This window comes from Corallococcus sp. AB018 (assembly GCF_003986945.1).
GTDB lineage: Bacteria > Myxococcota > Myxococcia > Myxococcales > Myxococcaceae > Corallococcus > Corallococcus exiguus.
The window spans coordinates 1-55,463 of record NZ_RAWR01000023.1; the positions used below are offsets into that span (position 1 = coordinate 1).

Sequence of the window (55,463 nt, forward strand, 5' to 3'; positions counted from 1 at the left end):
GAAGCCACCCCCGCCCGTCAATCGCCCACCACCGCACAACAGCCGGTCCCCGCTCTGGACCGACGCGGCGCTTCAGGACCCGGCACGTTCGCAAACCCTCTCATGATGCCCCAACCCGAATCCTTGCATGTATTGACAGGCTTTATTGGAGCATTTAGAAACATGGAATTGTAACAGCGCGGCTTGAACCGGATTCCGACGCCTTCCTGCTTCCGTCAGGAATCCCCGGGGGCCGCGCCTTCGGAGGGGATGTCTTGAATCTGCCCCGCGCGACTTCCGGCGTCATCGTCCAGCAGCAGGACGAAGCCTTCTTCCTCATGGACACCGAGGGCGGAGAGGTCTTCCGGGTGAACGAGACCGCCGCCCGCATCTTCGAGCTGTGCCAGGGCGACACGTCCCTGGAGGGGGCGGTGGCGTCGCTGGCGCTCCGGCTGGGCGCCGCGGGCCAGGAGGAGGCCATCCGCGCCGACGTCCAGCGCACCGTGACGCAGTTCCAGGAACTGGGGCTGTGCGAGCCCTCGCGCCCCGTCTGACTTTCGCCGTCCGCTGAGTGGCTTTTTCCCCTCGTGAGAGGGACAGGCCGGGCCATGTCCTGGCCCTTGGGAATCCCGTGTGCCCGGGTCGCCCCGGGTGCGCGTGATGCCAGACGTGAGACGTCTTTTCACGGCTGGAATGAAGCACCGGAGTGTTGGCAGGCAATGTCAGACCCCCTGTTCACACTCCGCCATGTTTCACCGCAGTGAACGCAGCAATCCATCCAGGAGAATCACCATGTACATCCAGTCCGAGATCGTCCGCGTGTCCGCCGCCACCGACAAGTGCACCTGCTCCAACGGCATGGTCATCGCCTCGACCACCGTGAGCGCGGAGTAGTCGCGCCCGTCGGTTCCCAAGTCCCAAACATCCATCCCAGGAGAACCACCATGTACATCCAGTCCGAGATCGTCCGCGTTTCCGCGTCGTCCGACAAGTGCACCTGCTCCAACGGCATGAGCGTGATCGTCGTCGCGGAGTAACGCGTTTCATGGCCGGGAGGAGGGCCGTGGTCCTCCTCCCGGCTGTGTCTTTCCTCTCACTCGCCGACACGCCCGCCCATGCTGCCCGCATCCACGCAGGTATTGCTCTTCACCCAGGCGGACGTCGGCGGACACGCGCTCTTTCGAGTCGTGCCCGTGGAGGTGTCCGTGCGCCCCGGCCAGGGACGGCTGTGGACGGACGTGTCGCGGGGCAATGCCTTCACCGCCGCGTGGCAGGACCATGCGCGCCACCTGTCCGCGGTGGGCCGCGCGCGCTACGCGCTGCCGTGGGATGAGACGGACCTGCACGTCTCGCCGCGCGGCCGGAACGTGACGCTGGATGGCCGGAGCGCGTCGCTGCCGCTGTTCGTCGCGTGGGTGGCGCTGCTCGCGGGCCTGCCGCTGCCGTCGCCCTTCCTGGGCACGGGCGTGGCGCTGGAGGCGCATGGGGAAAAGCTCGCGCCCGCGCCGCGCGAGTTCCTCCAGGGAAAGCTGGGCGTGGCGCAGTCCTACGTGAAGCAGGTGTTTCCGCGGGCGGACAGGGTGGCGGTGTTCGTGCCGGAGGGCAGCGGGTTCGACGCGGCGCCCCTGACGGCGCTGGACGTGCGGCCGGTGCCCACGCTCACGAAGGCGGTGGAGGCGGTGCTGGGGCTGAAGCCTCGTGCCGACGCGCCCGGCTCTGGAGAAGGGGTGGGGGGATGATCCGCCAGGGCGTGGGTGCCATCCGGGAGATGTATGGGCTGACGCGGGGGCTGGGGAACCTGCGGGTGATGCTGGGCTCGGGGCTTTTGGGCATGGCGGCCTCCGGCCTGCTCAACCCGGTGATGCCGTTGTACCTGCGCTCGCGCGGGCTGGGCTTCCAGGAGATTGGCGCGCTCTACACGGTGGGGGCGCTGCTGCCCATCTTCGTGCAGCCGGTGCTGGGGGCGCTGTCGGACCGCCATGGGCGCAAGCCCTTCGTGGTGGGCCTGTCGCTCGTCACGTCGCTGATGGTGCCGGCGGTGGCGCTGGTGGACGACCCGCAGCCGCTCGCCGCCGTGATGATCCTCAAGATGCTGCTGTCGCGCAGCGCGGCGCCGGTGTCCAACGCGATGGTGGCGGACTTCGCGCCCGCCAGGCAGCGCGCCACCCTCTTCGCGCTGCTGGATGCCACGTCGAACCTGGTGTTCGTCGCGGCGCTGTTCGCGTCCTCCGCCGTCATCCGCGCGCTGTCGGTGGCGGGCACCTTCTTCCTGGCGGGGGGCCTGTTCCTCGCGGGCAGCCTGCTGCTGCTGGGGCTGGACGAACCGGCGCGGCCCCCGCGCGCGGAGGCAGTGCGCGGTGGGGCGGGCGCTGCGTGGGGACTGGTGTTCCGGGGGCTCCTGTCGCCGTTCACCTACGTGAAGGACCGGCCGGGCGCGGCGGCGCTGTTCCTCTGGCAGTTCTTCTTCACCTTCGCGCTGGCGCTGTTCCCCACGTACCTGCCGCTGTACGCGGTGGAGCTGGGCGCGCCCCGGGAGGCCGTGGGGCCGCTGGTGGCGGCGTCGTGGCTGACGTACGCGTTCGTGCAGCCCTTCGGCGGACGGCTGTCGGACCGGCTGTCCCGGCGCGTGGGCATGATCGTGCCGGGCCTCGCGGGCATGGCGGTGATGGCCGCGGTGCTGGGGGCCGCGGGATGGCTGCCGGACGGCGCCGCGTTGATGACGCTGGTGGTGGCCTGGGTGCTGCTGGCCATCCCGGACGGCCTGCACCGCTCCTCCGCGTCCGCGCTGGTGGTGGAGCAGTCCCCGGCGCCCTCCGAGCGCGGCCGGTTCATGGGCGCGCTGGGCGCCTGCGGCGCGCTGGCCTCCGTGCTCGCGCCCGTCACCTACGGCTTCGTCGCGCAAGCAGCCGGCATCGGCAGCACGTTCCTCATTTCGTCGGTGTCCCTCGTGCTGGCGCTCGGCTGTGTGTCGCGCGTGCGCGAGGCGTCTTCACACGCCACTCCTGAACCGGCCCCCGTGGCCGCCCTCACCCCCACCTCGGAGCCTGGATGAGTCCCCTTCGCCACGTGTGTCGCTGGGGCACCGCGCTGTTGGCCGCGCTGGTGCCCACGCTGGGACACGCTGATTCGCCGTACAAGGTCACCGCGACGCGGACGCAGGCCGTCATCACCATCGACGGCAAGGGGGACGAGCCCGCGTGGCAGGAGGCCCCCGAAATCGCGGGCTGGTACCTCACGCGCGTCAACTACGGCAAGCCCGCGCCGGACGACACCAAGGTCCGCATCCTCTACGACCAGGACAACCTGTACTTCCTCTTCCACTGCATCGACTCCAAGCCGGAGCGCATCACCGGCTACACGGTGCAGAACGAAGGGTTCCTCCACCAGGAGGACAACATCACCATCATCCTGGACACGTTCCTGGACCACCGGAACGCGTACTACTTCTGGACCAACCCGCTGGGCGTGCGCACCGACGGGCGCATCGTGGATGACGGCGAGGCCTTCTCCACCAACTGGCGAGGGGAGTGGGAGACGAAGTCCACCATCGTGAAGGACGGGTGGATTTCGGAGGTGCGCATCCCGTTCGCCAACTTCCAGTTCGAGGCCAAGGACGAGATGTCCTTCGGCATGCTCCTGGACCGCGAACAGTCGCGCAACCAGGAGTGGAGCAACTGGACGCCGGACGGCGTCAACAGCGCGAAGGTGAGCCGCTACCCGCACCTGGAGGGGCTCAAGGGCATCAAGCCGCGCTCCATCTTCAGCATCACCCCGTACGTGGCCACCACGGTGGCGCTCAAGACCACGGACGACCGGGGCGTCTTCCGTCCCAACGTGGGCGCGGACGCGCGCATCGACCCGACGCCCTGGCTGTCGGTGAAGCTCACCGCCAACCCGGACTTCAGCGACGCGGAAGCCGACCAGAGCTTCCTCCTCCTGGACACGGACATGCCGCTCTTGCCTGAGCGCCGCGCGTTCTTCACGGAGAGCGAGCACCTCTTCATCGCGCCCATCAACGTCTTCACCTCGCGCCGCATCGCGCTGCGGCCGCATGACCGGGTGTGGGGCGGCCTGCAGCTCACCGGCAAGCTGGGGGGCTTGAGCTTCTCGATGATGGACGTGCAGCACCGCGACCTCACCGGCCGGGACGCCAACGGCCGCGAGGTCTTCGAGAACGTCAACTCCGGCGTCATCCGCTTGCAGCAGGACATCGGCAAGCGGTCGATGATCTCCCTGGTGGCGCTCAACCGCAGCGGTCGGGGCGGGTTGTTCGGGGACTCGGACTTCCAGACGGTGGGCGTGGACGGCAACTTCCACCTCTTCGAGGAGTTCTTCATCCAGGCGCAGGCGCTGAAGAGCTGGAGCCCGCTGGGCAACGAGGACTCGGACGCGTACCACGTGGGCCTGCACCGCTTCGACACGCTGTCGGAGTTCTGGTTGCAGTTCGAGGACATCGGGAAGAACTACGCGAACCCGCTGGGCTGGACGCCGGTGGTGGACAAGCAGGGCTACAACTCGCGCCTGTTCCTGAACCCGTTCCCCGGGTGGCGCTTCCTGCCCCGGCTGGACATGACGTGGGACTCGCTGTGGCGCCGCAACCACGAGGGCGAGCGCACGCGCTGGCGCAACCGCCTCAACGTGCAGCCCTACCTGCACCACGACTTCGCGCTCTACCTGGAGGGCATCTACGACGACAACCTGGGCTTCCGGGACCGGCTGGGCACGTTTGGCTTCACCCTGTTCCCGCACGACTGGCAGAGCTACACGCTGACGGCCGTCGCCGGCCGCTTCCTGGGCGGAGAGATTCGCGGCTTCAACGGCGCGGTGAACATGAAGGTGGGGCCGCACATCGTCGCGCGCTTCAGCGGCTTCTACACGCGCAACTTCAATGTGCCCACGAACAGCGACCTCTACGGCACGTCCGGGGACGGCTACAGCTTCTCCGGCTACGCGCAGCTGCGCTACCACTTCAGCCCGGACCTCTACGCGCGCCTGACGTTGCAGAAGGGCGGCGTGTACGAGCTGGCGGACTACAACTCCGTGAAGGGCACGTTCCTGGACGCGATGGTGGGGTGGCACTACCGCCAGTGGAGCGACATCTTCCTCGTCTACACGGATCAGCCCTTCGGCGGCTCCCAGGAGCGGCGGATCCTCTCGAAAATCTCCTTCAACTACTGACCTGTCCCAAGGGCCATTCGCATGACCTCCGCCGACCCGCAGAGCCTCAAGCGCCGCTACGACGAGGTGTCCCCGAAGTACGACCAGGGCGCGCCGGACGCCACGGCCATCAAGCTGTTCTGGCTGACGTACGAGCACCTCACCTGGAAGCCGGTGGAGGCGCTGCTGCCGAAGGACGGCACGGCCTGGCGCGTGTTGGACGCGGGCGGCGGGGGCGGCAAGTTCGGCACGCGCTTCGCGCAAGCCGGGCACCACGTCACCGTGCTGGACATCTCTCCGGGCATGCTGGACGGCGCCAGGGCCCAGTTCGCCGCGAAGGGGCTGCTGGACCGCGTGTCTTTCGTGGAGGGGAACGTCGCGGCGCTGGAGCTGCCGGGCGCGGCCTTCGACCTGGTCTTCTGCGAAGGCGACCCGGTGTCGTACTGCCTGGACGCGTACCCGCGCGCGGTGAAGGAGCTGGTGCGCGTGGCGAAGCCGGGCGCGCCGGTGGTGCTGGGCGTGGACAACCGCTACGAGGCCTTCTCCGGCTACCTGAAGCTGGGCAAGCCGCAGGAGGCCTTCCGCACGCTCCACGACGGCCGCACGACCTGCCCGTATGGCCTGCCGGTGCATGCCTTCACGGTGCGCGAATTGGAGCACGCGGTAGCGGATGCGGGCGCGGAGTTGCTGGAGATCTTCGGCAAGCCGGTGATGTTCTTCGACATGCTCAAGGCGATGGCGGCCGCGCAGGGCGGCACCGAGGAGAAGCCGTGGGACGCGTGGGCCGCGCGCGAGGAGATACTGGCGTTGCAGGAGAAGCTGGCGCACGAGGGCTTCGCCGTCCTGGGACAGCACTTCCAGGTGATGGCGCGGCGCAAGGGCTGAAGCCATGGGTCTTCCCTTCCTGGGCGTGGGGCTCAGCTATCGCTGGGACCTCAATCCGCACCTGGCGCGTGGCAACCCCGGCGTGGACTGGCTGGAGGTGACGCCCGAGCACTTCCTGCCGCTCACGCCGGACTCGGAGCGGCGGCTGGAGTTGCTCGCGAAGCGCTATCCCCTGGTGGGCCACAGCCTGGAGCTGTCGGTGGGCTCGGACGGCGTGGACGCGCCCGGCTACCGCGACGGTTTGAAGCGCGTCCGTCAGCTCACCCGGAGCGTCTGGCACGGAGACCACCTGTGCTTCACGCGCGTGGGGAACCTGCCCCTGCGCGCGCTGACGCCGGTGCCGCTGACGGAGGAGGCGGTGGCCACGTGCGTGCGCAACGTGAAGGCGGCGCGGGCGGACCTGGACGTGCCGTTCGTGGTGGAGAACATCGCGTATCTCTTCCACACGCCGCTCAACACGTTGGATGAAGCGGAGTTCCTGCGCCGCGTGGTGGAGGGCGCGGACTGCGGACTGTTGTTGGACTTGCACAACCTCTATTGCAACGCGGTCAACCACGGGTTCGATCCGTATGCCTTCCTGGACCGGCTGCCATTGGAGCGCGTGGTGCAGGTGCACCTGGCGGGAGGCGTCACGATGGAGGGATTGAGATTGGACAGCCACTCCGCGCCGTCACCGGAGGAGGTGTGGCGCCTGTTGGAATACGTCGCGCCACGCAGCCCGGTGCGCGGGGTGAACTTCGAGATGGACAGCGGCTTTCCTCCCTTCGCGCAGCTGGTGGAGGAGCTGGCCCGCGCTCGCGCCATCCTCCAGCGCTGCGGCGCGAGCGCGGCTTGAGATGAGCTATCCACGAACGTTGGAAGTCCTGGCGCGGCTGCACGTGGATCCCCGCTTCCGTGAAGCGTGGCGCGGCGATGCACCCAAGGCCCTGGCCCCGCTGGACCTGACGTCGTTGGAGGTGGAGGCACTCCAACGGGTGGATCCGGTGGTGGTGGAGCGCGCCGGCAGGATGATGGACTTCCACCGCACCGAGCGCGTGCGCGAACAGCTCGCCTGGGTGGACGAAGCGAAGCGGCCAGAGCTGGGCCCGCTGCGAGCGCGCTTCCTCCAGGACGTGCTGCCTGAAGTGCTCAACCGCGAGGAGGCCATCGCGTACTGCCGCTTCCTGGAAGCGGGCGAGCACGCCCCGCACGCGAAGCTCCTCCAGCGTCTGCCCGCCTACGTGCCACAGCTGGCGCGGTGCGAACGGCTGCGCCTGTCGCTCGCGTGGGGTCTTGCCCCCATGCCGGCGTCAGGCCCGTTCGTGGAGTCCTTCGACTACCCGGTGCTCACGCTGCTCGCCGCGCTGGACGCGCCGGGCTGGCCCCTGGTGGAGCCGAAGCCCACGCGCGTGGAGTACCTCAAGGTGCCCCACCTGCCCGCCGTGATGCTGCGCGAGCTGCCGTCACCTTGAGGTGCCCCGTGCGCCTCAATGCTTGCGGTGGTGCGTCTTCTCGTAGGTGCCCATGAGCTGGGTCTCCCCCACGATGTGACCCTCCATCGCCTTGAGCAGCTGCGTGCGGTTGGGCTGGTTCAGGTCCGGCAGCACCGTGTCCAGGGCGTACAGCTTGAAGAAGTACCGGTGGCTGCCGATGGGCGGCATGGGGCCACCGTAGTCCTGCCGGTTGAAGTCGTTGCGCCCAAGCCGCACCCCGTCCGGCAGCACGTCCAGGGTCGCCCCGTCCGGGATGTTCTGGGCGTTGATCGGGAGGTTATAAAGGACCCAGTGGCAGAAGGTGCGCTGGGGGTTCGCCGGGTCCGGCGCGTCCGGGTCCTCCACGATGAGCGCCAGGCTCTTGGCCCCGGCGGGGAGGTTCTCCCAGTGCAGGGGAGGCGCCTTGTCGTCGCCCTCACCGGTGTAGGCGATGGGGATGGGCGTCCCGTCCTTGAACTTCGGCGAGGTGAGCTCGAGCGGCTTCGGCATGCGTGACTCCTTGGGCATGAACGGCCAACGTGACCCCTGCCAAGCTGGCGATGACGGAGTCCCGGTGCTGAGAGACGGAGGGCGCTCCGCCCGGCCGCCCGTCACCTCCCCCATGCTCCGGCGACCCCCTGCCGCCGCTGATCCACCGGGCGCCCCCAGGGCCGCCTGCTCCTTTGAGCCCCTGCTATAGAGGAGAAACCACCCCTCCGGCCCCGGCGCCGTGGTAGCTGCGCTTGCGGGTGCCGCAACCGCTGCTGGCGGTGGGGTGCCCCGCGCCCCCGTACCGGTTGCACGCGCCGCTCATTCGGTGCTAAGCGGCGCCCGCGCGTGTATGGGCGGGGTCGGGGTTGGTGAAGGAAACCCAAGACTTTCCCGGGGTTTGGTGAGGCGTCCGCATGGCAGACCAGGAGCCTCGGAAGCAGGCGGACGCGCCGGGCAGTGAGCTGGGCGAGACGGCCCGGCAGATGCGGGCGGCGGAGCCGTACATCTCCGCGGTCTGGAAGCTGGTGGGCGGGGCGGTGGTGGGGGTCCTGGGAGGATACTTCCTGGACAAGTGGCTGGGGACGTCGCCCTGGCTGCTCCTGGGCTTGAGCCTGGTGGGGATTGGCGTGGGGTTCTACAGCTTCCTCCATGCGATGACGCGGCTGGGGAAGCGCAAGTGACGGGGACGGGCGGACAGCCGAAGCGGGACCCGTTCTGGACGCACGCGGGGCTGGCGGCGGCGGTGATGGGCGTGGGCGCGGTGGTGGCGGCGGCGCTGCCGAAGGTGACGGAGGACCGGGTCGCCGCGCTGCTGGGCGTGGGAATCGCGGCGATGACGGGCGTGCTGGCGCTGGTGCTGAAGCGGCGCGCGTCGTTGCAGGCGGATTTGAAGGCGGCGTTGAAGGTGGTCGGTGTGGTCTTCGCCCTCAGGGGCGTGGGCGTGGGGATTGGGCTGGCGTGGGTGGTGTCCCGGAATTTGAGCGCGATCGCGTTCGTGGGCGGCTTCTTCGGCGTCTACTTCGCGCTGCAGTGGATTGAAGTCAGCTACGTGATGGCCGCGTCGAAAGACACGGCGGGCGGAGACGAGTGATGCGCAAGGCAATGGTGCTGTTCGCCTGTCTGTTCGCGGGCGTCGTATGGGCCTCCGACCAGGCCGGCGAGCACGGCTACGCGAACGAGGACAAGGACGCCGAGGGCGATGACGTCGCCGGCTACATCCTCCACCACGTGTCCGACTCGAACGAGTACGAGTTCGAGATCCCCCTCAGCAACAACCACATCCCCATCCACCTGCCGCAGATCCTCATCCCGCTGAAGGATGGCGCCTGCACGCCGGTGGCGGATCCGCACGGCGGCGGTCACGGCGAGGTCTACCCGGGCCTGGGCGCCGGCTGCCTGGACCTCTCCATCACCAAGCACACGGTGATGATGTGGCTGGCGGCGCTGCTGCTCATCGGCGCGCTGCTCATCTGGAGCAACCGCGACAAGACGAAGCTCGTGCCGCGCGGCGCCGGGGCGAACCTCTTCGAGATGCTCGTGCTGTTCGTGCGCGACGAGCTGGCCATCAAGAACATCGGCAAGGAGGAGGGCCCCCGCTACGTGCCCTACCTGCTCACCGCGTTCTTCTTCATCCTCTTCATGAACCTGCTGGGCCTGTTCCCCTGGATGGCGACCGCCACGGGCAACATCGCCGTCACGTGCGGCCTGGCGCTGTGCACCTTCTTCGTCACGCAGGCGGCGGGCATCCGCGCCGCGGGCATCGGTGGCTACCTGAAGCACCTGACGGGCGGCGTGGCCCCCTGGCTGTGGCCCATCATGATTCCGGTGGAGGTCCTGGGCCTGTTCACCAAGCCCTTCGCGCTCACCATCCGTCTCTTCGCCAACATGCTGGCGGGCCACATCGTCATCTTCTTCCTGCTGGGCCTCATCTTCATGCTCCGCAACCCCGCGGTGGCGCTGGTGAGCGTGCCGTTCGCCTTCGGCATCTACCTGCTGGAGCTGTTCGTGGCCTTCGTGCAGGCGTACGTGTTCACCATGCTGTCGGCGCTGTTCATCGGGATGAGCGTGGCCATGGGCCACCACCACGACGAGCACCACGAAGGTGACAAGAGCCACGACCACGGCAAGGCGCACCACGCCTGAGCCGGACAAGTTGACGGGGCGCACGTCTTTGTGACGGCGCGCTCCGGTTGAAGACCCGGCGGTTCGAAAGGCCGCCGGAGGTAGTCCTAAAGGGATTTCACGACCCCCCCACAAGCGGGTCCCGCCTCACGAAAGAAGACGTGCTCCCATGACCAACATCGCTCTCGCGTTCCTCGCCGCCGGTATCGGCGCGGGTCTCTCCATCATCGGCGCCGCCCTCGGCATCGGCAAGCTGGCCGCCGCCGCCATGGACGCCACGGGCCGTCAGCCGGCCGCCGGCGGCGACATCCGCACCACGATGATCATCGCCGCGGCGCTCATCGAAGGCGCCACGCTGTTCGCGCTGGTCGTCTGCATCCTGCTCGCCATCAAGGTCTGAGTCAGGGCGTTGGTGTCACCGGGAGCCGGCGTCCTCTTCGGGAAGAAGGGGCGCCGGCGTTCCGGCTCGCAGTACCGCCGTACCGTCGCACCTGAAGTCTCCCGCATCCTCCCTCTGTCTTTTCGCTTCACCGGGACCCGCCATGTTCCTGCCCTCAGTCCTCGCCGCCAGCAGCTTCGTGGAGGTCCGTCCGGGCCTCATCTTCTGGACCATCGTCACCTTCGTCATCGTCCTGCTGGTGCTGCGGGCGAAGGCGTGGGGGCCCATCCTGTCGCTCGTCGAGGAGCGCGAGAAGCAGATCACCAACGCCATCGAGAGCGCGAAGCGTGAGCGCGCCGAGGCGGAGAAGCTGCTCGCCGACCAGAAGACGGCCATCGCCGAGGCCCGCCGCGAGGCCGCGGAGACCACCCGCCGCGTGCAGGCGGACATGGAGAAGTTCCGCGACGAGCTGATGGCCAAGAGCCGCAAGGAGGCGGAGGAGCTGAAGCAGTCCGCCCGCCGCGAGATTGACGACCAGAAGGCCAAGGCCATCGCGGAGGTCCGCTCCATGGCCGTGGACCTGGCCATGGAAGTGGCCGGCAAGCTCATGAGCGAGCGCATGGACGACGCCAAGCACCGCGCGCTGGCCGAGCAGTTCGTGCAGGGCCTGCCCGGCGCCACCAGCGCCTCGGCGACCCGCCGCTCGGCCTAACGGCCGGGAGTCTTCCGCCGCGCCCGCCTGTTCCAGGAATCCATCATGGCTCTCTCCATTGGCATCGTCGGTCTGCCCAACGTGGGCAAGTCCACCCTGTTCAACGCCCTGTCCGCCGCGGGCGCTCAGGCGGCGAACTATCCGTTCTGCACCATCGAGCCGAACGTGGGCGTGGTGCCGGTGCCGGACGACCGCCTGGACCAGCTGTCGGCGCTCGTCAAGCCGCTGAAGAAGATCCCCACGTCGCTGGAGTTCGTGGACATCGCCGGCCTGGTGCGCGGCGCGTCCAAGGGCGAGGGCCTGGGCAACCAGTTCCTGGGGAACATCCGGCAGGTGAACGCGGTGCTCCACGTGCTGCGCTGCTTCGAGGACGACAACGTCACTCACGTCGAGGGAGGCGTGAACCCGGTGCGGGACCGGGACGTGGTCGACACGGAGCTGTGCCTCAAGGACCTGGAGACCGTGGAGAAGCGCCGCGAGCGCTCGCTGAAGAACACCAAGATGGGTGGCAAGGCGGGCGACGAGGCGAAGGCCGAGGTCGCGCTGCTGGACCGCATCAAGGCGAAGCTGGATGAAGGCCTCACGGTGCGCGCGCAGAAGCTCACCGACGACGAGAAGGCGGCCATCCAGGACCTGTTCCTGCTGACGGACAAGCCCGTGCTGTACGTGGCGAACATCAGCGAAGGGCAGATTGGCAAGGAAGACAGCGACCCGCGCGTGCAGCAGGTGCGCGACATGGCCGCCAAGGAGGGCGCGGGCGTGGTGGTGCTGGCGGCGGCGCTGGAGTCGGAAATCCAGCAGCTCGCCGAGGCCGACCGCCCTGGCTTCCTGGCGGACTCCGGCCTGACGGAGCCCGGCCTGAACAAGGTGGTTCGCGAGGGCTACAAGCTGCTGGGCCTGTGGACGTACTTCACGGTGGGCGAGCAGGAGTGCCGCGCGTGGACCATCCACAAGGGCTTCAAGGCGCCGCAGGCGGCGGGCGTCATCCACTCCGACTTCGAGCGCGGCTTCATCAAGGCGGAAGTCTTCGGGTGGACGGACCTGGTGAAGCTGGGCAGCGAGGCGGCGGTGAAGGAGAAGGGCCTGCTGCGCGTGGAAGGCAAGGAGTACGTCGTGCAGGACGGCGACTGCATGCACTTCCGCTTCAACGTCTGACGCGGGACTGCTTCCGCTGTTGGAAGTGACGACGGGCGCTGCCTTCCACTCACGGAAGGAGCGCCCGTTTCGTTTGCTAGCGGGGACCGCTCATCCCTAGCGGGGACCGCTCATCCACGTGTAGCCCCAGAGGCCCACGGCCAGCGCGGCCAACACGGTGGAGAGGATGGCGGAGCGCCTCGTGCGGCCGGCGGGGTCCGGGTGGTTCAGGGCGTACTTCCACACGCCGCCCACGCGCAGGGCCAGGAAGAGGGCGAGGAGGACGGGGCCGACGAGCTGCCAGCCCTCAGGGCGCTTGAGGATGACGATCCACGAGGCGATGAAGGCCACGTTGCCGAGCAACATCAGGGCGGGATAGGGCAGGGTCGGACGGGAGGTGCTCACGGGGCTGCCAGTGTGTGCACGGGAGCCCGGAGCGCCAAACGGAAAGCCGCGCGGCGTGCACGCCATGTGACAGCCGCCCGTCATGTTTCAGGGTGCTACCGGGCCGGGGGCTCCACGTAGCGGGCGCGGGGGCGGAGCAGGTGGCCCTGTTCACGCTGCTCCAGGACATGGGCGACCCAGCCCGCGGTGCGGCCCAGGCTGAACAGCACGGTGGCGGCGCCGGAAGGCAGGCCCAGCGCGTCCGCGAGCATCACCAGGCCCCAGTCCAGGGACGGGGGCGGATGGCCGGCGTCCCGCATGGTGTCCATGACGGCGCGGGCCACGCGGACCTTGGGTGCTTCGGGCTTCACGCTCGACGCGGCGGCGACGAGCGGTGGCGTGCGCGGGTCTCCCTTCAGGTAGAGGCGGTGGCCGAAGCCCGTCACGGCTTCACCCCGGCGCAGTCGTCCGTGGACGACCTGCGCGGCGCGCTCCGGACGGCCGACCTCCGCGATGAGCGCTTCCACCCGGTCGCAGGCGCCGCCGTGACGGTGGCCGGAGATGGCCGCGAGCGCCGCGCTGATGCACGCGTACAGGTCCGCGCCGGAGGACGCTGTCACGCGGGCCGCGAAGGTGGAGGTGTTCAGCTCGTGGTCCGCGCAGAGCACCAGCGCCAGGTTGATCAGCTCCGCGGTCCGCTTCGGCTTCGCGTCCCAGGCCGTGGCGAGTGAAGCGGCCACCGTGGGCTCCTTCAATGCTCGCGACACGCGGCTGGGAGCCTGGGCCACGCAGACCCACGCGCCCAGGTGACGGATGATCCGACGTGCGCGGAGCATGTCCTGTTCCACGGGAGCGGCGAAGCGGCCCGCGTCACTCGCGGCGAGGAGCGGCACCAGCGCGGCCAGGGAGGACAGGGGCGGAGTGTCTCGCGGGAGCATCGCTGCGAGAGCGCTGGGGGACACGAGCAGCGCGTCCCTGGTCTCTGAAGCGACGCGCTCCGAGGCCGACTGCCGCGTGTCTCGCGAAGGTGCGCCACTGCGCTCCGAGGACGATGACCGCGTGTTTCGCACCGACGGCTCTGTGGTCCCAACGGTGTCCCACGGTGCTTCCGGTGCGGGCCACGTCGTGGCCTCCAGTGGCAGATGCCCGGTCCACAGCAGCTCCGCCACGTCCTCGAAGCGGTGGCCTTGTGTGGCCAGCTCCACCGCGTCGTGGCCCCGGTAGGAGAGTCCCTCCTCGCTGATGCGCGACACCGACGAGTCGATGACGGGCTCGCCCCAGCGCAGGGCTCCGGAGGCCACCGCCGCGTGGCCCGCGCGGGCGTCGTGGCGCGTCTTCAACCGCTCCACGTCCGCGCGCAGATAGCGGTTCTCCTTCGTGCCCTTCTCCGGCACGCACCGCACGAGCCCCCGGCTCACGTACGTGTAGAGCGTCGCTCGCTTTACCCCCAGCAGGGCCGCCGCCTCCTCCGCGCGCAGCAACTCCTCCTCAACTGGATGGTCGAATCGAGATTGAGAACGTCCCCCTGCACGACGCACCATGTTTCGCGTGCCTCCCTGGAGCGGAGTCTCGACTCGACTGGACCCTCCTGTCGAGCTGAGCCTCCCCATGGCCGAGGCATGACCTGGCGGGGAGAACGACCATGAACGTGGACTTCGGACGCACGTCGTCGGACTACGCGAAACACCGGGCAGGCTTCCCGGAGGCCTTCTACACACGGCTCGAACAGGACGGCGTGCTGACGTCTGGCCTGCGCGTGCTCGACCTGGGCACCGGCACCGGCACCGTCGCGCGCAACCTGGCCCGGCGCGGCTGCGACGTCACCGCCCTGGATGTGTCCGCGCCGCAGCTGGAGGCCGCGGCACAACTCTCTCGCGACGAGGGCCTCCGCGTGGACTTCCGTGAAGCGCCCGCGGAGAACACCGGCCTGCCTTCGGGTTCCTTCGACCGTGTGTTCGCGGGCCAGTGCTGGCACTGGTTCGACCGCGCCGCCGCCGCGCGCGAGGTCTTCCGCCTGCTCAAGCCCGGCGGGAAGCTCATCCTCTGCCACTTCGACTGGACGGCCCTGCCCGGCAACCTGCTGGAGGCCACCGAGGCCCTGGTGGAGGAGTTCAGCCCTCGCGTCAAACTGGCCGTCGACCACTTCGGACAAGGCGTGGGCATCTACCCGCAGTGGTTCCGCGACGTGGGCGTGGCCGGTTTCCAGTCCCTCACGTCCTTCACCTTCGACACGCTCACGCCCTACACCCACGAAGCGTGGCGCGGGCGGATGCGCGCCAACGCGCGGATTGGCGCCATGCTCCCTCCAGAGCAGGTGGCCCGCTTCGACGCCGCGCTGGCCGCGCTCCTCACCGCGCGCTTCCCCCAGGAGCCGATGTCCGTTCCCCACCGCGTGTTCGCGCTCGTCGCGGAGCGCCCGTGAAACAGGAGTCCGCCATGGCCTCGCCCCACCTCATCCACGCCGAAGACGTTCCCTGGACCGAGCTCGCCCACGGCAGCCGCGTGGCGCTCAAGCGCAAGCAACTGGGCGCCGCCGCGCATGGGCACAAGCTCGGGTGCAGCCTGGTGGAGCTTCCTCCGGGCCGCCGCTCGTGGCCGCTGCACTACCACCTGGGCAATGAAGAGGCCGTCTATGTCCTGTCCGGCACGGGCTCGCTGCGCCTGGGGACGGAGACGCTGCCCGTGCGCGAAGGGGACTACGTCGCGCTGCCGCCGGGCGCGGAGTGCGCGCACCAGCTCATCAACGACGGCGCGGAGCCGCTGCGCTACCTGTGCTTCTCCACCATGGAGGCGCCGGACGTGCTCGTGTACCCGGACTCGAAGAAGGTGGGCGTCTTCGCGGGCGCCGCGCCCGGAGGTGACAAGGCCGCGCGCACGCTGATGGCGTACCTGCCCCTGGACGCGCAGGTGGATTACTGGGAGGGCGAGGAGCCCTGATAGGGTGGCCCGGCCATGGCCTCCCTGCTGGATGCGCTCGACCGCGAGCGGCTGCTCAAGGATTCCGCCGCCGCGTCCGGGCTCGTACCCAAGGGCGAGCCTCCCCACGTGTCGCTGCTGCGGCTGTGCGACGCGGGCCTGCTCGAGGGCGGGCTCGCCGTGGGGTATGGCGTCCGACCGGATGAGCTGGTGGGCCCCCTCACCGCGGCCATGGGCGGCGCGGCCCGGAAGTTCAAGGTCGTGGACGTGCGCGAGCGCCCCGTGCTGGAACTGCACGTCGCGGCGGGCGACGTCACGGAGCGCTGGGAGGTGGAGGACGTGTCCGCGCTCGTGCACAACCTCAACGACCTGTACCGCGACGCGGCCGACGTGCGCGCGGTGGCCGTGCTGGGGGAGTGGGAGGACTCGCTCCAACTGCTCTGCGTCGAGCGCCGCGCCCTGGGACGGCTCCTGCGGCAGCCCTTCTTCGCGCCCGTCAACGCGCGGGGGCTCCAGGACCTGATTCCGTCCCGCTGAAGCGGCTGGGCCACCCTCGACCCCGGACGCCCGGTGGGGCACCATGGGGGAATGCGCATCACGCTGGCTCTCATCGTTGGATTGCTCCTGGCGCAGGTCGCTCGCGCGGAGCCGGATTCCTTTGACCTGGGCACCGGACGCGACGGCGTGCTCAACCTCGTTTCGGGACAGGGCGTCGCCATGGGCGTGGACGCGCCCCTGGGCAAGAGCGTCGCGGCGGGGGGCCAGGAGCTGGTCGTCTCCGGCCTCAAGATCTCCGCTGGCGACCTGGTGATGATCCACGAGAGCACCGGCCTGTCCTCCGCGCCTGACGTGGGCAACACGAAGCCCGTGGCGCTGACGGGGGCGGTCACGCTGGGGCGCTGGGAACTGGCGCGGTTGGAGAAGGTGTCGTCCTCCACGCCCGCCCTCCTCACGCTGACCGCACCGCTGCGCTACGCCTACGCCTCCGGGCGCGCCCAGGTGGTGCGCGTGGCCGAGTACTCCGACGTCGTCATCGAGGCGGGCGCGCGGCTCACCGTGACGCCATGGAATGGCAAGTCCGGCGGCATCCTCGCGATGCTGGTGAGTGGGAAGGTGGTCAACGAAGGCCGCATCGACGCGGATGGCCTGGGCTCCCTGGGCGGCGTCTTCCAGGCCGACATCGCCGACCTGAATGGCTGCACGGCGCTGGAGCTGGACCATGGCAAGGGTGGCTCCGAGCGCGGCGAGGGCGTGGCTGGCAAGATTTCCCGCACCGGCATCACCACCGGGCGCGGCAACCTGACCAACGGCGGTGGCGGCGGCAACTGCGCGGCGGCCGGCGGTGGCGGTGGCGGGCACGGCGGCGTGGGCGGCATTGGCGGGCGCACGGCTTCCGGGGACGGCTCGCGCGACCAGGGCGGGCTGGGCGGCGCGGCGCTGAGCTACTCCGTGTTCGAGCGCTTCACGTTCGGCGGTGGCGGCGGCGCGGGGCAGGGCTCCGACCAGGCCGGCTCCAACGGCGCCGCAGGCGGCGGCGTGGTGTTCATCCGCTCCACCGCGTTCGAGGGCAAGGGCATCTACAGCGCCTCGGGTTCGACCGCGGGGGCCTCGTCGGGCAACGACGGCGCGGGCGGTGGCGGCGCGGGCGGCGCGGTGGTGCTGCGCGCGGTGGACATCGTGAACTGCGGCGGGGTCGAGGCGCGGGGCGGCGCGGGCGGCAACACCCAGTTGGACAAGCAGCCCTTCGGGCCGGGCGGTGGTGGCGCCGGGGGCCGCATCCTGCTCGAGGGCAAGACCCTCGCGTGTGTGCCCAACGCGAGCGCGGGCAGCGCGGGCGTGTCCGCCTACCCGGGCGCGGGTTCGTACGGCGCGGGGCCGGCCACCACGACGTCGGATGCCGGCACTCCGGACGGGGGCTCGGGCACGTCCACGGGGACGGTGCAGGAGCTGTCCCAGTCCTTCCAGGTCCCCGTCACGCCTGTCATCACGGCGCCGGTGGCGGGCGAGGCGTCCACCACCACGCGCCCTCGCTTCGAAGGGACCGCGGGCACGAACGGGCCGGTCGTCCACCTCGTCGTGGATGGGCGGGAGATTGGCGCGGCGGTGCCGGGCTCGGATGGCCGCTTCACCTACGACCCCACCGCGCCGCTGAGCGCGGGCGCGCATGACGTCGTCGCGTGGGCGGAGTCGCTGGGCGTGGCGAGCAAGCCCTCCACGCCGGTGCGCTTCACCACGCCCGCGGTGGTGCTCGCGGACGGTGGCGTCGTGCAGATGGCCGTGCTGGTGGTTCCCTCGAACGGGGACACGGTGGGGCCCACGCCGCTGTTCGCCGGCACCGCGGCCAATGGCGTCAGCGTGGGCGTCGTGATTGACGACGGGCCGGACAACATCGTGCCGTTGGACCTGCTGGGCCGCTTCCGCTACCAGGTGCCGGCCACCGCGCCGCTGAGCGTGGGCACGCACAAGGTCACGGTGCACGCGCACAACGAGGCGGGCGATGACGGGCCGTACTCCGACGTCGTGGGCTTCGAGGTGGTGGTGCCCGGCGCGGACGGCGGAACGGATGGCGGCTCCGACGCGGGCCCGGTGGATCCTGCGACGCCCAGGGTGCTCGTGCCCGAGGAGGGCTCGACGGTGGATCCGACCTTCATGTTCGTGGGCGTGGCGCTGCCCGGCACGTCCGTGCGACTGGAGCTGGACGGCACGGCGCTCGCGACCGCCACCGCGGATGACGAAGGCGTCTTCCGCCACGTGCTGACGGCGGACAAGGCGCTCGCGACGGGGGCGCACAAGGTCGTCGCCCAGGTCGTGACGCCGCAGGGCGAGGCGGGGCTGCGTTCACCGGAGGTGGACTTCCAGGTGCGAGGCCCCACCGACCTGGACGTGGGCTGCGGCTGCGGCTCGGCGCCCGCGGGGATGATCAGCCTCTGGGCGCTGGTGGGCCTGGGCGCCCTGGTGCGCCGCCGCCGGGCGCGGAGCTGACAGGGGCAGGGCGCGGCTGCCTTTGGGGCGCCGCGCCCAGACCGGTCACGGCGCGTCGGCCATGTCGTCGAGCTGTCCCTGTGCTGCCTCGCGGTAGTAGGGGACGACTTCGACAGAGAGCACGTCGCGCATCTCCTGGCGCGCTCGCTCGTAATCGCCCGCGTCCTGGTACCGGAACATCCGGTGCAGCGCATCCATGAGTCTGTTGGATCCGTCCGTGATGCGGCGGGCGCACTCGCGCAGGAGCGTGAGCGCACCGGCATCGGTCCGGAGGGCTTCGGAGGCGCTGTCGATGCCGACTTCGTCAGCGGTGCGGAGGAGGAGCGCGCGCACGTCCTGCGTGAGGGCCAGGGGGGCTCCCTCTCGCAGCACACGACGCGACAGGTCCCGTATCGCGTCCCAATCGGGTCGGGCGGTCATCTAACGCTTCCTCGGCTTCGGCCCGCACATATCGACAGGCCACTCGTGTTGTCCCTCGCAGCGGCGGAGACAGGCTGTGCAGGGACCATCGAGTCTACCGTCGGCACAGTCGTTCCATGCGCGGATGCACCGCTGCTTCCATTCGGGAAGGTGGGCGTTGTGCGCGAACTCATCCTCCTTCGCTTGAGATGACGTGATCGCGGCCGCACTCCCGGCGCCTGCGGCGGCTCCCATGAGGGCTGCCGCTTCGCCCGCCGTGAGTCCACACGCGGCCGGATTGCCCGGGTGTGCCTCCACACAGCACGTCACACTGTCGAGGCACGTCGCGGTCGCGCAGCCCGTCGTCAACACGCTGCACAGCGCCAGCGCGAGCCAGGAATACCCAGAGTGTGATTCCATGTTTATCAAGAAATACTAGTTCATGACGGCCCGCCAGGCGTCCGGCGGGGCTGGCGGGCGCGGCGTGGGGGTGGCCGTTATCTTCCCGCGCTCGAAGGCGTCCCGGCTCCCGGGACGACAGGGTGGCGCGCGTGACGACGGACGTGTCCTCGGAAGAAGCTTCATCACGGCGGGCCCGGCGCTCGGCCGGGGCTCCCGGCTGGCGGTCGGTGCTGTCCCTCCTCCTGGGGTTGGGCCTGCCCGTCGCGCTGCACGTCTACATCGGCCTGCGCCTCTTCACCGCGCCCGGCTGGCCCGCTCCCTGGGCCGCCGTGGGCTGGGGACTGCTGGGCCTCTGCTTCCTCGTCCTGCTGGCGGGTTTCCGCGCCGCCCGCCGTGAGGCCACCGGCTTCTCCCGCGTCATCCAGTGGGGCGCGTACCTCTGGCTGGGCGCGTTCGGCATCTTCCTCACCGCCGTGCTGGCCTCGGACGTCGTCGGCGCCGTGCTGTCCCTGTCCGGCACCGTCACGGACATGCACGCGCTCGCCCGGGGCCGCGCGGCCGCCGTGCTGGGCACCGTCGTGCCCGCCGTGGCCTTCGCCTTCGTCACCGCGCGCGGCAAGGCCCGCGTGGAGCGCACCACCGTGGCGCTCAAGGACCTGGGCCCGGGCCTGGAGGGCTTGCGCGTCGTGCAGCTGTCCGACGTGCACGTGGGCCCCACCCTGGACGGCGTGTGGCTCCAGCGCGTGGTGGACCAGGTCAACGCCCTGAAGCCGGACATCGTGGCCATCACCGGCGACCTGGTGGACGGCTCCGTGGAGGAGCTTCGCGACCAGATGACGCCGCTCGCGTCCCTCAAGGCTCCGCTGGGCGTCTACTACGTCACCGGAAACCACGAGTTCTACCACGGCGCCCGCGCCTGGATGGCCGAGGTCGCCCGGCTGGGCATCACCGTCCTCACCAACGAACACCGCGTCGTGGAGCGCGGTGGCGCCCGGCTCGTCGTCGCAGGCGTCACCGACCACGATGCCGGCCACATCGATCCGCCCCTGGAGAGCCGCCCCGACCTCGCGCTCGCTGGCGCCCCGCCGGACGTGCCCCGCCTGCTGCTGGCCCACCAGCCCCGCACCGCCCTGTCCCTGCAGGGCCTGCGCGTGGACCTCCAGCTGTCCGGCCACACCCACGGCGGGCAGATCTTCCCCTTCATGTTCTTCGTGAAGCTCCAGCAGCCCGTCGTCCAGGGCCTGGCCACCGTCGCCGGGACCCGGGTCTATACGCACCGCGGCACGGGCTACTGGGGCCCCCCGTTGCGCCTGGGCCCCGCCCCGGAGATCGCGTCCCTCACCCTGGTAGGAACTCCCCGTTCTGGCGGTGATTCAAGCCAAGCTTGATATTTCCGTTCTTGCTGCTTATTGTTTGGGGCGTGTCCACCGCACCATCTTCCCTCCTTGTCCCGGAATTCGCTTTCAGCCGTCCCACGGCGCCCGCGGTCCCGGGTGCGCGGCGCGGGGCCCGGGTCCCGGTCGCTTCGCCCCGGACGGGGAAGGCGGCGCCGGTCCTGCTGGTGGTCTCCGAGGCCCCGGAGGTCCGGCTGGCGGTGGCGCGTGAGGTGGGGCTGGCGTGCCGGATCGTGACGTCGCTGGGGGCGACGTCGGCGGACCGGCGGCTGGACATGGGCGTGGAGGTGGACGGGCTGGTGCTGGACCTGGACGCGGATCGCCGCGTCGTGAGCGATTTCCTCTGCCGTCTGGTGGACCGGGGCTTCCACGGTCCGCGCATCCTCCTGTCCTCTGGTTTCCGTCCTGAAGCGAGCGCCACCTTCCTGACGGCCTGTGACACCCACTTCGCACTCGGCCGGCCCTGGCGCGCCGGTGAGCTGCGCTCGCTCTTGGAGAGGGTCCTTGGGGTCTCCCACCTCGCTCAATCCGCAAGCAGTCCGTGACTCCCGCCGTGGTGACGCTCCCCGCCTGGCGCCGTTGACGGCGCGGGTGGCGGACGCGGGCCACGGTTTGTTCACTGGTATCGCCGGGGCGTCCGCGGGCGCCGCGCGCAGCGCGTACCTGGCGCTGGTGCTCTTCGCCGGCGGCATGGCCCGCTGCGCGACGGGGCGCTCGCGCGACGGGCTGCCCCAGCTCAAGCGCTGCCTGTTCCGCGTGGCGCAGGTGCCGGTGGACCTGGTGCTGATGCTGGGCGGGCGCGTGCTGTCCGCCGTGCAGGTGGTGACGGGCCTGGAGCCCGTGGGCCGCCGGCTGACGGACGCGGAGGTGGACCGGCTGCGTCCCATCTTCGGCGACAGCCTGGACTACCGCTGCGTGCGCGTGAAGGAAGGCGCGCTGGGCCTGCTGGGTCTGCCGGGCCGCGCGTTCGCCCATGGGGATGTCCTCTTCATCCCGCCCGGCTACGGCGCGGTGGGCTTCCGGCTGCTGGTGCACGAGCTCACGCACGTGTGGCAGCACCAGCACGGCGGCACGGGCTACCTGAGCGGCGCGCTCGCCGCGCAATACCTGGGTGACGGCTACGACTGGCGCAAGGCCGTGGGTCACCGGCGCTGGGCGGAGCTCAACCCGGAGCAGCAGGCCCAGTTCATCGAGGACGCCGCCGACGCGCAGCTCATCCCCCACGTGGGCCGCCCCACGCCCCAGCAGCGGCTGCGTGGCTGGAGCGACGCCGCCCTGTGCCTGCTGGACGAGGCCCTGGACTGCCTCTACGCCGGACGTGGCGCGCCGTGAGGCCGCCGGCTCCCGAGGCGGCCCGGTGAAGTCTCCGAGCCCCGGGAGCTCCCGGAGTCCCGTCCCATGACGGCGCGCACCGCCCGGCCCGGCGGAGCGCCCGAGGGCCGCTGCCTGCAAGCCCTGACCTGGCGGCGCCTGGAGTCCCCCGGCACCGAGCACTTCGAGCTGTGGGAGTCCGCCGAAGGCCCGCTCCTCGCCGGCACCGTGGTGCTGGTGGGCGAGGGCCTTCCGCTGCTCGTGCGCTACACGGTGGCGTGCGACCCGGACTGGCACACGCGCGAGGCGCGGCTGGCCGTGCACCAGGGCGGCACGCGGCGCACGCTGGTGCTCCAGGTGGATGACCACCAGCGCTGGTGGCGCGACGGGCGCGAGGTGCCGGAGCTGCGCGGGTGCGTGGACGTGGACCTGAGCGTCACCCCCTCCACCAACACGCTGCCCATCCGCCGGCTGGGGCTGGAGCAAGGCCAGTCCCGGGACGTGACGGCCGCGTGGGTGCGGCTGCCGGAGCTGTCCCTGGAGCGGCTGGAGCAGCGCTACACCCGGCTGTCCTCCACCCGCTACCGCTACGAGAGCGCGGGAGGCGCCTTCGTCGCCGAGGTGGACACCGACGCCCTGGGGCTCGTCACGCACTACCCGGACGGCTGGGAGCGCGTCGCCACCGCGGACGGTTGACCCTCCCGGCGCAACCCCGGGGCCCCGAACCCGGACAATCTCCCAGACCTTCCAGGGTTCGCGTGTCGTTTCATGTGGGCTAATGGAGCCATGAACGACGCGCTTCCGGTGGACGGGGGAATGCGGGACTACCTGCCATATAGGGATGGGCCCGGGTGACGTGGCGGGTTATAACGACCTCTGAACTGCTCCGGCGGTGGAGGGGTCGCGAGCCTTGCGGCCACCCCACCGGACGTCACGTGCAAGGTTGATGTGGTGAAAACCCACCCCCGAGGTCCTCTCGCTTCCGGCCGCCTCCGGAAGAAGCCCCGTGTGGCGCCCGCGTCAGCGGCGGCGCTGTCGCGGCGGCAGTTGGAGCGCAAGCTGGCGGTCAGCGTGGGGGCGGCGGCCCGGGCCGCGCGGCTGCGGGCTGGCCTCACGCAGGCGGACGTGGCGGATCGCGTCGGCATCGCGTCGGAGGTCTACGGCCGGCTGGAGCGGGGCAAGATGATGCCCAGCGTCCCCACGCTGTTCCGCCTGTGTCTGGCGCTGCAGCTGTCCGCGGACGCGTCCCTGGGGCTGGCCCTGGCGGCGGCGGCGGGCGCGGGGCTGTGGGAGGAGGACTCCACGGACAAGGACGACCTGCCGGAGATGCGCCGCCTGCTCCGCGCGGTGCGCCGGCTGCCGCGCCCCCAGCTCAAGCTGATGAGCCTGGTGGCCAGCGCCATCCTGCCCACGCGCCGCTGAAGGGGCCTCTCAGGGCGCGGACGCGGGCGGGCGGGCCGTGCCCGCGCGCGGATCGGCTTTCGTCACCCGCCACACCCAGCCGGACGGGGTGGAGTCTCGCTGCGCGGTGTTCACGTCCACCGCGTACACGTCCAGGGTGTGCTCGCCCACGGGCAGGTCCTTCAGGCGCCATGGGGATTCGCAGGGGATGTAGAGGCTGCCATCCAGCGAGCACCAGAACACGGGCTTCAGCGTGGTGGCGGTGAAGACGAAGGTGGCCTCCCTGGAGGGCGTGGCCCCGGGGGGCCCTTCGTCGATGAACGTGTCCGGTCCTTCATTGCCCGCGCGCGCCAGCGACGGCGGGAAGAGCAGCGGCATCAACATCAGGCCCAACAGCAGTGACGCGAGCAGTCCGTGAGGAAGGTAGCGCAGGGACGGCGGGGGAATCATAAGCAGGCTCGCGTGACGCCGGGCGCCACGCGAACCCTGCCTTGGTGCATGTCGTTGGAGAGTGCTCTGGGAGGGTTGGGGCGTTCCACCATGGGCATGGCGTCCGGGAATGGGAAAGGGCGACTTCCTGGAAGGTGGGGATGGATCCGAAATGGGGCGCCCCGTCCCGGGGAGCGGTCCCGTCATCCACGGCGAGACTTGACGCGGAGTGCAAATGTCCTCCAGCGGAAAAGGTCCGCTGCCTGCACGGCCCCGGGCGGGTGGTGATGGCACGCGTCACGGAGCAGCGCTTGTCAGGGCGGACATCCCCTGGCCTCATGGATGCCGGCCGGGACCTTCCTTGCACGAACGCCATCGCCCATGACCTTCGCGAAGAGGAGCACCCCCTGGCACGCCGCCGCGCTGGTGCTTTGCCTGTGCCTGTCGTGGCCGGCTCGAGCCCAATCTCCTGAAGCGGACCCTGGCAGTGCCCGGCTGGGCGACACCCTGGACGCGGGCCTGCCCGTCACGGAGGAGAACCTCACCCCCGGCGTTGCCCCGCGGAGCATGGGCGCGCCGTGGACGGAAGGGGACGGTCCCCAGGACGGGGGCACGGGCTCGGTCTCGAAGGAGGCGGACCTCCAGCGCACCACGGACGGCGGCTGGGCGGTGGAGCCCGGCGCGGCTGCTGGCGCGGACGGGGGCCCTTCGCTGGCGGCCTTCGTGCCGCCCGCGCTGGTGAGGGACTCGCCCGCGCCGTACCCGCCCCGGCTGGTGGGCGAGGGCGTGGCGGGCACGGTGAAGCTGGAGCTGCTGGTGGACGAGGCGGGCGAGGTGGACTCCGCCACGCTGGTGGACGGCGTGCACCCGCTGCTCAACGAGGCAGCCCTGCACGCGGCGCCTTCCTTGCGCTTCTCTCCCGCGATGATGGAGGGCCAGCCCGTCGCGGTGCGCCTGTTCTTCGAGTACCGCTTCGAGGCGCCCGTCCCGGTGGCCACCGGCGCGGACGGCGGCGTTCCCATGCCGCAGGGCCCCATCACCCTCAAGGGCCTGGTGCGGGAGAAGGGCAACCGCCGGCCGTTGATTGGGGCGACGCTGGTGTCGGACGCGGCGCCGGACTCGCCGGTGCAGACGGACGAGAACGGCCGCTTCGAGGCGCGCTTCCCCACGGGCGGCCAGGCGGTGCGCGTGTTCGCCCCCGGCCACAAGCCCGGCCTGTTCCGCGAGGCGCTGAAGTCCACCGAGTCGCTGGAGGTCGTCTACGGCCTGGAGCCGCTCGTGCTGAACCCCTACGAGACGGTGGTGCGCGGCGACCGCGAGCGCACGGAGGTGAGCCGCATCACGCTGCACGACGCGGAGCTGCGGGAAGTGCCCGGCACCATGGGCGACCCCTTCCGCGTGGTCATGCTGCTGCCGGGCGTGGGCAGCATGCTGTCCGGCGTGGCGTACCCGGTGGTGCGCGGCAGCCAGCCCGCGTCCACGGGCTACTTCCTGGACGGCATCCGCATCCCCATCCTCTTCCACCTGTTCCTGGGGCCCGCGGTCATCCACCCGGACTTCCTGGACGCCATCGACTTCTATCCGGGCTCGCCGCCGCCGCGGTACGGCCGGCTGATGGGCGGCGCCATCGACGGACGCCTCACCCGGCCTCGCGACGACCGCGTGCACGGCAGCGCCTACGCGGACTTCATCAACGCGGGCTTCTTCATCGAGACGCCCTTCAAGTCCACCGGCACCAACGTCAGCCTCGCGGGCCGCTATTCCTATACGCCGTGGATCATCGCGCTGGCGGCCAATCAGTTGCAGGACCCGCCGCCCCCGGGCCGCACCAACCCGAAGGTGGTGTTGGACTTCTGGGACTACCAGGCCCGCGTGGAGCAGGACGTGGGGCAGGGCAAGCTGCGGCTGTTTGCCTTTGGCTCGTCGGACACGTTCGGCTCGGAGGCGCAGGACGACCAGGGCGACACCGCGCTCCAGTCCGTCGCCTTCCACCGCGTGGACCTGCGCGGCCGCCACCCGCTGGGCAAGGGCGAGCTCGAGATTGGCGGGACGTGGGGCCTGGACCGCTTCGCTGTCGTGTCTCGCGGGCCGGACAACGGGAACGAAATCTACATCGACCAGGACAACTTCTCCGGGCGCCTGGGCTACAGCGTGCCATTGGATGAGCGGCTGCTGCTGCGCGCGGGCGCGGACCTGGAGCACAAGCGCGCCATCGTGGACGTGCTCACGGTGGAGAACGGCCGGCCGGTGGAGGAGGACACGGTGCGCGTGCCCGTGGCGCTGGCCACCTTCACCGGCGCGTACGCGGAAGGGGTGTGGACGCCCAATGACAGATGGACGGTGGTGCCCGGCCTGCGCCTGGACAGCTACCACCTGTCCGGCGGCTTCGACCACAAGGTCATCGAGCCGCGCCTCACCGTGCGCCACAGGCTCACCGACACCGTGACGCTCAAGGGCGGCGCCGGCATCTTCCACCAGCCGCCCACCACCCTCATCAGCCTGCCGGTGGTGGACGTGGGCAGTCTGTTGTTGGGCCTCCAGGAAGGCGTGCAGCTGTCCACGGGCGTGGAGTGGAAGGCCTTCGACAAGTGGGAGGTGGGGCTGGACGTCTATGTGAACCCCATGCTGCGCACCATCGAGCTCACACCCTTCTCCGACGAGGGCCTCACGGACGACATCGGAGACCCGGGGGACCCGGACGTCGTTGAGCCTCCGCCCGGTGGGGGCCCTCCTCGCCAGGACGGCTTCCGCCGGGTGCGCGCGCGGCAGATCGACGTCGATAGACCGCCTGTCAGCCGGGACGACTGGGACATCCCGGACTTCACCAGCCATGGCCTGGCGTATGGGTTGGAATTGCTCATCCGCTACCCGCTGGGGAACAACTGGTTCGGCTGGCTTTCGTACAGCCTCCAGCGCAGCACGCGGCGCACCACCTTCTATCGATATGACTCGTCAGGTCGGGCCATCTCCGAGGACTCCGCGGACCTGCCCTTCGCGTTCGACCAGACACACATCTTGAACCTGGTGGTCAGCCACAAGTTCTCCAACAACATCACCCTGGGAGGCGTGCTCCACTTCAACAGCGGACGCCCGGAGTACGGCACCCTGGGAAGCCAGACGCACCGCGAGGGCGTGGACTCAGACGGCCGCCCCGCGTGGGTGCAGGTGGATCGCGATCAGGTGGACCGGCTGCCGCCCTTCTTCCGCTTCGACCTGCGCGTCTCCAAGGCCTGGGCCTACGAGACGTTCACCCTGGAGGCCTATCTGGACATGCTCAACGTCACCCTCAACACGGAGACGCTGGGCTTCGACTACCTGGGCGGCGGCTACAGCCGGCAACCCCTGACCAAGAGTGCGGTGGGACTGCCCATTGCCCTGCCCATCATTGGCGTCAAGGGCCGGTACTGACCTGTCCTGAAGGGCAGGTCCACTGCTCGGGGGTGAACCGATTTTCGCGCACCCTGCCCTCCAGGGCTGCTCCACTCTTGGCCAGATGTGTCAGTATTCCGTGAGACGCGGGTTTTTCCAGCCTGCCCGGCACCGACGTGAAGGGTGGGGGAACAGACCTGTAGCGTCGGGGGGAGCACGATGATGGGTTTGTCCTGGGGGCCGGGAATGGCTCCGGCATGGGAACTGCCCGCTGACAGCGAGACGCCCTGCGTCCTCCTCGAGCCGCTGCACGGGGAGACAGGCGAAGCGCTCGACTTCCGCTGGACGTCCATGAACGTCCCGGCGGAGGGCTGGGTGCGCTCCCTGGAGCTGGGTCGCCACGTGTCCCTGTGGGCGCGTGAGGGCGCCGCGCTGTTCGACGTGGCGACGTTCGTGCGCGTGCTGATGCGCGGTGTTCCGCATGTGGGCCTGCTGCCGGGGGACCCGGCGGGGCGGCGGTACGTGGTGGTGCGCCACGGAGAGGGATTGGCTTTGTGGCTGCTCCCTCGGGACGAGGGCCAGGCGGCGGACGCGCATCAGGCGGACCGGGAGCGGGCGGCGCGGCAGGAGGTGGAGGCGGCGCTGGCCAGGGCGGAGCAGACGGTGAGCGCGCTGCGGGAGGCGGAGGAGCGCTACCGGCTGGCGACGCGCGCCACGCATGACGTGCTGTGGGACTGGCACTTCGCCACGGACCACGTGCGGTGGGACCCGGGCACGGGGAACGCGTTCGGCCACGCCACGTCCATCCTGGAGCACAAGCTGGGCTGGTGGGGCGAGCGCGTGCACGACGACGACCGGGACCGGGTGGTGGACCGGCTGGTGGAGTTCGTCGCGTCCACGGGCGACGTCTGGAGCGAGGAGTACCGCTTCCAACGCGCGGACGGCAGCTGGGCGCATGTCCTGGACCGGGGCGTGCTGGCGCGCGACGACGAGGGGCGCCCGGTGCGGATGATTGGCTCGATGATGGACGTCACCGAGCGCACCCGCCAGATGGAGACGATGGTGGAGGAGGCGCGCTTCCGCGAGCGCTTCATCGGCATCCTGGGGCACGACCTGCGCAACCCGCTCAACGCCATCGTGCTGTCGGCGCGGGCGCAGAAGCGCCGGGGGCCGCTGGAGTGCACGCCGGAGCAGCACCGTCAGCATGCGCAGCGGATTGAGTCTTCCGCGACGCGCATGGGGAACATGATCGCGGACCTGCTGGATTTGACGCGCGCCCGGCTGGCCGGCGGCATCCCGCTGCGCAAGGCCCCCACGGACCTGGGGGCGGTGTGTCAGCAGGTGGTGGACGAATTGTCCGCGGCGTACCCGGACCGCGCGGTGGCGGTGGACGTGGACGGCAAGGCGGAAGGGGAGTGGGACGCGGAGCGGCTGGCGCAGGTGCTCTCCAACCTGGTGGGCAACGCGCTGGAGCACGGCAGCCCGGACGCGCCGGTGTTCCTGCGCTGCTGGGCGAAGGGCGAGCACCAGGTGCTGGAGGTGCAGAACCCCGGTGCGCCCATTCCGGAGGAGCTGCGCGAGCGGCTGTTTGATCCGTTCCACCAGGGCGAGGGCGAGCGTGAGCAGGGCGGCCGGCGCAACAGCGGGCTGGGGCTGGGGTTGTTCATCGTGAAGGAGATTGTCCTGGCCCACGGGGGGACGGTGGAGGTGACGTCGACGCAGAAGGACGGCACGACGTTCACGGTGCGGCTGCCTCGGCCGCCGCGCCCGAAGGCGAAGGCGAAGGCCGGCAGGAGCAGGACGCGGACTGCCTGACCTTTTTGGAAGGGGTGAGCGTTCGCAGCCATGCGCTGAGGGAGGGAGCGTCCGCCGCCGCACGCCGCGCGTGTTGTGCGAAGGACCGAAGGGGATGGGCCGGGAGGGCAGGGGTGCTGCTCGCTTCGTCGGAGTGCGTTTACCGGTTGATCAGGCCGCACGGCTCGTGAGGCCCTCACGCGGAGGCAGTCCCCATGCAGCTCAATCCCCCTCGCAATGTTTCATTCCGTTCCTCCCCCTGGACGGCGCTCTTCTGTCTGGCCGCGGCGCTGGTGGGCTGCGGTGCTCCCATCGACGAAGCCACGGAGGTGACGGGCCAGTCCCCGGACGCGCTCGTCTCCTCCAATGGGCTGACGGTGAATGGGCTGACAGTGAATGGCCTCACGGTGAATGGGCTGACAGTGAATGGCCTCACTGTGAATGGCCTGACGGTGAATGGCCTGTCCACGAACGCGTTCCAGACCTGGTTCCACCAGGACCCCGCCACGGCGGAGATGGTGATGCGCTACGTGGTGAGGTGCTCGATGGCGGCGGGGATGACGCTGACCTACCAGTCGCCGTCCACGGGGAAGAGCTACCTGTGGGACGGGAGTCTGGGATTGGCGCCGGGGTGGGCCGGGGGACAGCCGGCGACGGTGGCGGAGCAGCAGGTGGTGAGCGCGTGTCTGGCGGCGCACGCGAACAAGTACGGCGTGCACGTGAACATCTCCGTGCTGGGGCGCGACGCGGTGGGCGGGACGATGCCGTACTCCACGGACGAGCTGAGCACCTACAACGAGAAGGAGGCGTGCTTCTTCGGCAACCTCTTCACGGGCGAGGGCACGTTCGCGGCGAACGACGGCGCGTACCTGGACTACGACGAGAGCACGGTGCGCACCTGCGGCCTGTCGTCCTGGAGCGACACGACGGCGTGCACGCCGATGAAGCACGTGGGCGCATGCCGGTACTACTGCACGCTGGACGCCACGCGGACGTACTACACGCGCTGCACGTACAACGGCGTGAACTACCGGCCCATCACCACGCGCATGCTGCCCCAGGACATCTACCGCTGCGGCGACGGCGTGTGTCAGCTGACGGAGAAGTGCGGCGGCAGCAACACGGCGGACAGCTGCGCGGCGGACTGCGGCCCCTGCAAGTAGTCAGCGGGGCTTCCTCAAGTGGAGCGGGGCCGCGCGGCGTGGAGCCGGTAGCGCGTGACGAGGTCCCCCCACCAGAGGCCGATGGTCGCGACCGTGGCCGCTCCATCCTGGCCGTGGCGCACGGGGTGGTCCATGCGGATGGCGTCCCAGCCCCGGTGCTCGAGCACCACGCGGGTGCCGCCGAAGGTGGGCTCGAAGCGGACGTCGACCTCGGTGGTCTCTCCGGGGGAGAAGTTGCTCGCACGCCATTGGAAGACGAGCCGCGCGCCGGGCTCCCAGACGAGCACGCGGCCGATTTCGTAGATGTCGTTTTCGAAGGACTCCAGCAGCCGGCCGCCGGGGCCTGGCGGTTCGAAGCGCAGGACGCCGCGAGGGTTCTGCAGGCCGCGGTAGCGCGGGCCCTTCTTCCACCAGAGGTCGGTCTCCTCGGTGAAGACCTCGAAGGCGTCCAGCGGGGACACGGCGACGAAGGTGGTGACGCGGGCGCGGTCGGCCGTCATGACTTGCGGCCTCTGGAGGGCTTCGTGCCGCGGGTGCGTTCGGCGTGGGCCTTGAAGGCGCCCAGCTGGTCACCCCAGAAGGACTCCACCTCGTCCAGCCAGCCGCGCAGGGCGGCGAAGGGCTCCGGGCGCAGCGAGTAGACGCGCACGCGGGCGTCGTCCGAGTCGATGCGCTCCTCCACGAGCCCCGTCTGGCGCAGCACGCGCAAGTGGCGCGACATGGCCGGGGGGCTCATGTCGAACGCGGCGGCCAGCTCTCCCGCGGGGTGGGGCCGGTGGCGCAGCCGGTCCACGACGCCCCGGCGCGTGGGGTCGGCGAGGGCGGCCAGGGTGCGGTCGAGCGCGGACGGGGTGGCCATGGCGGACGAACCTACTTCGGGCCGAAGACGCGCTGGGTGAACCACCAGCGGTGGCCTTCGAGGTCCTCGGCGCCGTAGGTGCGGTTGGTGCCCCAGTCGTCGCCGTAGTTCTTGGTCTCGGGCTCCATGAGGATGGCGGCGCCGGCCGCGCGAGCCTGGGCGCAGTGGGCGTCCACGTCGTCCACGTAGACCGTGAGGGTCTGCGTGTTGACGCCCCCGTGCAGCCGGGGGCTCTGGTGGAGGCCGTGGCGCCCGGAGGAGTTCACCATGATGACGCCGTCGCCGTAGGCCAGCTCCGCGTGCACGATGCTGTTGTCCGCGCCCTCCACCTTGAGGCGCGTCTGGAAGCCGAACGCGCGCTCCAGCCAGTCGATGGCGGCGGGAGCGTCCACGTAGAAGAGGCTGGAGGAGATGCGCGGCCAGTCCTCGGGGATGGGCTTCATGGCGGTGACTCCGGGCGGACGAATTTCGTTAACGTCAGGGTGAATGATTAACCCTGACGTTAACGGTCGTCAATCCGTGAGCCGCTAGAAGACGCCCGGCAGAGGCCGGTCGCGGCCGGGCATCCGGGGGGCCTGGGCGGGGTCGGTGGACGGCGCCTCTTGCGGTCCGAGGATGGCCGGCAGGGAGGCCGTGAGCCGCCCCACGTACAGCAGGCCCCGGAAGGGCTCGTTGGGAGCGGACTCGCGCAGCTGGAGGTACGGGCTCAGGCCGGGGCGGGCGGCCACCGCCGGCGCGGGCGTGGCGCCCACGATGCCGCAGACCAGCTTGCTGTCGCGGTTCAGGTCGCAGCCCCATCGCGTGCCCTGCGCGTAGCTCATGTCCAGCACGACGAGCGAACGGTTCTCCTTCATCAGGTGCGCCATGGGGGTGAAGGACGGGTCCCACTGCGTGCCCTTCTCCATCTGCGTGTGCGTGTTGCCGGCGAGCACCACCTGGACCTCGTCCGGCTTCACGGCACGGCGCTTCGTCCAGACCTGGGCCAGGGCCGCGTCGCGCTCGCTGCCGTTCATCAGGTCCGTGTCGTAGGCCACCACCGTCACCCTCAGGCCCGCCGCGCGCAGGGCCCGCACGCGGTCGATGAGTTCCATGACGGCGCGGCTGCTGCGGCCGTCCTGGTACGTGCGCGTCCAGAAGCGGCCTTCCAGCAGCGCGTCCTGGTCGGCCGGGGCGCCGGGGCTGGACAGGTACGCGTTCACGCGCGCCTGCTCCGTGTCGGGGATGGACAGGCCCAGTGTCACCGCGAGCCCGGATTGGGCCGCCTGGCACACCACGTGGCCCACCACTTCCGGCACTTCGTTGGAGCCCAGCTGCTCGCCGATGAGCAGCGTGAGGCCCGGGTGCAGGAGTTCCGGCAGGCCGCGCACGGACGTGGTGCACGGGCCTTCCGCGACGGCCTCATCCTTCCAGCGCTCCAGGTAGAACTCCGGCGCGCGGACGGGGGCGGGGCGTTTGTCTTCCGCCGCGTTGCCGGCGAGGACTTCGACAGAGGGCGCGGACTCCAGCCGCAGCGTGAGGGCCTGCTCCAGGTCCAGGTCGCGGGTGCCCTGCTGGGCGCCGCGCAGCATGGACAGCCGCTTGGTCATCGCGTCGTCCTGGTCGAAGTCCACCTCCTTCACGAAGGGATTGGACACTTGCTCCCCGCGTTCCAGGTAGACCTTCCACCACACCTTCTTCCACTCAACGTCATTGCCCGCCGCCTGCTGCGTCATGCGGAAGATGCGCACGACGGACTGGCGCGGGCTCAGTGCAATGCCTGTCACCAGGTAGCGCGTGTGTGTGGTGTTGCGCGAGCCGGCCCGGTCGGGTTCGGACCAGGTGGTGACGAGCTGGTTGGGGTCCTCCGTTTCCTCGAACGCGTAGCCCTGCTCCTCCAGCAGCTGGCGTGTGGCGGCGAGCGCCTCCGTCAGCGGCTTCTGGAAGACGTGCTCGTACTTGGGCAGCTCCGCTTCGGGTGCACGCTTCGAATGGGCACAGCCGACGGACAGCAGGGTCAATGCGACGACGAGCCAACGACAATGCATTCTGCCCCCCCCGGGAGAAATGCGAAGCGCCTCGCAGTAAAGCCTATGTCGCGCCGGAAAGGACAGAGGGGCTGTCTGGACGTCAGCCTGGGCTCATCGGTTCCAGCTCCAGGTCTCCGGATCCCAGGTGGTGATGGCGGCCCCTTCCAGGACGGGATCGAGGAAGCGCTTCGCGGCTTCGGTCACTTTCTCAAGTGTGGCCCAGGGGAGTTGATTGTCCTGGGCCATGTCTGTGTAAGGCTTCTCCCAAGCGGGAGATGGGGGCGGAATCATGAGCGGTGGGGGATGGGTATCGCGGAAGGTGAAGGTCTGGTGGATGGCACTCCGCAGTCGCGAGGCATCCAGTGCGCCCGTGCTCGCCAGCAGTGGGATGTCAGGGAGGTCCTTGACGCGGGAGTTCGGGCTCCAGCGCGGCATCGTATAGGCATGCAGCTTTTCCGCGAGATGGGTTTCGATGGGATAGAGCCGCAGGCGGGGCGGAGCGATGCCGGCGAAGCCAAGCACATTTGGAGCTGTGACTTCGGCCGGTGTTCCCAGCATGGGCTCACCGAAGGCAACATCCACGTCGAAAGGGCGACTGTAGAGCTTCTGCGCGAGCCGACTTTCTACCCGAAACCGCAGTCCTTCGTACCGCATGCCCTCGTTCTGGATTCTGGAGTGCTCTTCGTTTGAGCGGACGTCGAACACGAAGAAGTCTCCGAGATCGATTCTCGCGGCATCCTGGAGTTGGATCAGCAGTCTGCCCGGGTCTCCCTGAACACGAAGGTCGATATCCTTCGTCGCTCTTGCCCGCGCGACGCGAAGCTCCAGGACGAGTCCCCCCTTGAGAGTGACCTCTGGGCCCAGCTTTGCTTCGACGCGCGCGAGGAACCGGTGGAAGACCAGCAACTCCCGTTGACGTTCAATCGGGTGCTCCCGCTTCAGGGCCTCCTTCCGGAGGTGGTCTTCCAGTGCTTGCTTGAAGGCGGCGGGCGAATCGTAGGTGCGGCTCTTCACGTACCCAGGCCTCCGAAGGGCTTCAGTGCTTCCTCCACCGCAGGGAGACTCCCGCGGACGATGCCTCGATGCAGGGCCTGCCGAGCGGCCTGACGCATCAGGTCCGGGGTCAGTGCGCTTCGCGCGCAGTCATCGAGCGTCCTGCTGGGAGACGTGACCTTGACTGAGCCGACCCAGTGGCGCTCGGAATCGAGCAGGTCGGCATGGTGGATCACGACGAGCTTCGGTACGCGCAGGCGGCGTTTCCGCCAGGACTCTGGAAGCGTCAGGTGGATCCGCGCGGGCAGGACGTCGGAGAGGTCGTAGAGCGCGAGGGCTGTCTGATGCGAGAAGGTTCCCACCTTCTCTGACCAGAGCCATACCGCGACGAGGTCCTCGTGCTCGCCCGCTGGGAAGTGCACCAGCCGGTAGATTCCTCGCTGGACTCGCGAAGCCCGGCCGATGCGCACGTAGTGGGCGAGCAGTTGGGGTGAGTAGCCCGCCTGGGCAGCTTGCTGCGTCGTGAAGAGGCCCTCCTGGGTCTCGGCCACGCGGTAGAGCTGGTCCCAGTCCGGCTTGATTGGGGGCTCCGTGCTCATGCACGAAAGTATAATTCCACTTTAGTTTCGCGCAATAAGTGACTCCTTCTGTTGCGCGAAAGTTAAACCTGGTTTTAGTTTTGTGCGGTCGCTGGCGACAGCGCAAGGGGCCCGCGTCAGCGCGACGGTGGGTACTTCTGCAGCTTCCGCTGGAGCGAGCGTCGGTGGATGCCCAGCTTGCGCGCGGCTTCGGAGATGTTTCCGGCGCTGTCCGCGAGCACGCGGTGGATGTGCTCCCACTCTGCTCGCGCCAGGGACGGTGCCTGGAGCGTCTCTGGTGCCGCGACGTTGGGTGCTTCCTCCGCCCTCGCGAACGCCGCCAGGATGTCGTCCGCGTCCGCGGGCTTCGGCAGGTAGTTCACCGCGCCCAGCCGGATGGCATCCACCGTCGTGGAGATGCTGCCGTAGCCCGTCAGCACGATGACTCGCGTGGACGCGTCCACCGCCAGCAGGTCCCGCACCAGCTCCAGCCCGCTGTGCCCCGGCATGCGCAGGTCCACCACCGCGTACTCCGGTGACTCGCGCCTTGCCGCGACCATTGCCTCGTCGTGGTTGCCCGCTGTCGTCACGTCCCAGCCGCGCTCGCGGAAGGCCCTCGCCAATCGCTCGCGCAGCGTGGTGTCGTCGTCCACCATCAACAGGCTGGGACGTTGATCCACTGGAGTCGTGCTCATGCCGCCGCCTCCTTCGCGTCCGCTCCCGGCAGGCTCAGGCTCGCCGTCGTGCCTTCCCCGGACTTCGAGCGCAGCTCCAGCGCCCCGCCCAACTGCTCCGCCAACGAGCGCGCCAGGAACAGTCCCAATCCCATGCCCTCGCCCGGCGCCTTCGTGGTGAAGAACGGCTCACCCGCGCGCTGAAGCACCGCCTCCGGCATGCCCTGGCCTTCGTCGCGCACCTCCAGCCGCGCTCCCGTGCCCTGCGGCAGCACTCGCAGCTCCACGCCCCTGCCCATGGGCGTCGCCTGGAGCGCGTTCTTCACCAGGCCCCTCAGCACCCGCGCCAACGCTCTCGGCGGTCCGTGGACTGGATGCGCCTTCAGCGCTTCCGGCACGTCAACCTTCACGCGCTCACGGCCGGACAGCTCCGACAGCGTCTCCTCCACCAGCCGCTCCAGTGGAATGGGCTGGAAGGGTTCGCCCGTCGTCTGTCCCGCGTCCGCGGACATCTGCACCAGCACATCCCGGCACCGGTCCACCTGCTGGCGGATCAGCCTCAAATCCTCTCTCACGGACTCGGAGGTCTGTGACGCCGCGAGCGCACGCTCCAGCTCCTTCGCCACCACCGCGATGGTGGACAGCGGCGTGGACAATTCATGCGCCGCTCCCGCCGCCAGCGTCGCCAGCGAGGCCACCTTCTCCTGCCTCTCGTGCCTCGCCCGCGTCTGCTCCAATTCCTGTTCACGCAACGTCAGCGCCCGCGTCACGCGCTGGATGAAGTACACGATGAAGCCCGCCGCCACCGCGAATGCCACCCACATGCCGCTCAGGTGCAGCCGCATCAGCTCCGCGTGGTCCGGCCTCTCCAGCCCCGGCAGCGTCACGTCCTGCAACACGAACAGCGACCCGAACGCCAACAGCGTGAAGCCCAGCATCGCCCACGTGCGGCGCGGCGGCAGCAGCACCGTGCCCAGCGCCACGTTCACCAGGTACAGCGTCGTGAAGGGATTGTGCGTTCCGCCGCTCAATGCCAGCAGCCCTGTCAGCACCAGCGTGTCCCAGAGCATCAGCCCGAAGATGGCCGCTTCCGCCACCGGCCTCGCCTTCGCGAGCCCCGCGCGCACCGCCGCGTTCGTCACCGCCTCCACGCCCAGCAGCGCCACCAGCGCGGGCACCGGCAGCACCAGCTTCAAGCCCCACGCCGCCACCGCCACCAGCACCGCCTGCCCCACCAGTACGCCCCAGCGCAGCCTCAGCAACCACACCAGGTTGATGCGGGCCCGGAGCGAGGGTTCGGAGGAGGGCGGCGGAGAGGACGTCATGGCGCGACGGAGGACATCGCCACGGAGCGGGCCACCGTGTCCAGCGCCGAGGCCGCCGCCCCGGGCGACTCCAGGTCCACCGTGGCGAGCCACGTGTCCCAGGCGAGCGCGAAGGTGCGCTCGGCCGCCGGCTCGTCCTCGGACAGCGTCAGCCCGTCCAGCACCACGTCCACCGTGGCGATGTTGGACGTCACCAGCCGGAAGGGTTGCGGCTCACCGCCTCCCGCGGGCACCCGCGTCCCCTCCAGCCACAGCGTGTGCTCCAGCATGTCCACGCCGCTGTCCGCTCCAGGCAGGCCCTCGGCATCCGCGTCCGCGGGCTCGAAGGTGAGCCTCGCCCGGCAGTAGCGCCCCGGTGGCGGCCGCACCGTGCCCAGCGCCAGCACGCTCCCGTCCGGCCGGTCCAGGCCACTGACGTGCGGCGTGCCCAGCCTCAACGGCGAACCCACCGAGTGCGCGTGCGCGGTGCCAATCGGAGACAGCACCTTCAAGAGCCGCCACCCCAGCGCCTCCTCGCACGGCTTCAACTCCACGCTGCCCAGCGTCACGTAGCCTCGCGTCAGCGTGAGCACCTGGCCGTCCGCTCGCGTGAAGGAGCGCTCGCCTCCCGCCGCCTGTACACCTTGCGCGGTGGCCCGGTGCTCCAGGCCCAGCGTGACGGTCATGCCGTCCACGCGCTCTCCACACGCGCTCAAGGCGCACAGCAATCCCAACCATCCCAGACGCGAGGCGCGGATCATCACAGGTCGTACGCGAGCGAGAGCACCGCGATGGGCGTGGACGACACCCTGCGCAGTTGGTTGACGACAGGAATGCGCACCCCGGCCTGCACCACCACGTCCATGCCCGGGCTGAAGAGGACGTCCGGCGACGCGTACGCGATGAAGCCTCCTCCGGCCTCCTCGGGCGTGCCGTTCGTGTCCGGCGCCTTCTCCGCCCGGGTGTCCACGCCCAGCCGCACCGCCCAGGTGGGGGATGGCTGGTATTGCGCCGCCACCTGCGTGCGCACCGACGCGCCCAGCCGGAAGTCGTCGCGCCCTCTTGAGGGCAGGAAGCCCAGGGCGCTCGCGAGGAACGACCAGTTGCCCCGGAAGCCCTGCCACGCCAGCCCCGCCATCGGATCCACGGAGCCGCTGCCGGGCTGCGCGTCTATGCCCAGCGTCGTGCCGTCCCTCGCGTGCAGCCGGGGGCCCGTGGGCAGCTTCACCCCTCCCACCACGCTGATCAGTTGGTCCGGCGAGAACTCCTTGTCCTTCCACACGAACGCCTTCGCCGTCACGTCGATGTCGCCCAGCCCCCAGCCGCGCTCCAGTCCCAGGCTCACGTCCTGGACCTCGCGGGCCTGGAGCGGCAGGTTCACCGCCAGCACCAGCCAGGGCCGGGGCGCGTACGCCACCGCCACGTCCATGCGCAGCTCGCGCAGCCGCTGCGCGTCCACGCCCGTCACCCCTTCCGTGTGCCCCCACGCGCGCAGCATCGTGGACAGCCGCAGCCGCCCCTCGAAGGGCTGCTCTCCTCCCATGGACGTGAGGGTGGGGTCGCCGCAGGCACAGCTCGCGCAGGCCCAGGCCGGGGCGGTGGGCACGAGGAGCAGCGCGGCGCTCAGGAGGGCCAGGGTGGGGGTTCTCAAGGCGTGGCCACCCTAGCGTCCCCCCGTCCCGGCGCAGTGCGGCGTGTTGTCGCAGCCCGCCGGTGCGTCAACCCGGGGACGCACCGGTCGTCCCCTGGCCTGGGGAGCGGGCAGGGGAGCGGGGGCCGGCTGTCCGCCCGCCCATCCGTGCCTATCTGGAGAATGACACCGACCCGTCCGCGTTGAGGGAGGACACGCCGGAGGCATGGAGGTCATTCATGGGGCTGCTCGCACCGCTGGGACGGCTGCTGTTCTCGGTCATCTTCATCACCAGCGGGCTCAATCACTTCATCCAGCTCCAGGCCCTCACGGCCTACGCCCAGGCGTCCGGGGTGCCCGACCCGCGCACGGCGGTGCTGGTGTCCGGCGGAGTGCTGGTGGTGGGGGGCCTGTGCGTCCTGCTGGGCGCCTTCGCCCGCCTGGGCGCGGCCATGCTCGCGGTGTTCCTGGTGGCGTCCGCCTTCATGGTCCATCACTTCTGGAAGATGGATGACCCCGTCCAGGCGCAGAACAACCTCATCCACTTCATGAAGAACCTCTCCATGGCGGGAGGCGCCCTGCTCATCGTCTACTTCGGGCCCGGCCCCTTCAGCCTGTCGCGCAAGAAGCGCGAGAACGCCCTGGGCGGCATGAAGCTGGGCACGCCCCTGCGCTGAACTCGCGCGGGCGCGCCCCGTGGATCAGATCGTCCCGACGTGGGCGGCCTGCTGCGTGCGCAGGGTGAAGAAGGCGACCTCCGGCGTGCTGCCCCGGCGCAGGTACGGCCCGCCGAAGCCGAAGCCCAGCCCCTGGTTCACGTACAGGTGGTTGCCATTCACGCGGTAGTGGCCGCGGATGTACGGCTGGCCCGCGCGGCGGAAGAGCGCTTCCGTGAGGCCCCGGACGATGAACTGCCCGCCGTGGGTGTGCCCGGAGAACTGCACCAGCCCCGCGTGCGCGGGCAGCTTCTCCGCGGTGGGCGGCGTGTGGGCCAGCACCAGCCGCGTGCCGGACGTGGGCGCGCCTCGGAAGGTGGCCTCCACGTCCTCCTTGCCGGTGAGCCCGTCGTCGATGCCCAGCACCGTCAGGGGCGCGCCCTTCACGTTCACCACGCGGTGCTCGTTCTGGAGCACCGTGTAGCCCAGCGCCTCGAAGGACATGCGCAGGTAGGGCGCGTCCACCCAGTGGTCGTGGTTGCCCATCACCACGAAGACGGGGCCGTTGAGCCCCTGCAGCAGCTGGCGCACGCGCGGCAGCGGCTTGGGGCTGTGCGTGACGTAGTCGCCCGTGAGGAACACCAGGTCCGGCGCGGCCTCGTTCACCGCGGCCACCGCGCGGCGGATGCGCACGTCGCTGGTCGCCTGGCCCACGTGCACGTCCGACAGCTGCGCGATGCGCAGGCCGTCATGCACCGGGTGGATGCTGTCCAGCTGGAGCAGGTGCTCGGTGAGGACGAAGTGATCCCTCCAGCGCAGGCGCCGGTCCGGCCGGAAGGGGTCGGGGCCTCGCGCCTGGAGCTCGTTGCGACCGTGGGGTTCCACCGCCTCGGAGATGGCGAGGGAGGCGGCGGCACCAGCGGCGTGACGGCGGCGGGCGAGTCTCAGGCGCATGCGTTCGGATTCCTCCGGCGGGGCGAGGCGATTGTAGAGAGCAGTCCGGGGGGCCGTGAAGCCCGGGGGCCCGGCCCGCCTGCCCCCTTGCACGAAGGCACGGGGGCGGAAGCAGAACCGGGCCTCCTTCCAGAACATTTCCCGCGCCTTCCAGGCAACCATCACCCCCCCCCGTGGCGCCGGGTGCGACATGCGCACCGCCCCGGCGTCAGGGTGGGAGTCCTGCTCAGTGGCCGCGCAGGACGGTCAGGCCTTCCGACGTCAGCACCAGCAGCATGCCGGAGGTGCCGGAGCCGTCGTACACGAGCTGGAGGACCTTGTTGCCGCGCACGTCCGCCACCTTCTCCACCGTCTTGGACGGGGTCAGCCGGTAGAGGCCTCCCGTGTTGGTGCCGATGAAGAGCGAGCCGTCATTGGTGGAGGCCAGCGCGTTGATGCCGCCGAGCGCCGGCACGTCCGCGCCGACGCGGGTGCCCTTCTGGAAGGGGTTGGTGGCGGAGAGGATGGTCATCTCCCACAGCCCCAGGTCCTTGCTGCCCAGGTAGTACTTCTTGTCCGTGGTCTGCTGGAAGCCGCGCCAGGAATCGAAGGTCTCCTGCGAGTTGACCTCCGGGAGGTAGGAGGACTTCACCTTCTGCGGGTTGATGCCCGCAGTGGTGGTGTCGTCCCAGTTCTCCAGCTTCGTGTCGGGCGTGACGATGCCGAAGTTCCACTCGTTCGCGATGAGCACGTCCCCGTCCGGCGAGATGCCCAGGCCGTAGGTGTAGCCGGCGTACTGGGAGCCCCGCGCGTCGAACCACACCGGGTGCCGGTGGGCGTTGTAGGTCAGGCCCCGGATGCGGGTGACGCCGTGGTTGGAGCCGAAGAAGACGTCGCCCTTGTTCGGGCCGCGCAGCACGGACGTGCAGCTGTACATGGCGCGGTCTTCGTCGAAGTGGTGGTCGTTGCTGTTGCGGATGCCCAGGCTGACGCCGTCCACCACGGTGGGGCCCGTCTGGATGAAGGGGTTGCCGTTCGCGTCCTTGTTGGCGCGGCGGGACTGGTTGATGTGGCCTTCGAGGACGACCTGGCCGCTGGCGTCCAGCTTCACCGCGTCCACGTCACCCTGCTTGTAGAACTGGAGCCGGCGCGGGCTGAACGGGAAGCAGGTGGTCTCGTTCACCGGGATTTCGCACGGCTTCGCGGTGACGATGAAGTTGGTGTGGATGTCCGGCCACTCTGGATCCACGCCCAGGTCGTCCGCGTAGTAACCCACGTAGGCGCGGCCCGCCTCGCCGCCGCAGATGACGCTGGAGGGCTGGCCCTCCGCCGCCTGACCCACGGGCCCTCCCACCCAGACCAGCTTCTGCGTGTCCGCGCGCACCACGCCAATGCGGTCGCCGTCCAGCACCCAGATGTTCTTGCCCAGGTCCACGCTGACCGACTTCACCCTGCCGATGCCGTAGCGGTCCGAATAGTTCGTCACCGGATCCGCGGGCCATGGATCCACCGTGCCCGCGTCCGTGCCGCCGTCGGTGCCGGCATCCGTGCCCGCGTCCGTCCCGGCGTCGGTGCCCGCGTCCGTCCCTGCATCCGTGCCGGCGTCGATGTCCGTGCCTGCATCCGTGCCCGCGTCCGTCCCTGCGTCGGTGTCGCCCCCGGTCCCCGCATCCACCCCTGGCCTCGGGTCGACATTGTCCGTGTCATCAATGGGAGTCGTGGGCCCGTCGGACCCTCCGCAACCCCACGCCGACAGCACCATCGCCCCCACACACACGCCCAGCCCCAGCAGTCGTCGATTCACCATGGTCTCCCTACGCGCCACCTAAGCAAGCGGCGTACCCGCCCTGGAGATCAGGCTGTCCGTGCGGCATTCCCTGGGGAGAGGGCAATTTCCTTCCCACCCAGGGCACCGGCCGACCTTGAACGACTACTTCTTGGGCTTGGGCGAGGTCGCCTTCAGCTCCAGCGCGACGGAGTCATCCCCGTCCAGCTGGAACTTCGCGCGCACCTTGGCGCCCTCCGGCAGGTCGCTCACCTTCGCCGGCTGGTCGTCCAGGGTCACCTTCGTCTTGTCGCGCACCTCCAGCTTCACCTCCGGCAGCGTGTCCTTGCGCGCCAGGGTGATGTCGTCGTCGTCCTTGGCCTTCACGGTGCCTTCCAGGTCGAAGGCGTGATTCTCCTTCCACACGCCCGTCTGCGCCGCGGCCTCCTTGGAGGTCGGCGCGCCCACGACGCTCTTCGCGGCGTCACCGATGGCGGGGCCCACCTGCTGGGCCTCGATGCCCGTGGACCGGCGGCCGTGCTGACGCGAGCTGGGCGCGCTCGGCGCAGGGTTCTCCGGCGTGCCGGTGGGTTCCTGCGCGAAGGCAGTCGTTCCCAGACACAGCACTGCCGCGATGATGAGCTTCTTCATGGTCCGCTTCCTTTCGTGGATGGGTTTCGTGTCCCCGTGCTCGATGTTCAGACGGGCAGGCAGAGCTGCTTCACGGTGGTGAGCAGCGCGGACAGGTCCAGCGGCTTGCGCAGGTAGCCCGCCACGCCCATGCCATCCACCGTGTCGCGCACGTCCAGGTCCGCGCTGGCCACCACCACCGGGATGTCCGAGCACGCGCGCTCGTGGCGCAGCGCCTCGCGGAACGCGACGCCGTCCATGCGCGGCATCATCAGGTCCAGGAGGATGAGCTGCGGCCGGGGCTCCGACGAGCGCAGCCGCTCCAGCGCCTCCAGCCCGTCCGCCGCCAGCTGCACGGCGTAGCCCTCCAGCTCCAGCGCGTCCTGGAGCGCATCCCGGATGTCCATGTCGTCGTCGACGACCAGCAACGTGTGATGGGCTTCCATCCCAATCCCCCTGCGAACCCTGGAGCGCCCACGCCGTCCCCCGAGCCGGGACGGCGGGCCTCCGCTTCGCCAGGACGAATCTGTGTCCGGGGGCGGGAGAGCGGAAGCTCACTATGTAGGCGGCTGCCTACCAGTGAGCACATCCCCAGCGGGGGCTCGCCTGGCGGGCTGGAGGGGGTGCTACTCGCAGCGGTCGCAGAGACCGCGCAGCTGCACTTCCACGGCGCGCTGCGACACGGCGCGGGGAACTCCCCGGGCGGTGGTGAGGCGCACGGACTCTTCAGGGAGGCAGGCGACGGTGCCGCAGTCGGTGCAGGTGAAGTGGGGGTGGTTGTTGGCGTGCTCGGTGGCGCCGGCGCGCTTGAGCTCGAAGCGCCAGACGTGGTCGCCCAGGTCGGCGCGCACGACGAGGCCGGCCTCGGTGAGGTCGGTGAGGTTGCGGTAGATGGTGACGCGGTCGTAGCCCTCGCCGCCCAGCTCCTCCACCAGGTCCGCGTGGCTCATGGGGGCGGTGGCGGTCTCCAGCTTGCGCAGCACGGCCACCCGGGGGGCGGTGCTGCGCAGCCCCGCGGCGCGAATCCGGTCCTGGAACCCGGTCAGCTTCTCCTGCGCCGTGACTTTCTTGGCACCCATGGGCGGTCGAATAACACACCGCCGCGCCCACGTCCCCCCACGCCTGTGCAAACGAAGTGTACCTGTAGCCCGGTTGTACCTGTGACGCGGCAGGCCAGCGCCAGGCCTCCCTGGTCCGTGGCCTTCCAACTTCCAACACTTCCAAAGGGTTGCCTTGACTCGGAGGCCCCCGTCACCAGACTGCGCCCTTTCCACACCCTGGTGGCGGGCCGTTGGGGTCCCACCTTCCAGAACGACCTGTCGCCCGCGCTCGTCCTCCTCCTCCAGTCCCCCCGATGAAGCCCACCCTGCTGCTCGTCGAAGCCCCGGGTTCCCACCGGGAGCTCCTGTCCCTGGCGTTCCAGGGGCAGGGTTGGCGGGTGCTGCTGGCGGTGGGGGTGGAGCCGCTGGTGCAGGCGCTGCGCGAGTCCCCGCCGGTGCACCTGGTGCTGGCGGCGGGGGCGCTGCTGGCCTCGGAGGCGGGGCGGTTGGACGCGCTGCGTGAGGCGCTGGCCGCGTCCGGTGCCTCCCTCTGGGTGGAGGCGCCACCGGCCGAGCAGGACGCCCTGCGGCGGTCGGGCCTGCCGGTGGCGGGGTTCCTCGCGACCGGGATGTCGCTGGGGGCTCGGGTGGAGGCGGTGCGGCAGGCCCTGCCCAGGGAGGCGCAAGGCCGCCAGGCCGCGCTGCGGGTGCTGGTGGTGGAGGACGACCCCGTCTACCGCAAGCTCCTGCAACTGGCGCTGGCGCCCTTCCGCTTCGAGCTCATGGAAGCGGAGGACGGGATGTTCGCGCTGGAGCTGGCGCGGCGGCACCCGCCGGACATCGTGCTGGCGGACGTGCTGATGCCCCGGCTGGACGGCTTCCGGCTGTGCCTGGCCCTGCGCCAGGACCCCAAGCTCGCGCGCGTGCCGGTCATCCTCACGCACGCCACCGCGCCGGACGAGCTGGACCTGCGCATGGCCGCCAACGTGGGGGCCAACGCCTTCGTGCGGCGCTCACAGGGGGATGACGAGCTGGTGGCCACGCTGCTGCGCGAGTCTCGCGCGGAGGGGCCCCTGCCCGCGCCCGTGCACGGCGAGCTGTCCACGGAGACGCACCTGTACGCGATGGTGCGCCAGCTGGAGCGGCGCGTGGGGTTGCTGGAGCAGGCCGAGCGCACCGCGCGCGAGAGCGAGGAGCGCTACCGGCTGGTGGTGTCCGGCTCCTATGACGGTGTGTGGGATTGGGACGTGCGCAACCAGCGCATGTACTGGAGCCCGCGCCTCCTGGAGATGCTGGGGCTGAAGCCGGAGGACTTCCCGGGGACGTCGGAGGCCTTCCTCGCGCGGGTGCACCCGGAGGACCGGGACCCGGTGGCGTCCGCGCTGGCGCTGCACCTGGAGCAGGGCGCGCCCTACGACGTGTCCTTCCGGCTGAAGCACGAGGCCGGGGGCTACCGCTCGTGCGTGAGCCGGGGCCGGGCCATCCGCGACACGCAGGGCCGGCCGGTGCGCATGGCGGGCATCATTGGCGACGTGACGGAGCAGCTGCGGCTGTACCGCGAGGCGCGCGAGGCGGTGCGCGTGCGGGACGAGTTCCTGGCGGTGGCCGCGCACGAATTGCGCACGCCCCTGGCCGCGCTGCGGCTGCGCGTGCAGGGCACGGCGGCGGCGCTGAAGCTCGAGCGCCAGGTGGCGCCGGAGCGGCTGGAGCGCGCGCTGGTGGCGGCGGACCGGCAGGTGCAGCGGCTGGTGGACCTGGTGGAGGGGCTGCTGGACGTGTCGCAGATGCAGGGCCACGCGCCCCGGCTGAACCTGGAGGCCGTGGACCTGGGGCAGGTGGTGCGGGACGTGGTGCTGCGCTCGGAGGAGCTGGCGTCGCGCGCGGGGTGCCTGCTGGTGGTGCGCGACGTGGCGTCCGCGGTGGGGCACTGGGACGCGCTGCGGCTGGGGCAGGTGGTGACGCACCTGCTGGTGAACGCGGTGAAGTTCGGCCCGGGCAAGCCCGTGGAGCTGGAGGTCCAGGCGGACGAGTCCACGGCCTGGCTGGTGGTGCGGGACCACGGCATCGGCATCGCGCCGGACCGGGTGGACGGCCTCTTCCGCCGCTTCGAGCGCGCCGTGCCCGCGCGCAACTACGGTGGGTTGGGGCTGGGGCTGTACCGCCTGTCTCGCATCGTGGAGGCCCACGGCGGCGAGGTGGCGGTGACGAGCACCCTGGGGCAGGGGGCGACGTTCCGGGTGCGACTGCCCCGCGCGGGGCCTCCGGTGGGCCACGCCTGACGGCCGTCCGGGCGGGCGGCACCTCTGTTGGGTGATCCACATCCGGTGGACGTGAGCCGCTGTCCATCCGGGAGGAAGGACGCAACTTCCCCGCATGAAAAAGCGACCCACCGTGCTGGTGCTCAACGGAAGCGAGGATCTCATCGAGGCACTGGAGGAGGTGCTCGACGGGGTGGGCTTCCAGACGAAGGGCGTGCGCGTGCAGGACGTCATCCGCGGCCCCCTGGACTTCGCCACGCTGGTGCGGGAGACGGCGCCGGCGGTCATCGTCTACGACATCAGCGTGCCGTTCCTCCTGAGCTGGCACGCGTTCCAGAAGCTGGCCGCGACCCCCGCCGCCGCGGGCATCCCCTTCGTGCTCACCACCACCAACCGCGAGGGCGCGAAGGAATACACGGGGCCAGATGTCATCGAGTTGCTGTTGAAACCCTACGACATCGACCAGTTCACCCGGGCGGTGAAGCAGGCGGCGAAGCGGGGGGCTGTCGAGGCAGACGCACGGTGAAGGTGGTGCCCGCCTCCGCCGTGCTCGTCACGCTCACGGTTCCGCCGTGGGCGTGCACCACCTGCCGCACGATGAAGAGGCCCAGGCCGATGCTGCGGTCCGAGCGGTCTGCCTGGTGGGGGGTGCCGCGCTCCAGGGGGGCGAAGAGGCGCGGCAGCAGCTCCGGGGAGATGGGAGCGCCCGCGTTGTGGACCTCCAGCACCACCGTGTCCACCGTCCCCAGGCTGCGCACCTGGATGGGGGCCTCCGGGTCGCCGTAGGTCAGCGCGTTGCCCAGCAGGTTGCCCACCACCTGGGAGAGCCGGTCCGCATCCCAGGTTCCCGCGCCGTCGCCCGCGGAGGTGACCTGGAAGACGCGTCCGGGGGCGCGCGTCTGGGCCTCCTCGACGGCGGTCTCCACCAGGGCATGGAGGTCCGCGCCCTGGAGCTTGAGGGGGAAGTCGCCGTGGCGCACCTGGGTGAAGTCGAGCAGGTCGCGGATCATCCGCACGGCCCGTTCGGTGGCGGTGCGGATGCGGTGCACGCGCTGCTGCTGTGAGTCGTTGAGACCCGCGCGCTCCAGGAGCAGCGTGGAGGACAGCAGGACGGAGGACAGCGGGCTGCGCAGGTCGTGGCTCACGATGCCGATGAGCTGCCGCTCGAAGTCACCGCGCTGGCGTGCCTCCTGCTCCAGCTGCTTCCGGGCGGTCACGTCCCGCAGGGCGCCCACCACCTGGACGACGCGCGCGGCTTCGTCACGGACGATGAGGGCGTGCTCTTCCACGTCCCGCCAGGCGCCGTGCGCGTCGCGGAACCGGTGGCTGCCGCGCCACACGTCGCCGCCGCCTTCGATGGCTTCGCTGAAGCCGCGCTGGACGGCGGCGAGGTCCTCCGGATGGATGTGTCTCCGCCACCAGTCCAGGCGTGGCACCCGCGGGTCGTCCAGCGGGCCCAGCAGGTCCTGTCCGCCGCTGCTCCACTCCAGGATGTCTGTCTGGGGGTTCCATTCCCAGATGGCGTCCTGGGTGGCGCGAGCGGCCAGCCGGAAGCGCTGTTCACTGTTCCAGGCGCGCAGCTCCGCGGCGCGGACCTCCTCGAGCGCGCTCTCCGCGAGGGTCCGGCGGGCCTGCTCGTCGGACAGGCTCTGGCGGTGGGTGTCGAGCTCCTTCGTCACCCGGGTCTCGCGCTGGCGCTGCTGCCGGCTCCAGTGGGCCAGACCCAGGACGCGGGCGACCAGCTCCTGGGCGCGGAAGGGCTTGAAGACGTAGTCATTGGCGCCCGCGCCCAGTCCTTCGACGACGTCCTCGGGACTCTGATGGGAAGTGAGCAGTAGGACGGGGATGCGGGCCGTGGCGGGGATGCTCCGGACGAAGGCGCAGACCTCCAGGCCGGTGAGGCCAGGCGTCTCCCGGTCCAACACGAGCACGTCCGGCGGCGTCTGGATGCCAAGCGCTTCCACCAGCACGGCCCCGTCGGGGAACACGGCGACGTCACACGCGGACGCGAGCGCGGCCTGCGTGGCCCGGGCTTCGGTGGGCGAGTCCTCCAACAGCCACACGGTGGGGCGTTCCGCCGCATCAGGGCGTGTCGTGGAGTCGGAGGGCATCGGAGGATGGACGGGGTCCTAGTGCGTCCGTCGGACACAAGTCCAGTGGCGGTGGGTAGTGGCCTCATGAGGAGTGGTTGCCCGGTGGACGTCCGGTCGCGCTGCGCGCACGCGCGTGGCTCCTGTCACGACCTGTGTCGCTCCGCTTCCCGGAAGAACTGCGTGAGCGAGTGCGTCAGCAGCGACTGGCGGGATTCCATGTAGCGGCGTGCGCGGAGGAAGGGCAGCCAGACGCGCTGGCCGACACGCACCTGAGACTCTTCGGGGTTCAGTCGCGAAATCCAGGTCCCCCCCAGGCGCTTCACCAGGATGCCACCCAGATAGGCCCCCAGGGCCGGGGCGGTGTGCGAGTCGATGAGGTCTCGCTTGTATCGCTCCGGGAAGTTCTCCCGCCAGAAGTAGAAGTCGAGGTCCGTGAGGGACTCCGGTGTCGCGTCGAAGATGCTGGGCACCTGGGGATGGAGGGCGGCCACAAGGCCTTCGGTCAGGTCGACGTAGCCGCCGTGGACGCGCTCCGGATTCTCCACGTCTGGGGGCAGGGCGACTGGGAGCCACTCTTCCGGTTCGGGTGGCTGGAAGGCATTGAGTTCAGCGATCTTCCGCTGCCGTTCACTGATGGCGACCTCATCCGGCAGACGCGAGAGGAGCGGCGTCAGGGCCGGGTGGAAGCGGGGCTCCACGGGAGAGAGTGCGGCGCTGCGCTCCCTCAGCGTGCACAGCACCGTGTCGAAGTCGAGGTCGGGCCGCAGGTGGACATGCGCGCGGGCCTGGGCCATGCGCGCTTCGTCGCTGGCGAAGTCCGCGGCGGTAGGGCGCAGCACGAGGAGGACGGAGCCATTGGGGAGCTCCTCCACGCGGTGGGCGGGTGTGGACAGCACTCGCTCGCGGCCGACGGTTTCCACCAGCTTCGGGCCGAAGATGTTCAGCCAACACACCTCATAAACCTTGTCGAAGCGGAGACGTTCAGCTTCAAGAGTCGGGACCTCCTTGGCCTTGATGGGGCTGCTCTGGCTGCTCAAGTGGTTGCGGACGCAAGAGCCGCACTGAAGTGTTACGGTGAGACGTTGAATATCCGTAGGCCTGGGCTCGAACAGACGGCGCAAATCAAAAGAGTCCGATTGATCTACGAAGAGACCTTCAAGCCATTGGAACCTGATGCCCTTGAGCGTGCCGTGAATAGAGCTGAGCGTATGGCAAAAGGAGTGGAGGTGCTGTTTCAATGAAGGCAATGAGTTCTCTTGAGCCGAAAGCAGGCGATCGCCTGCGATTCCTGCTGGACGGGGCACTTGGCCATCGAGCTGAATCGGACACCGAGCTCACGCCCTTCCTCGCAGCGCTGGAGTCTCACGCCGAAGGCTGGATGCCGGATGTTGTGAAGGGAGCGCAACGGCGAAAATACTCGCGCGCCTCCATCAAGAAAGCGTTGGAGGAGCAGCGCGATGAGCATGGAACATCCGTCGCACTTTACCGTGTACAGCCCTTGGTTGAGTTGACGCTCGATCTCGATCTTCCTCCATCAGGAAATCAGTTGAGCTGTAGCCTTGGTGTTCAGCCCCTCTCGTTGTTTTCAGAGCGAGGGCGGTGTCTCATGTTTTTAGATATGATCAGGACCTTGGCTGCGCACTACCTGGTCGACTACGCCATGGCTCATGGCATGGCGGATCGGCAGCTCGCAGGAGCTCCGTACTTCGGTCGTGATGAAAAGGCCTCGCGAAGGGATGGCTTCGACAAGATCTACGAGGTGTTCTGGCTCAATGTCTTCGGTCCCAAGCTCGTGGAAGGCGTAGGTCGCGAACGGGTGCTCTCGACGCCTGCGCACCTCGTGGAGGAACTCCCCAACGGCTCCGTCCTCCTGGTGCTGTGGCCTACCGCCGCGGACTTCGCCAGAGACGAAGCGCGAGTGGCCCAGGCCCGCGCCCATGTCCACCTTCGGCCCGACCTCGACTTCGACACGGTGCTGCGCACGCTGAGGGAGCGCAGCGCCGCACTCGTCCCCGTCGAGCCGCGATTCCACCCGGACGTGGCTCCGTTCCTCTCGCGCCTGCCGGACGTGTTCGCCATCAGCGAGCGGCAACGGAAGATCGCCGAGCTCAACGCCTTCCGGCCTCCAGCGCCGGAGGAGTGGCTCCCAGTCGCCCTTCCCTCGGACGTGGGGAATCCGGAGCGCGTCCTCACCTCCTACGGAGACCTGTCCGAAGGACTCGTGGCCGCGCTGCACACGAAGGTGCCGTCCATCATGGCCGCGACGCCCGAGTCCCTCACGGACCTGGACTTCCACTTCTGGCGGGAGAACTTTCCGGAGCGCTACAAGCGGGACCTCATCGACGGGCATACCGCCCCAGCCGTGGGGGCCTACCTGGGCGACGTGCTGGTGAAACACCTGAACGGGGAGTGGCTGCCACGGCGGAAGCTGGAGGAGTCCCAGGTGCGTGTCGGCCAGCGCGTCTGGCTGCCTTTCCTCCGCGCCCGCCGGTACATGCAGTCCCGCCAGTCGTTGCTGGACTCCTCGCTCACCCAGTTCTTCCGTGAGGCGGAGCGGCACCGGGCCTGATGGAGAGCGCTTCGCTCAACTCCACGCCAGCCGCACTAACTCTTCGCGTCCGCGTGCGGCAGCCGCACCGTGAACGTCGTGCCCGCTTCCCGCGTGGACGTCACGTCGATGGTGCCGCCGTGCGCATGCACGATGGTCCGCACGATGTAGAGCCCCAGGCCCACGCTGCGCGTCGCCGCGTCCATTCCCGGTGCCCCGCGCTGCATGGGCTGGAAGATGCGGGGCAGTACGTTGGAGGCGATGGGGGCTCCGCCGTTGTGCACCTCCAGCAGGATGCTCCCGGGCACCTCCCGCAGACGCACCGCCACCGGCGTGTCCTCCGGCGAGTACTTCAGCGCGTTGCCCAGCAGGTTGATGAGCAATTGCGTGACGCGGTCCGGATCCCAGCAGCCGCGCAGGCCCGCCTGCGGCAGTGACAACTGGAGGTCGCGCTCCGGGGCGGTCATCCGCACCTCCTCCACCACCTGACGCACCAGCGCCCCCAATTCCAGATCCTGGCACTGCACCGGGAGCCCGCCGCCCATGCGCGCCTGGGTGAAGTCCAGCAGGTCGCGGATCATCCGCACCGCGCGCTCCGCGGAGTTCTGGATGCGCAGGACGGCCTTCGTCGCGCGCTCGCTCAGGTCCTCGCGCTTGAGCAGCGACGACGTGCCCAGGGTGATGGCGCTCAGCGGGTTGCGCAGGTCGTGCGACACGATGCCCACCAGGTACTGCTCGAACTCCGTGCGCTGGCGCGCCGCCTCCTCCGCCAGCTTGCGCTCCGTCACGTCCAGCCCCGTGCCCACGAACCGCAGGGGCCGTCCGTCCGGCCCGAAGTGCACGTGGCCCCGCCCGGAGAGCCATCGCTCGGCCTGGCCTGGCCTCGGGAGCCTCGCGCGGAACTCGCACGCGTACTCGCCGGAGCCTCCGGGCCGGGCGGCCTCCTCCATCGCGTGCTCCACCAGGGGCCGGTCCTCCTCCAGGACGAAGCGCATGGCCTCTTCGAGCAGCACCTCGCCTTGCGCGGGCAGGCCCAGCATGGCGCGGAAGCGCGCGTCCCAGGTGCCCCGGCCCGTGGCCAGCTCGATGTCCCAGCTGCCCATGTCCGCCGCGTCCAGCGCCAGCCGCAGGCGCTCCTCGCTGGCCTTGAGCGTCCCCGCCAGGTCTTCCGCGCGCTGACGGGCCTGCACGGCTTCGGTGACCTCGTTGGCGACGACGAGGATGCCCTGGAGGCCGACCTCCGTCTCGTGCAGCGGCTGGTAGATGAGGTTGAAGTACGCTTCCTCCAGGGCTCCGCCCGCGGCCCGCGCCAGCCGCACGGGCAGTTCGTGGCCCACGTAGGGCGCCCCCGTGGTGAGCACTCCGTCCAGCAGCTCCCGGATGCCCTGGCCCTCCACCTCCGGCAGCGCTTCGAGCACGGGACGGCCCAGGACCTGGTCGCTGGTGCGGCCCCAGAGCTGGCAGACGCGGTCGTTGGCCAGCGCCACGACGTGCGCGGGCCCCCGGAGGATGGCGAGCGCGACGGGCGCCTGCCGCAAGAGCGCGTGCAACTGGCTCAGCTCCGTGTCGGCCTGGACGCGCGCGGTCCGCGCCTCCCGCAGCTGCTGTTCGTGTCCGTTCTGCGCCTCCCATCGGGAGGTGACGTCCTGCATGGCGCCCACCATGCGCACGCCCCGGCCCGCCGCGTCGCGCAGGATGACGCCCGTGTCCAGCACCCGCACGACGTCGCCCTGGCGGTTGAGGAACCGGTACTCGTCCTGCCAGCGCGCCTGCGTGCCCTGGATGGCCGCGCGGATGCCGTGCTCCACCCGCTCCCGGTCCTCCGGGTGGATGCGCGCCACCCACCACTGCGCCAGGGGGCCTATCTCCTCGGGCGCGAAGCCCAGCAGCCTGCGCGTCTCCCCGCTCCAGGCGACCTTCTGCGTGAGGAGGTTCCAATCCCAGACGGTGTCCGCGGCCGCCTGGCTGGCCAGCCGATAGCGCGTCTCCGACGCCTCCATCCGCGCGTGGGCTTCGCTCAGCCGGCCCATCAGCAGTGCGCGGTCGAGGATGCCGGAGAGGTACTCCACCAGCGTCTCCAGGAAGCGCTTGGCCCGCGGCGGCACCGGCCGGGCCTCCGCGAAGCCCACGCAGAGGACGCCCATCAGGGCGCCGTGGGGCCACAGCCGCAGGCCCAGCAGGGTGCTCCACGCACTGGCCTCCAGCCCTTCGCGTTCGAAGTCCTCCAGCCCCCGCGCCTGCGCGAGCACCAGCGGCTCCTCGGCGCGCGCCACCCGGCCCAGGAAGGACGGCCCCTGGGTGTCCGCCCACCGGCCGGCAGGCGGAACGAGGTGCAGGGTGTGCGCGGCGGGGAACAACCTCCGGCCGCCCGCGTCCACGAGGAACAGCTCCGCTCCGGCGGCCTCCATCGCTCGGGCGATGAGCTCCACCAGCGGCTTGAGCGGGCCCTGCATGTCCGTGCCGGGCTCCAGCGACCGGGGCGCCAGCGCGTCCATCTGGCGCAGGAATCGCTTCTCCCGCTGGCGATCCTCCAGCGAGTCGCCGGAGAAGAGGAACACCACGTGTTCCATGGCCTCCTCTATCTGCTGGAAGAGGCACTGAAGGTCCGAGGCGTCGGGCTTGCGCTCCGGCTGGGCGTCCTCCCAGAGCTGGGGGATGAGTCGCCCCAGGAGCGTGTATTCCTCCGTCGCGTCCTCCTGCGTGGCGCCCACGCGCAGCCGCAGGTTGATGTGGGCCTCCTCCAGGCGCGCCCGCGTCTCCAACCGCTCCGGCGTGGGGCCGTGCCGGCAGATGGCCGCGACCGAATGGAGGTATTCCGGGACCGTGGAGATGAGCTCCGAAGGCTTCAGTCCCTGCGTGCTCTCCAGCCCGCGCGCCGCCTCCGAGAAGCGCCGCACCAGGGCGTCCAGGTTGGCTTCGATGAAGTCCGCGATGAGATTCATGGGCCCGTAGAGAAGGGGGTAGGGGCTCGTGTCTCCCGGTGCAACCGACCCGCCTGGTTTCCCTCGTGATTCCCGACAGGCGGACGGGCGGGGGCCTGCCCCGCGTGAAATCACCGCACGCAGTGAGGGGCAGGGAGGCACGTCTTCCTTGGCGCTCGTAGCAATACCTGCGTAGGCTGCCGTCCGTGAGCAGCACCCCCTCGCGTTCCATCATCCTCATCGTTGACGACGAACCGGACCTGCGCGAGGTCGTGGCGGAGCTGCTGGAGATGGAGGACTACACGGTGCTCCAGGCCGCCAATGGCCAGGCAGCCCTGGACGTCCTCGCCGCCAACAACGACCAGCCCTGCCTGGTGCTGCTGGACCTGATGATGCCGGTGATGGACGGCCACGAGTTCCTCCACCGGCTGCGGGAGGACGCGCGCTACCGCGAGCTGCCCGTGCTGATGCTCACCGCCCACTTCTCCGCCAAGGCCCCGCCGGGCACGGTGGGCCTGCTGCGCAAGCCCGTGGACATCCCGGAGCTGCTGTCCATGGTGGCGCGGCACTGCCCCGCCGCCGCCTGAGCGCACGGCATCACGCCGTCGTGGTGTGCACCGCGATGGCGTCCAGCAGCGCCTCCAGCTTCACCGGCTTGCCCAGCCGTCCGGCCACGCCATGCGGCAAGGGCAGGGTGGGGTGCGCCGTGAGCACCAGCACCTGCATGAGCGCGAGCGCGCCCGTGCCGCGCAGGTGTTCGATGAAGGCGTGGCCGTCCATCACCGGCATCACCAGGTCCAGCAGGACGAGGGAGGGCATCCGCTCCTGCTCCGCCAGCAGGTTGAGCGCGTCCTGGCCGTTCATCGCCGTGAGGACGCGGTAGCCCTCCGACTCCAGGATTTCGCGCAGCGCCTCGCGGACGTCCTCGTTGTTCTCGACGAGGAGCAGGGTGGTGCGGTGTTGCGGAGTGGACACGCATGCACGGTAGGGCACGGGTGCCAGCGTTTCCAGGGGGCTCGTGGGCCTGGACGGCCGGGAGGCGCGGGAGCGGGGTGGCGTGCGCCCTCCGGGATTCATGCGCCGGCCCGGGGCAGCGTCAGGGTGAAGACCGTTCGCTGCGCGTCCGACGTCACGGTGAGCGTGCCCCGGTGGCCTCGGACAATCTGGTCGGAGATGAAGAGGCCCAGGCCCAGGCCCGACGGAACGTGGGCGCCGGTGCGCGCGCGCTGGAAGGGGTGGAACAAGGTCTCCAGCTCCGCCGGGGCGATGGTCTCTCCCGGGTTGCTCACCCGCGCGATGACCTGCTCCGGCTCGCTCACGAGCGTCAGCTCCACGGCGGCGTCCGGGGGGCTGTACTGGAGCGCGTTGCCCACCAGGTTGCTCAGCACCTGCGCCAGCCGGTCCGCGTCCCAGTTCCCCGTGAGGGGACCCGTGGACGTCACCTTCACGGTGCGGTGGGGGTGCACCAGCTCCAGCTCCTCCACCACCTGGCGCGCCACCTGGCCCAGGTCCGTGGCGGCCGGGTTCAGGGGGATGCCGCTGCCCAGCCGGCTGCGGGTGAAGTCCAGCAGCTCGGTGATCATCCGCGTCATCCGGTCCGTGCTGTTGATGATGCGGCTGGCGGTGCGCTCCAGCGCGGGGGGCAGTTGCTCGCTGGCGACGAGGAAGCTGGCGCCCATGCGGATGGAGCTGAGGGGGTTGCGCAGGTCGTGGCCCACGATGCCCAGGAAGCGCTCGCGGAACTCCGCGGACGCGCGCAGCTCCGCCTCCGCCTGCTTGTGCCGGGTGACGTCCACCAGCACGCTGCCCACGCCCACCACCTCACCCCGGGCCGTGCGCACCGGGTGGTAGCTGGCCATCACGTACAGCTCGCCGTGGGGGACGCCCGGGTGCTCCAGCGTGAAGCCCAGCTCCTCCACGGGCTCGCCCGTCTCCAGGACACGGCGGAGGAGGGGCTCCAGCCGCGAGGCGAAGCGGGGCAGGACCTCCACCAGCGTCCGGCCCGGGTAGGCATCCACGGACAAGCCGTCCAGCTTCGCCATGCGCGCGTTGACGCGCACGAAGCGCAGGTCCCGGTCCAACAGCGACAGCCCCACGGGCGAGGACGTGAGCAGCGCGTCCAGTTGCGCGAACACCTCCGCCTTCTCCTCGCTCGAGCGCCGCACGTCGTCCGCCAGCCGCTTGGTGCGCGCGAGCGCGTCCACCCGCGCGCGCACCTCCTCCGTGCGGAAGGGCTTGGCCACGTAGTCGTTGGCGCCCGCGCGCAGGCCCTGCACCAGGTCCTCCGGCCGGCCGTGCGCGGTGAGCAGCAGGACCGGCAG

General features: G+C 70.2%; 54 protein-coding genes and 1 pseudogene (1 of these 55 running past the window's edge). 30 read left to right on the forward strand and 25 right to left on the reverse strand.

The genetic code is table 11. The annotated features are described in order from the left end of the window. The first annotated feature begins 254 nt into the window (after positions 1-254). The 7 genes from D7Y11_RS07540 (at position 255) to D7Y11_RS07570 (ending at position 7,472) form a co-directional block, all read left to right on the forward strand. A complete protein-coding gene (locus D7Y11_RS07540; protein ID WP_158624594.1) occupies positions 255-533 on the forward strand; it encodes a PqqD family protein in 279 nt (92 codons plus the stop codon). Between the two features lie 561 nt (positions 534-1,094). Beyond that, entirely contained in the window at positions 1,095-1,718 is a 624-nt protein-coding gene (locus tag D7Y11_RS07545) for a hypothetical protein (protein WP_120581710.1), read from the forward strand. After that, on the forward strand, positions 1,715-3,031 hold the full coding sequence (locus D7Y11_RS07550; protein ID WP_121754497.1) for an MFS transporter: 1,317 nt from the start codon (positions 1,715-1,717) through the stop codon (positions 3,029-3,031). Before D7Y11_RS07545 ends, D7Y11_RS07550 begins: the two co-directional genes overlap by 4 nt. Then, positions 3,028-5,157, forward strand: coding sequence for a carbohydrate binding family 9 domain-containing protein (locus tag D7Y11_RS07555; RefSeq protein ID WP_120581316.1), 2,130 nt, complete (start codon positions 3,028-3,030; stop codon positions 5,155-5,157). Before D7Y11_RS07550 ends, D7Y11_RS07555 begins: the two co-directional genes overlap by 4 nt. 21 nt (positions 5,158-5,178) lie before the next feature. Then, positions 5,179-6,021, forward strand: coding sequence for a class I SAM-dependent methyltransferase (locus tag D7Y11_RS07560; protein ID WP_126933358.1), 843 nt, complete (start codon positions 5,179-5,181; stop codon positions 6,019-6,021). Between the two features lie 4 nt (positions 6,022-6,025). Beyond that, positions 6,026-6,856 (forward strand): DUF692 family multinuclear iron-containing protein, encoded by an 831-nt coding sequence (locus D7Y11_RS07565; protein WP_126933359.1) that lies wholly within the window; start codon positions 6,026-6,028, stop codon positions 6,854-6,856. Position 6,857: 1 nt separating this feature from the next. Beyond that, positions 6,858-7,472: a hypothetical protein gene (locus D7Y11_RS07570; protein WP_121754499.1), complete on the forward strand. Its 615-nt coding sequence runs from the start codon at positions 6,858-6,860 to the stop codon at positions 7,470-7,472. Positions 7,473-7,487: 15 nt separating this feature from the next. On the opposite strand, the gene D7Y11_RS07575 is transcribed toward D7Y11_RS07570, so the two are convergent. After that, positions 7,488-7,982 (reverse strand): YbhB/YbcL family Raf kinase inhibitor-like protein, encoded by a 495-nt coding sequence (locus D7Y11_RS07575; protein ID WP_121754500.1) that lies wholly within the window; start codon positions 7,980-7,982, stop codon positions 7,488-7,490. Positions 7,983-8,377: 395 nt separating this feature from the next. On the opposite strand from D7Y11_RS07575, the gene D7Y11_RS07580 reads away from it, so the two are divergent. From D7Y11_RS07580 to ychF, 6 genes are all read left to right on the forward strand, one after another. Then, the gene (locus tag D7Y11_RS07580; protein WP_121754501.1) at positions 8,378-8,644 is read left to right on the forward strand and encodes an AtpZ/AtpI family protein; all 267 of its coding nucleotides are present in this window, start codon (positions 8,378-8,380) and stop codon (positions 8,642-8,644) included. Next, positions 8,641-9,054: a hypothetical protein gene (locus tag D7Y11_RS07585; protein ID WP_120579230.1), complete on the forward strand. Its 414-nt coding sequence runs from the start codon at positions 8,641-8,643 to the stop codon at positions 9,052-9,054. Before D7Y11_RS07580 ends, D7Y11_RS07585 begins: the two co-directional genes overlap by 4 nt. Continuing rightward, positions 9,054-10,106, forward strand: coding sequence for a F0F1 ATP synthase subunit A (gene atpB, locus D7Y11_RS07590; protein ID WP_121754502.1), 1,053 nt, complete (start codon positions 9,054-9,056; stop codon positions 10,104-10,106). The genes D7Y11_RS07585 and atpB overlap by 1 nt, the downstream gene beginning before the upstream one ends. A 148-nt stretch (positions 10,107-10,254) precedes the next feature. Continuing rightward, positions 10,255-10,485: an ATP synthase F0 subunit C gene (locus D7Y11_RS07595; RefSeq protein WP_014400382.1), complete on the forward strand. Its 231-nt coding sequence runs from the start codon at positions 10,255-10,257 to the stop codon at positions 10,483-10,485. A gap of 142 nt (positions 10,486-10,627) precedes the next feature. Beyond that, complete coding sequence (gene atpF / locus D7Y11_RS07600; RefSeq protein WP_120579232.1) at positions 10,628-11,176, forward strand: F0F1 ATP synthase subunit B; 549 nt, start codon at positions 10,628-10,630, stop codon at positions 11,174-11,176. Positions 11,177-11,221: 45 nt separating this feature from the next. Next, a complete protein-coding gene (gene ychF / locus D7Y11_RS07605) occupies positions 11,222-12,331 on the forward strand; it encodes a redox-regulated ATPase YchF (RefSeq protein ID WP_120579233.1) in 1,110 nt (369 codons plus the stop codon). A gap of 96 nt (positions 12,332-12,427) precedes the next feature. On the opposite strand, the gene D7Y11_RS07610 is transcribed toward ychF, so the two are convergent. Then, on the reverse strand, positions 12,428-12,715 hold the full coding sequence (locus D7Y11_RS07610) for a hypothetical protein (protein ID WP_199753700.1): 288 nt from the start codon (positions 12,713-12,715) through the stop codon (positions 12,428-12,430). Between the two features lie 95 nt (positions 12,716-12,810). Beyond that, the gene (locus tag D7Y11_RS07615) at positions 12,811-14,235 is read right to left on the reverse strand and encodes a citrate synthase (RefSeq protein ID WP_126933360.1); all 1,425 of its coding nucleotides are present in this window, start codon (positions 14,233-14,235) and stop codon (positions 12,811-12,813) included. Positions 14,236-14,336: 101 nt separating this feature from the next. Between D7Y11_RS07615 and D7Y11_RS07620 the strand changes: the two genes are divergently transcribed. From D7Y11_RS07620 to D7Y11_RS07635, 4 genes are read left to right on the forward strand one after another with little or no spacing between them, the layout of a single operon-like run. Further along, positions 14,337-15,116, forward strand: a complete 780-nt coding sequence (locus D7Y11_RS07620) for a class I SAM-dependent methyltransferase (RefSeq protein ID WP_126933361.1) — start codon at positions 14,337-14,339, stop codon at positions 15,114-15,116. Positions 15,117-15,130: 14 nt separating this feature from the next. Then, complete coding sequence (locus D7Y11_RS07625) at positions 15,131-15,631, forward strand: cupin domain-containing protein (protein ID WP_120579236.1); 501 nt, start codon at positions 15,131-15,133, stop codon at positions 15,629-15,631. A 15-nt stretch (positions 15,632-15,646) separates the two neighbouring features. Next, positions 15,647-16,147 carry a hypothetical protein gene (locus D7Y11_RS07630; protein ID WP_120579237.1) on the forward strand — a complete coding sequence of 167 codons (501 nt, stop codon included), beginning with the start codon at positions 15,647-15,649 and terminating at the stop codon, positions 16,145-16,147. A gap of 51 nt (positions 16,148-16,198) precedes the next feature. Further along, positions 16,199-18,592 (forward strand): MYXO-CTERM sorting domain-containing protein, encoded by a 2,394-nt coding sequence (locus D7Y11_RS07635; RefSeq protein WP_120579238.1) that lies wholly within the window; start codon positions 16,199-16,201, stop codon positions 18,590-18,592. Positions 18,593-18,637: 45 nt separating this feature from the next. On the opposite strand, the gene D7Y11_RS07640 is transcribed toward D7Y11_RS07635, so the two are convergent. Further along, the gene (locus D7Y11_RS07640) at positions 18,638-19,012 is read right to left on the reverse strand and encodes a DUSAM domain-containing protein (protein WP_120579239.1); all 375 of its coding nucleotides are present in this window, start codon (positions 19,010-19,012) and stop codon (positions 18,638-18,640) included. Positions 19,013-19,620: 608 nt separating this feature from the next. On the opposite strand from D7Y11_RS07640, the gene D7Y11_RS07645 reads away from it, so the two are divergent. The 5 genes from D7Y11_RS07645 to D7Y11_RS07665 all read left to right on the forward strand — a co-directional run bounded on the left by D7Y11_RS07645 (position 19,621) and on the right by D7Y11_RS07665 (position 23,520). Beyond that, positions 19,621-20,781: a metallophosphoesterase gene (locus tag D7Y11_RS07645; RefSeq protein ID WP_121778275.1), complete on the forward strand. Its 1,161-nt coding sequence runs from the start codon at positions 19,621-19,623 to the stop codon at positions 20,779-20,781. Between the two features lie 173 nt (positions 20,782-20,954). Beyond that, a complete protein-coding gene (locus D7Y11_RS07650) occupies positions 20,955-21,332 on the forward strand; it encodes a hypothetical protein (RefSeq protein WP_304988689.1) in 378 nt (125 codons plus the stop codon). Beyond that, positions 21,292-22,119: a DUF4157 domain-containing protein gene (locus D7Y11_RS07655; protein WP_233605113.1), complete on the forward strand. Its 828-nt coding sequence runs from the start codon at positions 21,292-21,294 to the stop codon at positions 22,117-22,119. The genes D7Y11_RS07650 and D7Y11_RS07655 overlap by 41 nt, the downstream gene beginning before the upstream one ends. 66 nt (positions 22,120-22,185) lie before the next feature. Beyond that, positions 22,186-22,794 carry a putative glycolipid-binding domain-containing protein gene (locus D7Y11_RS07660; protein ID WP_126933362.1) on the forward strand — a complete coding sequence of 203 codons (609 nt, stop codon included), beginning with the start codon at positions 22,186-22,188 and terminating at the stop codon, positions 22,792-22,794. Positions 22,795-23,106: 312 nt separating this feature from the next. Further along, entirely contained in the window at positions 23,107-23,520 is a 414-nt protein-coding gene (locus D7Y11_RS07665) for a helix-turn-helix transcriptional regulator (RefSeq protein ID WP_223639461.1), read from the forward strand. Between the two features lie 9 nt (positions 23,521-23,529). Here the strand turns inward: D7Y11_RS07665 and D7Y11_RS07670 are convergent, their stop codons facing one another. Continuing rightward, positions 23,530-23,949: a hypothetical protein gene (locus tag D7Y11_RS07670; protein ID WP_120579241.1), complete on the reverse strand. Its 420-nt coding sequence runs from the start codon at positions 23,947-23,949 to the stop codon at positions 23,530-23,532. A 360-nt stretch (positions 23,950-24,309) separates the two neighbouring features. On the opposite strand from D7Y11_RS07670, the gene D7Y11_RS07675 reads away from it, so the two are divergent. The 3 genes from D7Y11_RS07675 to D7Y11_RS07685 all read left to right on the forward strand — a co-directional run bounded on the left by D7Y11_RS07675 (position 24,310) and on the right by D7Y11_RS07685 (position 30,254). Then, complete coding sequence (locus D7Y11_RS07675) at positions 24,310-27,336, forward strand: TonB-dependent receptor (protein ID WP_199753701.1); 3,027 nt, start codon at positions 24,310-24,312, stop codon at positions 27,334-27,336. A 207-nt stretch (positions 27,337-27,543) separates the two neighbouring features. Then, positions 27,544-29,112 carry an ATP-binding protein gene (locus tag D7Y11_RS07680; protein ID WP_158641902.1) on the forward strand — a complete coding sequence of 523 codons (1,569 nt, stop codon included), beginning with the start codon at positions 27,544-27,546 and terminating at the stop codon, positions 29,110-29,112. A gap of 194 nt (positions 29,113-29,306) precedes the next feature. Beyond that, positions 29,307-30,254: a hypothetical protein gene (locus D7Y11_RS07685; protein WP_126933364.1), complete on the forward strand. Its 948-nt coding sequence runs from the start codon at positions 29,307-29,309 to the stop codon at positions 30,252-30,254. Positions 30,255-30,268: 14 nt separating this feature from the next. Here D7Y11_RS07685 and D7Y11_RS07690 read toward each other — a convergent pair whose 3' ends face one another. From D7Y11_RS07690 to D7Y11_RS07735, 10 genes are all read right to left on the reverse strand, one after another. Then, positions 30,269-30,754 (reverse strand): SRPBCC domain-containing protein, encoded by a 486-nt coding sequence (locus tag D7Y11_RS07690; protein WP_126933365.1) that lies wholly within the window; start codon positions 30,752-30,754, stop codon positions 30,269-30,271. Further along, positions 30,751-31,113, reverse strand: coding sequence for a helix-turn-helix transcriptional regulator (locus D7Y11_RS07695; protein ID WP_120577149.1), 363 nt, complete (start codon positions 31,111-31,113; stop codon positions 30,751-30,753). Before D7Y11_RS07695 ends, D7Y11_RS07690 begins: the two co-directional genes overlap by 4 nt. A gap of 11 nt (positions 31,114-31,124) precedes the next feature. Next, a complete protein-coding gene (locus D7Y11_RS07700) occupies positions 31,125-31,556 on the reverse strand; it encodes a VOC family protein (protein ID WP_120577148.1) in 432 nt (143 codons plus the stop codon). Between the two features lie 84 nt (positions 31,557-31,640). Then, positions 31,641-33,137 (reverse strand): hypothetical protein, encoded by a 1,497-nt coding sequence (locus D7Y11_RS07705; protein ID WP_199753702.1) that lies wholly within the window; start codon positions 33,135-33,137, stop codon positions 31,641-31,643. Positions 33,138-33,230: 93 nt separating this feature from the next. Further along, positions 33,231-34,133, reverse strand: a complete 903-nt coding sequence (locus D7Y11_RS07710) for a nucleotidyl transferase AbiEii/AbiGii toxin family protein (protein ID WP_120577146.1) — start codon at positions 34,131-34,133, stop codon at positions 33,231-33,233. After that, entirely contained in the window at positions 34,130-34,711 is a 582-nt protein-coding gene (locus tag D7Y11_RS07715; RefSeq protein ID WP_120577145.1) for a type IV toxin-antitoxin system AbiEi family antitoxin domain-containing protein, read from the reverse strand. Before D7Y11_RS07715 ends, D7Y11_RS07710 begins: the two co-directional genes overlap by 4 nt. Positions 34,712-34,827: 116 nt before the next feature. Next, positions 34,828-35,385 carry a response regulator transcription factor gene (locus tag D7Y11_RS07720; protein WP_120577144.1) on the reverse strand — a complete coding sequence of 186 codons (558 nt, stop codon included), beginning with the start codon at positions 35,383-35,385 and terminating at the stop codon, positions 34,828-34,830. Next, positions 35,382-36,689, reverse strand: coding sequence for an ATP-binding protein (locus D7Y11_RS07725; RefSeq protein WP_120577143.1), 1,308 nt, complete (start codon positions 36,687-36,689; stop codon positions 35,382-35,384). The genes D7Y11_RS07720 and D7Y11_RS07725 overlap by 4 nt, the downstream gene beginning before the upstream one ends. Beyond that, complete coding sequence (locus tag D7Y11_RS07730; protein WP_233607224.1) at positions 36,686-37,384, reverse strand: hypothetical protein; 699 nt, start codon at positions 37,382-37,384, stop codon at positions 36,686-36,688. Before D7Y11_RS07730 ends, D7Y11_RS07725 begins: the two co-directional genes overlap by 4 nt. A 44-nt stretch (positions 37,385-37,428) precedes the next feature. Next, positions 37,429-38,211, reverse strand: coding sequence for a transporter (locus D7Y11_RS07735; protein WP_180946174.1), 783 nt, complete (start codon positions 38,209-38,211; stop codon positions 37,429-37,431). Between the two features lie 326 nt (positions 38,212-38,537). Between D7Y11_RS07735 and D7Y11_RS07740 the strand changes: the two genes are divergently transcribed. Continuing rightward, positions 38,538-38,975 (forward strand): DoxX family protein, encoded by a 438-nt coding sequence (locus D7Y11_RS07740; RefSeq protein WP_120577140.1) that lies wholly within the window; start codon positions 38,538-38,540, stop codon positions 38,973-38,975. A 24-nt stretch (positions 38,976-38,999) separates the two neighbouring features. Here D7Y11_RS07740 and D7Y11_RS07745 read toward each other — a convergent pair whose 3' ends face one another. From D7Y11_RS07745 to D7Y11_RS07765, 5 genes are all read right to left on the reverse strand, one after another. After that, positions 39,000-39,908 carry a metallophosphoesterase gene (locus D7Y11_RS07745; RefSeq protein ID WP_120577139.1) on the reverse strand — a complete coding sequence of 303 codons (909 nt, stop codon included), beginning with the start codon at positions 39,906-39,908 and terminating at the stop codon, positions 39,000-39,002. A 226-nt stretch (positions 39,909-40,134) separates the two neighbouring features. Next, on the reverse strand, positions 40,135-41,694 hold the full coding sequence (locus tag D7Y11_RS07750) for a hypothetical protein (RefSeq protein ID WP_126933368.1): 1,560 nt from the start codon (positions 41,692-41,694) through the stop codon (positions 40,135-40,137). Between the two features lie 123 nt (positions 41,695-41,817). Next, positions 41,818-42,303, reverse strand: coding sequence for a hypothetical protein (locus D7Y11_RS07755; protein WP_120577137.1), 486 nt, complete (start codon positions 42,301-42,303; stop codon positions 41,818-41,820). Positions 42,304-42,350: 47 nt separating this feature from the next. Continuing rightward, positions 42,351-42,728: a response regulator transcription factor gene (locus D7Y11_RS07760; protein WP_120560878.1), complete on the reverse strand. Its 378-nt coding sequence runs from the start codon at positions 42,726-42,728 to the stop codon at positions 42,351-42,353. A gap of 180 nt (positions 42,729-42,908) precedes the next feature. Next, the gene (locus tag D7Y11_RS07765) at positions 42,909-43,361 is read right to left on the reverse strand and encodes a Fur family transcriptional regulator (RefSeq protein ID WP_120527796.1); all 453 of its coding nucleotides are present in this window, start codon (positions 43,359-43,361) and stop codon (positions 42,909-42,911) included. 275 nt (positions 43,362-43,636) lie between these two features. Here D7Y11_RS07765 and D7Y11_RS07770 point away from each other — a divergent pair, with 275 nt between their 5' ends. Beyond that, positions 43,637-45,601 (forward strand): ATP-binding protein, encoded by a 1,965-nt coding sequence (locus D7Y11_RS07770; RefSeq protein ID WP_120577136.1) that lies wholly within the window; start codon positions 43,637-43,639, stop codon positions 45,599-45,601. A 94-nt stretch (positions 45,602-45,695) separates the two neighbouring features. Beyond that, positions 45,696-46,106: a hypothetical protein gene (locus tag D7Y11_RS07775; RefSeq protein ID WP_121753850.1), complete on the forward strand. Its 411-nt coding sequence runs from the start codon at positions 45,696-45,698 to the stop codon at positions 46,104-46,106. Here D7Y11_RS07775 and D7Y11_RS07780 read toward each other — a convergent pair. Then, on the reverse strand, positions 46,048-47,691 hold the full coding sequence (locus tag D7Y11_RS07780; RefSeq protein WP_126933369.1) for an ATP-binding protein: 1,644 nt from the start codon (positions 47,689-47,691) through the stop codon (positions 46,048-46,050). The two genes, D7Y11_RS07775 and D7Y11_RS07780, sit on opposite strands and share 59 nt — an antisense overlap. A gap of 125 nt (positions 47,692-47,816) precedes the next feature. Further along, positions 47,817-48,644 (reverse strand): annotated as a pseudogene (locus tag D7Y11_RS07785) (hypothetical protein); the annotation flags it as partial. 266 nt (positions 48,645-48,910) lie between these two features. On the opposite strand from D7Y11_RS07785, the gene D7Y11_RS07790 reads away from it, so the two are divergent. Then, a complete protein-coding gene (locus D7Y11_RS07790; protein WP_126933370.1) occupies positions 48,911-50,242 on the forward strand; it encodes a hypothetical protein in 1,332 nt (443 codons plus the stop codon). Positions 50,243-50,277: 35 nt separating this feature from the next. On the opposite strand, the gene D7Y11_RS07795 is transcribed toward D7Y11_RS07790, so the two are convergent. Continuing rightward, positions 50,278-53,163, reverse strand: coding sequence for a PAS domain-containing protein (locus D7Y11_RS07795; protein WP_120577132.1), 2,886 nt, complete (start codon positions 53,161-53,163; stop codon positions 50,278-50,280). A gap of 185 nt (positions 53,164-53,348) precedes the next feature. On the opposite strand from D7Y11_RS07795, the gene D7Y11_RS07800 reads away from it, so the two are divergent. Continuing rightward, positions 53,349-53,729, forward strand: coding sequence for a response regulator (locus tag D7Y11_RS07800; RefSeq protein ID WP_120577131.1), 381 nt, complete (start codon positions 53,349-53,351; stop codon positions 53,727-53,729). A gap of 10 nt (positions 53,730-53,739) precedes the next feature. On the opposite strand, the gene D7Y11_RS07805 is transcribed toward D7Y11_RS07800, so the two are convergent. Further along, positions 53,740-54,135, reverse strand: coding sequence for a response regulator (locus D7Y11_RS07805; RefSeq protein ID WP_158629088.1), 396 nt, complete (start codon positions 54,133-54,135; stop codon positions 53,740-53,742). Between the two features lie 80 nt (positions 54,136-54,215). Beyond that, a protein-coding gene (locus tag D7Y11_RS07810) for a response regulator (protein WP_158641903.1) crosses the window boundary here: on the reverse strand, positions 54,216-55,463 show its 3' portion. It continues 207 nt past the right edge of the window; the window shows 1,248 of its 1,455 coding nt (coding positions 208-1,455); its start codon lies off the right edge, out of view — the gene reads right to left on this strand; the stop codon is at positions 54,216-54,218.

Excerpts from the sequence above, each read along its gene's own strand:
- D7Y11_RS07740 (WP_120577140.1), top strand. The coding sequence starts at position 38,538 with ATGGGGCTGCTCGCACCGCTGGGACGGCTGCTGTTCTCGGTCATCTTC.
- D7Y11_RS07700 (WP_120577148.1), bottom strand. The coding sequence starts at position 31,556 with ATGAAGCCCATCCCCGAGGACTGGCCGCGCATCTCCTCCAGCCTCTTC.
- D7Y11_RS07680 (WP_158641902.1), top strand. The coding sequence starts at position 27,544 with ATGGCTCCGGCATGGGAACTGCCCGCTGACAGCGAGACGCCCTGCGTC.
- D7Y11_RS07625 (WP_120579236.1), top strand. The coding sequence starts at position 15,131 with ATGGCCTCGCCCCACCTCATCCACGCCGAAGACGTTCCCTGGACCGAG.
- D7Y11_RS07640 (WP_120579239.1), bottom strand. The coding sequence starts at position 19,012 with ATGACCGCCCGACCCGATTGGGACGCGATACGGGACCTGTCGCGTCGT.
- D7Y11_RS07720 (WP_120577144.1), bottom strand. The coding sequence starts at position 35,385 with ATGAGCACGACTCCAGTGGATCAACGTCCCAGCCTGTTGATGGTGGAC.
- D7Y11_RS07545 (WP_120581710.1), top strand. The coding sequence starts at position 1,095 with ATGCTGCCCGCATCCACGCAGGTATTGCTCTTCACCCAGGCGGACGTC.
- D7Y11_RS07685 (WP_126933364.1), top strand. The coding sequence starts at position 29,307 with ATGCAGCTCAATCCCCCTCGCAATGTTTCATTCCGTTCCTCCCCCTGG.
- D7Y11_RS07725 (WP_120577143.1), bottom strand. The coding sequence starts at position 36,689 with ATGACGTCCTCTCCGCCGCCCTCCTCCGAACCCTCGCTCCGGGCCCGC.
- D7Y11_RS07745 (WP_120577139.1), bottom strand. The coding sequence starts at position 39,908 with ATGCGCCTGAGACTCGCCCGCCGCCGTCACGCCGCTGGTGCCGCCGCC.
- D7Y11_RS07675 (WP_199753701.1), top strand. The coding sequence starts at position 24,310 with ATGACCTTCGCGAAGAGGAGCACCCCCTGGCACGCCGCCGCGCTGGTG.
- D7Y11_RS07715 (WP_120577145.1), bottom strand. The coding sequence starts at position 34,711 with ATGAGCACGGAGCCCCCAATCAAGCCGGACTGGGACCAGCTCTACCGC.
- D7Y11_RS07735 (WP_180946174.1), bottom strand. The coding sequence starts at position 38,211 with ATGGGAGGAGAGCAGCCCTTCGAGGGGCGGCTGCGGCTGTCCACGATG.
- D7Y11_RS07615 (WP_126933360.1), bottom strand. The coding sequence starts at position 14,235 with ATGGTGCGTCGTGCAGGGGGACGTTCTCAATCTCGATTCGACCATCCA.
- D7Y11_RS07630 (WP_120579237.1), top strand. The coding sequence starts at position 15,647 with ATGGCCTCCCTGCTGGATGCGCTCGACCGCGAGCGGCTGCTCAAGGAT.
- D7Y11_RS07570 (WP_121754499.1), top strand. The coding sequence starts at position 6,858 with ATGAGCTATCCACGAACGTTGGAAGTCCTGGCGCGGCTGCACGTGGAT.
- D7Y11_RS07705 (WP_199753702.1), bottom strand. The coding sequence starts at position 33,137 with ATGCATTGTCGTTGGCTCGTCGTCGCATTGACCCTGCTGTCCGTCGGC.
- atpF (WP_120579232.1), top strand. The coding sequence starts at position 10,628 with ATGTTCCTGCCCTCAGTCCTCGCCGCCAGCAGCTTCGTGGAGGTCCGT.
- D7Y11_RS07575 (WP_121754500.1), bottom strand. The coding sequence starts at position 7,982 with ATGCCGAAGCCGCTCGAGCTCACCTCGCCGAAGTTCAAGGACGGGACG.
- D7Y11_RS07565 (WP_126933359.1), top strand. The coding sequence starts at position 6,026 with ATGGGTCTTCCCTTCCTGGGCGTGGGGCTCAGCTATCGCTGGGACCTC.
- D7Y11_RS07770 (WP_120577136.1), top strand. The coding sequence starts at position 43,637 with ATGAAGCCCACCCTGCTGCTCGTCGAAGCCCCGGGTTCCCACCGGGAG.
- D7Y11_RS07670 (WP_120579241.1), bottom strand. The coding sequence starts at position 23,949 with ATGATTCCCCCGCCGTCCCTGCGCTACCTTCCTCACGGACTGCTCGCG.
- D7Y11_RS07765 (WP_120527796.1), bottom strand. The coding sequence starts at position 43,361 with ATGGGTGCCAAGAAAGTCACGGCGCAGGAGAAGCTGACCGGGTTCCAG.
- D7Y11_RS07580 (WP_121754501.1), top strand. The coding sequence starts at position 8,378 with ATGGCAGACCAGGAGCCTCGGAAGCAGGCGGACGCGCCGGGCAGTGAG.
- D7Y11_RS07690 (WP_126933365.1), bottom strand. The coding sequence starts at position 30,754 with ATGACGGCCGACCGCGCCCGCGTCACCACCTTCGTCGCCGTGTCCCCG.
- atpB (WP_121754502.1), top strand. The coding sequence starts at position 9,054 with ATGCGCAAGGCAATGGTGCTGTTCGCCTGTCTGTTCGCGGGCGTCGTA.
- D7Y11_RS07780 (WP_126933369.1), bottom strand. The coding sequence starts at position 47,691 with ATGCCCTCCGACTCCACGACACGCCCTGATGCGGCGGAACGCCCCACC.
- D7Y11_RS07795 (WP_120577132.1), bottom strand. The coding sequence starts at position 53,163 with ATGAATCTCATCGCGGACTTCATCGAAGCCAACCTGGACGCCCTGGTG.
- D7Y11_RS07695 (WP_120577149.1), bottom strand. The coding sequence starts at position 31,113 with ATGGCCACCCCGTCCGCGCTCGACCGCACCCTGGCCGCCCTCGCCGAC.
- D7Y11_RS07775 (WP_121753850.1), top strand. The coding sequence starts at position 45,696 with ATGAAAAAGCGACCCACCGTGCTGGTGCTCAACGGAAGCGAGGATCTC.
- D7Y11_RS07550 (WP_121754497.1), top strand. The coding sequence starts at position 1,715 with ATGATCCGCCAGGGCGTGGGTGCCATCCGGGAGATGTATGGGCTGACG.
- ychF (WP_120579233.1), top strand. The coding sequence starts at position 11,222 with ATGGCTCTCTCCATTGGCATCGTCGGTCTGCCCAACGTGGGCAAGTCC.
- D7Y11_RS07620 (WP_126933361.1), top strand. The coding sequence starts at position 14,337 with ATGAACGTGGACTTCGGACGCACGTCGTCGGACTACGCGAAACACCGG.
- D7Y11_RS07760 (WP_120560878.1), bottom strand. The coding sequence starts at position 42,728 with ATGGAAGCCCATCACACGTTGCTGGTCGTCGACGACGACATGGACATC.
- D7Y11_RS07560 (WP_126933358.1), top strand. The coding sequence starts at position 5,179 with ATGACCTCCGCCGACCCGCAGAGCCTCAAGCGCCGCTACGACGAGGTG.
- D7Y11_RS07595 (WP_014400382.1), top strand. The coding sequence starts at position 10,255 with ATGACCAACATCGCTCTCGCGTTCCTCGCCGCCGGTATCGGCGCGGGT.
- D7Y11_RS07790 (WP_126933370.1), top strand. The coding sequence starts at position 48,911 with ATGAAGGCAATGAGTTCTCTTGAGCCGAAAGCAGGCGATCGCCTGCGA.
- D7Y11_RS07660 (WP_126933362.1), top strand. The coding sequence starts at position 22,186 with ATGACGGCGCGCACCGCCCGGCCCGGCGGAGCGCCCGAGGGCCGCTGC.
- D7Y11_RS07755 (WP_120577137.1), bottom strand. The coding sequence starts at position 42,303 with ATGAAGAAGCTCATCATCGCGGCAGTGCTGTGTCTGGGAACGACTGCC.
- D7Y11_RS07555 (WP_120581316.1), top strand. The coding sequence starts at position 3,028 with ATGAGTCCCCTTCGCCACGTGTGTCGCTGGGGCACCGCGCTGTTGGCC.
- D7Y11_RS07750 (WP_126933368.1), bottom strand. The coding sequence starts at position 41,694 with ATGGTGAATCGACGACTGCTGGGGCTGGGCGTGTGTGTGGGGGCGATG.
- D7Y11_RS07635 (WP_120579238.1), top strand. The coding sequence starts at position 16,199 with ATGCGCATCACGCTGGCTCTCATCGTTGGATTGCTCCTGGCGCAGGTC.